57 protein-coding genes and 1 pseudogene (2 of these 58 only partly in view) are annotated in these 54957 nt (G+C 72.8%); 23 read left to right on the top strand and 35 right to left on the bottom strand.

All coding sequences use genetic code 11. The annotated features are described in order from the left end of the window. The 3 genes from thrS to ABFX46_RS34455 all read right to left on the bottom strand — a co-directional run. Window positions 1–1036, bottom strand: the 5' portion of a protein-coding gene (gene thrS, locus ABFX46_RS34445) for a threonine--tRNA ligase (protein ID WP_346048113.1). 950 nt of this gene lie to the left of the window's left edge; the window shows 1036 of its 1986 coding nt (coding positions 1–1036); it begins with the start codon at window positions 1034–1036; its stop codon lies off the left edge, out of view. A 309-nt stretch (window positions 1037–1345) separates the two neighbouring features. Further along, on the bottom strand, window positions 1346–2824 hold the full coding sequence (locus tag ABFX46_RS34450) for a sugar porter family MFS transporter (protein ID WP_346048114.1): 1479 nt from the start codon (window positions 2822–2824) through the stop codon (window positions 1346–1348). 52 nt (window positions 2825–2876) lie between these two features. Next, on the bottom strand, window positions 2877–3506 hold the full coding sequence (locus ABFX46_RS34455) for a class I SAM-dependent methyltransferase (RefSeq protein WP_346048115.1): 630 nt from the start codon (window positions 3504–3506) through the stop codon (window positions 2877–2879). Between the two features lie 144 nt (window positions 3507–3650). Between ABFX46_RS34455 and ABFX46_RS34460 the strand changes: the two genes are divergently transcribed. Next, the gene (locus tag ABFX46_RS34460) at window positions 3651–4904 is read left to right on the top strand and encodes a sensor histidine kinase (RefSeq protein WP_346048116.1); all 1254 of its coding nucleotides are present in this window, start codon (window positions 3651–3653) and stop codon (window positions 4902–4904) included. Window positions 4905–4976: 72 nt separating this feature from the next. Next, window positions 4977–5651 carry a response regulator gene (locus ABFX46_RS34465; RefSeq protein WP_163054262.1) on the top strand — a complete coding sequence of 225 codons (675 nt, stop codon included), beginning with the start codon at window positions 4977–4979 and terminating at the stop codon, window positions 5649–5651. 10 nt (window positions 5652–5661) lie between these two features. Here the strand turns inward: ABFX46_RS34465 and ABFX46_RS34470 are convergent, their stop codons facing one another. Then, window positions 5662–6618 carry a quinone oxidoreductase family protein gene (locus ABFX46_RS34470; protein ID WP_346048118.1) on the bottom strand — a complete coding sequence of 319 codons (957 nt, stop codon included), beginning with the start codon at window positions 6616–6618 and terminating at the stop codon, window positions 5662–5664. Window positions 6619–6646: 28 nt separating this feature from the next. Then, on the bottom strand, window positions 6647–7408 hold the full coding sequence (locus ABFX46_RS34475; RefSeq protein ID WP_346048119.1) for an SDR family oxidoreductase: 762 nt from the start codon (window positions 7406–7408) through the stop codon (window positions 6647–6649). Between the two features lie 45 nt (window positions 7409–7453). On the opposite strand from ABFX46_RS34475, the gene ABFX46_RS34480 reads away from it, so the two are divergent. After that, window positions 7454–8677 (top strand): acyl-CoA dehydrogenase family protein, encoded by a 1224-nt coding sequence (locus ABFX46_RS34480; RefSeq protein ID WP_346048120.1) that lies wholly within the window; start codon window positions 7454–7456, stop codon window positions 8675–8677. Beyond that, window positions 8674–9339 (top strand): TetR/AcrR family transcriptional regulator, encoded by a 666-nt coding sequence (locus ABFX46_RS34485; RefSeq protein ID WP_346048121.1) that lies wholly within the window; start codon window positions 8674–8676, stop codon window positions 9337–9339. The genes ABFX46_RS34480 and ABFX46_RS34485 overlap by 4 nt, the downstream gene beginning before the upstream one ends. 39 nt (window positions 9340–9378) lie before the next feature. On the opposite strand, the gene ABFX46_RS34490 is transcribed toward ABFX46_RS34485, so the two are convergent. Next, the gene (locus tag ABFX46_RS34490; protein ID WP_346048122.1) at window positions 9379–10398 is read right to left on the bottom strand and encodes an ROK family transcriptional regulator; all 1020 of its coding nucleotides are present in this window, start codon (window positions 10396–10398) and stop codon (window positions 9379–9381) included. A gap of 73 nt (window positions 10399–10471) precedes the next feature. On the opposite strand from ABFX46_RS34490, the gene ABFX46_RS34495 reads away from it, so the two are divergent. Next, window positions 10472–11647: an MFS transporter gene (locus tag ABFX46_RS34495; protein ID WP_346048123.1), complete on the top strand. Its 1176-nt coding sequence runs from the start codon at window positions 10472–10474 to the stop codon at window positions 11645–11647. Window positions 11648–11760: 113 nt separating this feature from the next. Here ABFX46_RS34495 and ABFX46_RS34500 read toward each other — a convergent pair whose 3' ends face one another. From ABFX46_RS34500 to ABFX46_RS34535, 8 genes are all read right to left on the bottom strand, one after another. Beyond that, window positions 11761–11964, bottom strand: coding sequence for a cold-shock protein (locus ABFX46_RS34500; protein WP_067639228.1), 204 nt, complete (start codon window positions 11962–11964; stop codon window positions 11761–11763). A 193-nt stretch (window positions 11965–12157) separates the two neighbouring features. Continuing rightward, window positions 12158–13423 carry a kynureninase gene (kynU, locus tag ABFX46_RS34505; protein ID WP_346048124.1) on the bottom strand — a complete coding sequence of 422 codons (1266 nt, stop codon included), beginning with the start codon at window positions 13421–13423 and terminating at the stop codon, window positions 12158–12160. Next, complete coding sequence (locus tag ABFX46_RS34510) at window positions 13420–14448, bottom strand: amidohydrolase family protein (protein WP_346048125.1); 1029 nt, start codon at window positions 14446–14448, stop codon at window positions 13420–13422. The genes kynU and ABFX46_RS34510 overlap by 4 nt, the downstream gene beginning before the upstream one ends. Window position 14449: 1 nt before the next feature. After that, window positions 14450–15022, bottom strand: coding sequence for a 3-hydroxyanthranilate 3,4-dioxygenase (locus ABFX46_RS34515; protein WP_346048126.1), 573 nt, complete (start codon window positions 15020–15022; stop codon window positions 14450–14452). Continuing rightward, on the bottom strand, window positions 15019–15453 hold the full coding sequence (locus ABFX46_RS34520) for a RidA family protein (RefSeq protein ID WP_346048128.1): 435 nt from the start codon (window positions 15451–15453) through the stop codon (window positions 15019–15021). Before ABFX46_RS34520 ends, ABFX46_RS34515 begins: the two co-directional genes overlap by 4 nt. Beyond that, window positions 15453–16196 (bottom strand): 2-keto-4-pentenoate hydratase, encoded by a 744-nt coding sequence (locus ABFX46_RS34525; RefSeq protein WP_346048130.1) that lies wholly within the window; start codon window positions 16194–16196, stop codon window positions 15453–15455. The genes ABFX46_RS34520 and ABFX46_RS34525 overlap by 1 nt, the downstream gene beginning before the upstream one ends. Then, window positions 16196–16996 carry a 2-keto-4-pentenoate hydratase gene (locus tag ABFX46_RS34530; RefSeq protein WP_346048131.1) on the bottom strand — a complete coding sequence of 267 codons (801 nt, stop codon included), beginning with the start codon at window positions 16994–16996 and terminating at the stop codon, window positions 16196–16198. The genes ABFX46_RS34525 and ABFX46_RS34530 overlap by 1 nt, the downstream gene beginning before the upstream one ends. Before the next feature lie 11 nt (window positions 16997–17007). Beyond that, window positions 17008–18444 (bottom strand): 2-hydroxymuconic semialdehyde dehydrogenase, encoded by a 1437-nt coding sequence (locus tag ABFX46_RS34535; protein ID WP_346048132.1) that lies wholly within the window; start codon window positions 18442–18444, stop codon window positions 17008–17010. A 108-nt stretch (window positions 18445–18552) separates the two neighbouring features. On the opposite strand from ABFX46_RS34535, the gene ABFX46_RS34540 reads away from it, so the two are divergent. Next, the gene (locus ABFX46_RS34540; protein WP_346048133.1) at window positions 18553–19479 is read left to right on the top strand and encodes a LysR substrate-binding domain-containing protein; all 927 of its coding nucleotides are present in this window, start codon (window positions 18553–18555) and stop codon (window positions 19477–19479) included. On the opposite strand, the gene ABFX46_RS34545 is transcribed toward ABFX46_RS34540, so the two are convergent. Continuing rightward, window positions 19469–20338 carry an alpha/beta hydrolase gene (locus tag ABFX46_RS34545; protein ID WP_346048134.1) on the bottom strand — a complete coding sequence of 290 codons (870 nt, stop codon included), beginning with the start codon at window positions 20336–20338 and terminating at the stop codon, window positions 19469–19471. The genes ABFX46_RS34540 and ABFX46_RS34545 overlap by 11 nt on opposite strands. A 133-nt stretch (window positions 20339–20471) precedes the next feature. Between ABFX46_RS34545 and ABFX46_RS34550 the strand changes: the two genes are divergently transcribed. Next, on the top strand, window positions 20472–21518 hold the full coding sequence (locus ABFX46_RS34550) for an SMI1/KNR4 family protein (protein ID WP_346048135.1): 1047 nt from the start codon (window positions 20472–20474) through the stop codon (window positions 21516–21518). Between the two features lie 50 nt (window positions 21519–21568). On the opposite strand, the gene ABFX46_RS34555 is transcribed toward ABFX46_RS34550, so the two are convergent. Continuing rightward, window positions 21569–21985: an ATP-binding protein gene (locus ABFX46_RS34555; protein WP_346048136.1), complete on the bottom strand. Its 417-nt coding sequence runs from the start codon at window positions 21983–21985 to the stop codon at window positions 21569–21571. Further along, window positions 21982–22299 carry a hypothetical protein gene (locus ABFX46_RS34560; protein WP_346048137.1) on the bottom strand — a complete coding sequence of 106 codons (318 nt, stop codon included), beginning with the start codon at window positions 22297–22299 and terminating at the stop codon, window positions 21982–21984. Before ABFX46_RS34560 ends, ABFX46_RS34555 begins: the two co-directional genes overlap by 4 nt. Window positions 22300–22467: 168 nt before the next feature. Here ABFX46_RS34560 and ABFX46_RS34565 point away from each other — a divergent pair, with 168 nt between their 5' ends. Then, window positions 22468–22962, top strand: a complete 495-nt coding sequence (locus ABFX46_RS34565) for a DUF5753 domain-containing protein (RefSeq protein WP_346048202.1) — start codon at window positions 22468–22470, stop codon at window positions 22960–22962. 111 nt (window positions 22963–23073) lie between these two features. Then, window positions 23074–23514: a DUF397 domain-containing protein gene (locus tag ABFX46_RS34570; RefSeq protein ID WP_346048139.1), complete on the top strand. Its 441-nt coding sequence runs from the start codon at window positions 23074–23076 to the stop codon at window positions 23512–23514. 57 nt (window positions 23515–23571) lie between these two features. On the opposite strand, the gene ABFX46_RS34575 is transcribed toward ABFX46_RS34570, so the two are convergent. Beyond that, complete coding sequence (locus ABFX46_RS34575; RefSeq protein WP_346048141.1) at window positions 23572–23943, bottom strand: DUF6086 family protein; 372 nt, start codon at window positions 23941–23943, stop codon at window positions 23572–23574. 157 nt (window positions 23944–24100) lie between these two features. Between ABFX46_RS34575 and ABFX46_RS34580 the strand changes: the two genes are divergently transcribed. The 6 genes and pseudogenes from ABFX46_RS34580 to ABFX46_RS34600 all read left to right on the top strand — a co-directional run bounded on the left by ABFX46_RS34580 (window position 24101) and on the right by ABFX46_RS34600 (window position 28436). Next, window positions 24101–24472, top strand: a complete 372-nt coding sequence (locus ABFX46_RS34580) for a hypothetical protein (RefSeq protein WP_346048142.1) — start codon at window positions 24101–24103, stop codon at window positions 24470–24472. Between the two features lie 124 nt (window positions 24473–24596). Then, window positions 24597–25433: an alpha/beta fold hydrolase gene (locus ABFX46_RS34585; RefSeq protein ID WP_346048144.1), complete on the top strand. Its 837-nt coding sequence runs from the start codon at window positions 24597–24599 to the stop codon at window positions 25431–25433. Beyond that, window positions 25426–25989, top strand: coding sequence for a TetR/AcrR family transcriptional regulator (locus ABFX46_RS34590; protein WP_346048145.1), 564 nt, complete (start codon window positions 25426–25428; stop codon window positions 25987–25989). Before ABFX46_RS34585 ends, ABFX46_RS34590 begins: the two co-directional genes overlap by 8 nt. 237 nt (window positions 25990–26226) lie before the next feature. Then, window positions 26227–27474 (top strand): HNH endonuclease signature motif containing protein, encoded by a 1248-nt coding sequence (locus ABFX46_RS34595; protein WP_346048147.1) that lies wholly within the window; start codon window positions 26227–26229, stop codon window positions 27472–27474. Window positions 27475–28048: 574 nt separating this feature from the next. Beyond that, window positions 28049–28225: pseudogene (locus ABFX46_RS43630) on the top strand (TetR/AcrR family transcriptional regulator C-terminal domain-containing protein); the annotation flags it as partial. Window positions 28226–28259: 34 nt separating this feature from the next. After that, the gene (locus tag ABFX46_RS34600; protein WP_346048149.1) at window positions 28260–28436 is read left to right on the top strand and encodes a hypothetical protein; all 177 of its coding nucleotides are present in this window, start codon (window positions 28260–28262) and stop codon (window positions 28434–28436) included. Here ABFX46_RS34600 and ABFX46_RS34605 read toward each other — a convergent pair. The 4 genes from ABFX46_RS34605 to ABFX46_RS34620 are packed head-to-tail and all read right to left on the bottom strand — an operon-like array spanning window position 28423 to window position 33109. After that, window positions 28423–30762, bottom strand: a complete 2340-nt coding sequence (locus ABFX46_RS34605) for a penicillin acylase family protein (protein WP_346048150.1) — start codon at window positions 30760–30762, stop codon at window positions 28423–28425. The two genes, ABFX46_RS34600 and ABFX46_RS34605, sit on opposite strands and share 14 nt — an antisense overlap. Window positions 30763–30822: 60 nt before the next feature. Beyond that, window positions 30823–31266, bottom strand: a complete 444-nt coding sequence (locus ABFX46_RS34610; RefSeq protein WP_346048151.1) for an NUDIX hydrolase — start codon at window positions 31264–31266, stop codon at window positions 30823–30825. Beyond that, on the bottom strand, window positions 31263–31901 hold the full coding sequence (locus ABFX46_RS34615; protein ID WP_346048153.1) for a LuxR C-terminal-related transcriptional regulator: 639 nt from the start codon (window positions 31899–31901) through the stop codon (window positions 31263–31265). Before ABFX46_RS34615 ends, ABFX46_RS34610 begins: the two co-directional genes overlap by 4 nt. Continuing rightward, the gene (locus tag ABFX46_RS34620; protein WP_346048154.1) at window positions 31889–33109 is read right to left on the bottom strand and encodes a sensor histidine kinase; all 1221 of its coding nucleotides are present in this window, start codon (window positions 33107–33109) and stop codon (window positions 31889–31891) included. The genes ABFX46_RS34615 and ABFX46_RS34620 overlap by 13 nt, the downstream gene beginning before the upstream one ends. 181 nt (window positions 33110–33290) lie before the next feature. On the opposite strand from ABFX46_RS34620, the gene ABFX46_RS34625 reads away from it, so the two are divergent. After that, window positions 33291–34130: a DUF4253 domain-containing protein gene (locus tag ABFX46_RS34625; RefSeq protein WP_346048155.1), complete on the top strand. Its 840-nt coding sequence runs from the start codon at window positions 33291–33293 to the stop codon at window positions 34128–34130. A gap of 8 nt (window positions 34131–34138) precedes the next feature. Next, the gene (locus ABFX46_RS34630) at window positions 34139–35281 is read left to right on the top strand and encodes a VldE C-terminal domain-containing protein (RefSeq protein WP_346048156.1); all 1143 of its coding nucleotides are present in this window, start codon (window positions 34139–34141) and stop codon (window positions 35279–35281) included. A 25-nt stretch (window positions 35282–35306) separates the two neighbouring features. Here ABFX46_RS34630 and ABFX46_RS34635 read toward each other — a convergent pair whose 3' ends face one another. The 8 genes from ABFX46_RS34635 to ABFX46_RS34670 form a co-directional block, all read right to left on the bottom strand. Beyond that, window positions 35307–37298, bottom strand: coding sequence for an ATP-binding SpoIIE family protein phosphatase (locus ABFX46_RS34635; RefSeq protein WP_346048157.1), 1992 nt, complete (start codon window positions 37296–37298; stop codon window positions 35307–35309). Window positions 37299–37391: 93 nt separating this feature from the next. After that, on the bottom strand, window positions 37392–38165 hold the full coding sequence (locus ABFX46_RS34640) for an SDR family oxidoreductase (RefSeq protein ID WP_346048158.1): 774 nt from the start codon (window positions 38163–38165) through the stop codon (window positions 37392–37394). A 78-nt stretch (window positions 38166–38243) separates the two neighbouring features. Continuing rightward, a complete protein-coding gene (locus ABFX46_RS34645) occupies window positions 38244–39104 on the bottom strand; it encodes a spermidine synthase (RefSeq protein ID WP_346048159.1) in 861 nt (286 codons plus the stop codon). A 43-nt stretch (window positions 39105–39147) separates the two neighbouring features. Continuing rightward, complete coding sequence (locus ABFX46_RS34650) at window positions 39148–40203, bottom strand: ABC transporter ATP-binding protein (protein WP_346048161.1); 1056 nt, start codon at window positions 40201–40203, stop codon at window positions 39148–39150. Then, complete coding sequence (locus ABFX46_RS34655; RefSeq protein ID WP_346048162.1) at window positions 40187–41206, bottom strand: ABC transporter ATP-binding protein; 1020 nt, start codon at window positions 41204–41206, stop codon at window positions 40187–40189. The genes ABFX46_RS34650 and ABFX46_RS34655 overlap by 17 nt, the downstream gene beginning before the upstream one ends. Window positions 41207–41215: 9 nt before the next feature. Then, on the bottom strand, window positions 41216–42175 hold the full coding sequence (locus ABFX46_RS34660; protein ID WP_346048163.1) for an ABC transporter permease: 960 nt from the start codon (window positions 42173–42175) through the stop codon (window positions 41216–41218). Between the two features lie 7 nt (window positions 42176–42182). Beyond that, window positions 42183–43109 (bottom strand): ABC transporter permease, encoded by a 927-nt coding sequence (locus ABFX46_RS34665; RefSeq protein WP_346048165.1) that lies wholly within the window; start codon window positions 43107–43109, stop codon window positions 42183–42185. A 6-nt stretch (window positions 43110–43115) separates the two neighbouring features. Beyond that, complete coding sequence (locus ABFX46_RS34670; RefSeq protein ID WP_346048166.1) at window positions 43116–44720, bottom strand: peptide ABC transporter substrate-binding protein; 1605 nt, start codon at window positions 44718–44720, stop codon at window positions 43116–43118. A 466-nt stretch (window positions 44721–45186) separates the two neighbouring features. On the opposite strand from ABFX46_RS34670, the gene ABFX46_RS34675 reads away from it, so the two are divergent. After that, window positions 45187–46542, top strand: coding sequence for a M20/M25/M40 family metallo-hydrolase (locus tag ABFX46_RS34675; RefSeq protein WP_346048167.1), 1356 nt, complete (start codon window positions 45187–45189; stop codon window positions 46540–46542). A 203-nt stretch (window positions 46543–46745) separates the two neighbouring features. On the opposite strand, the gene ABFX46_RS34680 is transcribed toward ABFX46_RS34675, so the two are convergent. From ABFX46_RS34680 to ABFX46_RS34690, 3 genes are all read right to left on the bottom strand, one after another. Next, window positions 46746–47537, bottom strand: a complete 792-nt coding sequence (locus ABFX46_RS34680) for an ABC transporter permease (protein ID WP_346048168.1) — start codon at window positions 47535–47537, stop codon at window positions 46746–46748. Beyond that, window positions 47534–48511, bottom strand: a complete 978-nt coding sequence (locus ABFX46_RS34685; protein WP_346048169.1) for an ATP-binding cassette domain-containing protein — start codon at window positions 48509–48511, stop codon at window positions 47534–47536. The genes ABFX46_RS34680 and ABFX46_RS34685 overlap by 4 nt, the downstream gene beginning before the upstream one ends. A 156-nt stretch (window positions 48512–48667) precedes the next feature. Then, on the bottom strand, window positions 48668–49375 hold the full coding sequence (locus ABFX46_RS34690; RefSeq protein WP_346048170.1) for a PadR family transcriptional regulator: 708 nt from the start codon (window positions 49373–49375) through the stop codon (window positions 48668–48670). Window positions 49376–49415: 40 nt separating this feature from the next. On the opposite strand from ABFX46_RS34690, the gene ABFX46_RS34695 reads away from it, so the two are divergent. From ABFX46_RS34695 to ABFX46_RS34705, 3 genes are all read left to right on the top strand, one after another. After that, window positions 49416–50318, top strand: a complete 903-nt coding sequence (locus tag ABFX46_RS34695) for a hypothetical protein (RefSeq protein WP_346048171.1) — start codon at window positions 49416–49418, stop codon at window positions 50316–50318. A gap of 96 nt (window positions 50319–50414) precedes the next feature. Beyond that, window positions 50415–51452, top strand: coding sequence for an MBL fold metallo-hydrolase (locus tag ABFX46_RS34700; RefSeq protein ID WP_346048172.1), 1038 nt, complete (start codon window positions 50415–50417; stop codon window positions 51450–51452). A gap of 71 nt (window positions 51453–51523) precedes the next feature. Beyond that, window positions 51524–52162 carry a pyridoxamine 5'-phosphate oxidase family protein gene (locus ABFX46_RS34705; protein ID WP_346048173.1) on the top strand — a complete coding sequence of 213 codons (639 nt, stop codon included), beginning with the start codon at window positions 51524–51526 and terminating at the stop codon, window positions 52160–52162. Between the two features lie 60 nt (window positions 52163–52222). On the opposite strand, the gene ABFX46_RS34710 is transcribed toward ABFX46_RS34705, so the two are convergent. After that, window positions 52223–52411: a DUF5302 domain-containing protein gene (locus tag ABFX46_RS34710; protein WP_346048174.1), complete on the bottom strand. Its 189-nt coding sequence runs from the start codon at window positions 52409–52411 to the stop codon at window positions 52223–52225. A gap of 145 nt (window positions 52412–52556) precedes the next feature. Between ABFX46_RS34710 and ABFX46_RS34715 the strand changes: the two genes are divergently transcribed. Beyond that, window positions 52557–53975, top strand: a complete 1419-nt coding sequence (locus tag ABFX46_RS34715) for a cytochrome P450 family protein (protein ID WP_346048175.1) — start codon at window positions 52557–52559, stop codon at window positions 53973–53975. Window positions 53976–54057: 82 nt separating this feature from the next. After that, on the top strand, window positions 54058–54456 hold the full coding sequence (locus ABFX46_RS34720; RefSeq protein ID WP_346048176.1) for a DUF2795 domain-containing protein: 399 nt from the start codon (window positions 54058–54060) through the stop codon (window positions 54454–54456). A 28-nt stretch (window positions 54457–54484) separates the two neighbouring features. Here the strand turns inward: ABFX46_RS34720 and ABFX46_RS34725 are convergent, their stop codons facing one another. After that, window positions 54485–54957: the 3' end of an aconitate hydratase gene (locus tag ABFX46_RS34725; protein WP_346048177.1), read on the bottom strand. It continues 1489 nt past the right edge of the window; 473 of the gene's 1962 nt are visible here — the last part of the coding sequence; its start codon lies beyond the right edge, outside the window; the stop codon is at window positions 54485–54487.

Raw genomic sequence — 54957 nt, forward strand, 5'->3', positions numbered from 1 at the left:
CCTCGTCGACCTCGAAGGGCGGGAACATGTCCTCGCCGTAGTACGGCAGGTGCCCGGAGATCTCGAACAGCGACGACTTGGTGATGTGCGGGGTGTTGACGAACTCGTAGCCGGCCTCCTGCTGCCGGCGGCGCATGTAGTCCTCCATCTCCTTGCGGATGATGCCGCCCTTGGGGTGGAAGACCGGCAGGCCGCTGCCGAGCTCGGGCGGGAAGGAGAACAGGTCGAGTTCGGCGCCGAGGCGGCGGTGGTCGCGCTTCTCGGCCTCCTCCAGGAACCTCAGGTACTCGTCCTGCTTGTCGCGGGACTCCCACGCGGTGCCGTAGATCCGCTGGAGCTGCGGGTTCTTCTCGCTGCCCCGCCAGTAGGCGCCGCCGGAGCGCATCAGCTTGAACGCGGGGATCACGCGGGTGGACGGCAGGTGCGGGCCGCGGCACAGGTCCTTCCAGCGCAGCTCGCCCGACTTGGCGTCCAGGTTGTCGTAGATGGTCAGCTCGGCACCGCCCACCTCGACGTTCGCGCCGTCGGCGGCGTCCTCGACGGGGCCGGAGCCCTTCAGCCCGATCAGCTCCAGCTTGTAGGGCTCGGCGGCCAGCTCGGCGCGCGCGTCGTCGTCGGAGACGGGGCGCCGGGAGAACCGCTGGCCCTGCTTGACGATCTCGCGCATCCGCTTCTCGATGCGCTTCAGGTCGTCGGGGGTGAACGGCTCGGCGACGTCGAAGTCGTAGTAGAAGCCGTTCTCGACCGGCGGGCCGATGCCCAGCCTGGCCTCGGGGAACAGCTCCTGGACGGCCTGCGCCATCACGTGCGCGGCGGAGTGCCGCATGATCGCGCGGCCGTCGTCGGACCCGATCTCGACGGGCTCGACGGCGTCGCCGTCGTGCAGCTCGCCGGCGAGGTCGCGCAGCTCGCCGTTGACGCGCGCGGCGATCACGGTGCGGCCGTCGGCGTCCAGCGCCTCGCCCGCGGTGGTGCCCGCCGGTACCGCCCGCTCGCCGCCGTCGAGTCTGATGCGCAGTTCGGGCACGGTGGACACGGGTACTCCTCGCGATGGTGGTCTGGGATCAGCGGTTTCCGATGCTATCGACTCGGGCTCTCCCCCGGACGCATCCGGCTCCATCGTGGTGCTCCTCTCCTCGTGGAGGGCCCCCGGGATCGGTCGGAGCGGTCCCCGGAAAGCGGAAGGGCCCCGGGGATCGCTCCCGGGGCCCTTCCGCGTGCAATGTCAGGACATGCCGCTGTCGCGCCGGGAGTGACCCGGCGTCGTCGTCTCTACGGACGCGTACGGCATGCCTTCACTGTAGCCGACGGTGCGCGGCGGCACGCGCCGTTGAGCGGTCGGCGGTCATGCGTGCGCTCTCGGCCCGGCGAGCTTGTCCATGTCCTCCAGCTCGCGCCCCTTCGTCTCGGGGACGGCCCGCATCACGAACAGGAGCGCCAGGACGGAGAACAGCGTGTACAGGCCGTAGGCGAGGCCGAGCGAGAAGCCGGAGATGCCGGGGAACGTCGTGGTGATCACCCAGTTGGCGATCCACTGCGCGGCGGCGGCGACCGCGAGGGCGGAGGCGCGGATGAAGTTGTTGAACATCTCGCCCAGCATCACCCAGACGACCGGCCCCCAGGTCGCGGCGAACGAGGCGACGAAGACGTTGGCGGCGACGAGCGCGATGGGCCCGGCGACGGTTCCGAGGTGCGGCTCGCCGTCCACGACGGGCGCGGTGGCGAAGCAGACCGTCAGGGTGCCGAGGGAGACCGCCATGCCGGCGGCGCCGGCGAGCAGCAGCGGGCGGCGCCCGATCCGGTCCACGAGGGCGATGGCGACCAGCGTGAACGCCACGTTCACGATCGAGTTGATCACCGAGGTGAGCATCGCGTCGTTCTCGGAGAACCCGACCGCCTGCCACAGCGAGGAGGAGTAGTAGAAGATCACGTTGATGCCGACGAACTGCTGGAAGACCGACAGCAGGATGCCGACCCAGACGATCGGCAGCAGCCCGAGCCGGTTCCCGCGCAGGTCGCCGAGGCGGACCGGCCGGTCCTCGGCGATCGACCGGACGATCTCCCTGATCTTGGCGTCGACGTCCCCGTGGCCCATGACCCGCAGCAGCACCCGCCGGGCCTCGGCCGTCCGGCGCCGCTTGACCAGGTAGCGGGGCGACTCGGGGATCGTCAGGGCGATCACCCCGTACAGGACGGCGGGCACGGTGGCGCTGGCGAACATCCAGCGCCAGGCGTCGCCGCCCCAGGGGAACGTCCCGGACGCGCCGCCGTCCGACACCCGGGCGATGACGTAGTCGATGACGAGCGCGGCGAAGATGCCGAGGACGATCGCCATCTGCTGCAGGGAGCCGAGCCGGCCGCGCAGGTTCGCGGGGGCGATCTCGGCGATGTAGGCGGGCGCGATCACGGACGCGGCGCCGATGGCGAGCCCGCCGACCAGCCGCCAGGCGGTCAGGTCGACGGCGTTGAAGGCCAGCGCCGAGCCGACCGAGCTGATCACGAACAGCGCGGACGCGATGAGCATCACCCGCACGCGGCCGATCCGGTCGCCGATGGGCCCGGCGAACCAGGCGCCGACGGCGCAGCCGAGCAGCGCCGACGACACGACGAACCCGACGGCGAAGTCGCTCAGCCCGAACTTGCCCTGGAGTGCGTCGACGGTCCCGTTGATGACCGAGGAGTCGTAGCCGAACAGGAAGCCGCCGAGGGCGGCGGCTCCGGCGAGCAGCGCGGCGGTCGCCGTCGCGTGCGGGGCGCCGTCGCGCTCCGCGCCCCCCAGATCCTCGCCGTCCGATGGTCGCGGCTGGCTGCCCGAGGTCGTCATGGGCCCTGATCTTCCCCGCGAGACGGACCTTATGCGGAGTCTTGAACGTCGCTCAGTCGCGGACGGCGACGCCGAGGACGTGCGGTGAGGCGGGGTTGCCGCGTCCGGCGGGGAAATCGAACCGCCGCTCGGCCCGCACCGTGAAGCCCGACCCGGCGATCCAGTCGGGCGTGGGCCGGGACACGTGGCAGCCGGCGGCGAGGAACGGCCACACCACGTCGGCGTACCGCTGGAACCGCGCCTTCCCGGGCTCGTCGCCCCGGATGTGCTCGTAGTAGCGCAGCTCACCGCCCGGTCTGAGGACGCGCCTCAACTCGGCCAGGGCGCGGATCGGGTCGCGCACCGAGCACAGCACGAGCGAGGCGACCGCCACGTCGAACGAGGCGTCGTCCACGTCGAGGTCCTCGGCGACGCCGGGGCGCACCGTGACGGGGACGGGCGCGCGGCCGGCGGCGTGGTCGGCCTTGGCGCGCAGCCGCGGCTCGGGTTCGAGCGCGACGACCTCGGTGACCTCCGGCGGGTAGTGCGGGAAGTTGGCCCCGTATCCGGCGCCCACCTCCAGCACGCGGCCGGAGGCGCCGGCGAGCAGTTCGGCGCGGTGCGCGTCCCCGCCCGCCCGGGCGCAGCCGGCGTCCAGCCGCGGGTAGAGCCGGGCGAAGATCGGATGGCTCAGGTCGCTCATGCCCGCAGTCTCCGCCGCCGCCCCGCGCCGCCGCAAGATCGCCTCGCGGCCGCGCCGCCCGGCGGTGATACCGGAGAGGCGGGCCGCATCTCCCTCCCGCGGGTCAGGCCGCCGCGGCCCCGCGGGCTCTAGGCTCCAGATCAAATGAACGATCCAGACCGCTCCGCGCCCGCCGGCCGCACCCGGCTGGTGGCCGGCGTCCGCTCCGCCCTGCTGCCCGGCGGGGACGGCCCGCCCGTGACCCTGCTGCCGGACCGCCCGCTGCTGCGCGTCCCGATCCTGGTCCTGCTCGCCGCGCTGACGATCGGCTTCACCGCGGGCTCCATCGCCATCGCGATCGAGGCGTACCACGTGAACACCGGGCTGGCCTGGCCGCTCGGGGTGCTGCAGGCCGCGCCGCTGATCTTCGCCGCCCGGTGGCCGCTGGCCGCCTGGCGGATCGCGGCGCTCGGCCTGCTGCTCACGGTGTTCGTCCGGCACGGCACCGGGTTCATGCCGTGGCCCGTCACCGCGATCCTGGCCCTCGTCGTCATCCTGTTCTTCACCGGCGTCGGCGCGGACCGGCAGACCACCGTGGGCGTCGGCGCGGTGACCGTGGCCGGGGTGCTGGTGCCCGCCGTGCTGTTCGGCATGCCGGGCTGGTTCGCGACGATCCTCGCGGGGATCGCCGCGGTCGCGCTGACGTTCGGCGACGCGGTCGGCGGGCGGCACTCCGCGGTGGAGGAGCTGCGCCGCCGCGAGGAGCAGCACCGGCAGGACCTGGCCCGGCAGGCGGTCCTGGAGGAGCGCGCCCGCATCGCCCGCGAACTGCACGACGTGGTCGCGCACCACATGTCGGTGATCGCGATGCAGGCGGAGGCCGCCCCCTACAAGATCCCCGACCTGCCGGACGCCGCGCTCCAGACGTTCGGGGTGGTGCGGGACGCGGCGCGCGAGGCGCTCACCGAGACCCGCCGCGTCGTGGGGCTGCTGCGCGCGGACGGCGAGGGCGCCGAGCGCGCCCCGCAGCCCGGCCTGGACCGGCTGGACGACCTGGTCGCCGCCGCCCGCCGCTCCGGGCTGTCGGTGGCGACCGCCGTGGTCGGCATGCCGCGCCCGCTGAACGCGGGGGTGGACCTGTCGGCGTACCGGATCGTGCAGGAGTCGCTGAGCAACGCCTCCCGGTACGCGCCGGGCTCCCGCGTCCACGTCGAGGTGAGGTACGGGCCCGAGGCGCTGGCGGTGACGGTCACCGACGACGGCGCCCGCACCACGCCGGAGGAGTCGCAGGGCGGCGGCCACGGCCTGGTCGGGATGCGCGAGCGGGTGACCATGCTGGGCGGCGCCCTGGACGCCGGCCCGCAGGACGGCGGCGGCTGGGCCGTCACGGCCGAACTGCCCTACGGGGACGCGGACTGAGCGCAGCGCGCCGGCGGTCCGGGGGACGTCCTCCGGAGGACAAGCGATCTTCGCCGCCGTAGGGTTGGCGGCGTGACGATTCGGGTGCTGATCGCCGACGACCAGGTGATGATCCGCGACGGGCTCGCGGCGCTGCTGTCCTCCGACCCGGAGATCGAGGTGGTGGGGCAGGCGGGCAACGGCCGCGAGGCCGTGGAGATGGGCCGCAGGCTCGACCCGGACGTGATCGTGATGGACATCCGGATGCCGGAGATGGACGGCCTCGCCGCCACCGCCGAGCTGGTCGGCGAGCCCGCCCGGGACGCCGACCCGGCGGAGGCGCGGCCGAAGGTGCTCGTCCTCACCACCTTCGACCTGGACGAGTACGTCTACGAGGCGCTCGGCGCGGGCGCCAGCGGGTTCCTGCTGAAGGACGCCTCGGCGGCCGACCTGGTGAACGGGGTGCGGATCGTCGCGGCGGGCGACGCGCTGCTGGCCCCGTCCATCACCCGGCGGCTGATCGGCGACTTCGCGCGGCGGCGCCGGCACCAGCGGCCGAGCCCGCAGGCGACCGCGGGGCTGACGCCGCGCGAGCTGGACGTGCTGCGGCTCATGGCGCGCGGGCTGTCCAACGCCGAGATCGCCGCCGAGCTGGTGCTGGCCGAGCAGACGATCAAGACGCACGTCGGGCACGTCCTGACCAAGCTGGCGCTGCGCGACCGCACCCAGGCCGTCGTGTACGCCTACGAGAACGGCCTCGTCGGTTGACCGGGGCCGGCTAGCGGGACGGGTCGAGCACGAGCTTGCCGGTGGTGCGGCGCGCCCGCATGTCCTCGTGCGCGCGGCGCGCCTCGCTCAGCCCGTACTCGCCGCCGCCGATGACGCGGAGCCGGCCGTCGGCGGCGAGGTCGAACAGCTCGCCGAGCGCGGTGCGCATCACGTCGCCGGGCAGCTGGAAGACGTGCGCCAGCCACATGCCGGAGATCGTGGCGGAGTGCGCCATCAGCGTGGCCGGGCGGACGGGCGACGGCTCCTTGCGCGACGCCATGCCGTAGAAGGCGAGGCGCCCGAACGGGGCGAGGGCGCGCAGGCTCTGGTCGGTGACCGTGCCGCCGGTCATCTCCAGGACGGTGTCGACGCGCCGGCCGCCGTTGGCGTCGATCAGCGCGTCCTTCAGGTCGGGCTCGTTGGCGTCGATCGCGACGTCGGCGCCGAGGTCGAGGGCGAGGTCGCGCTTCTCCTTGGAGGAGGCGGTCGCGATGACCCGCCCGGCGCCCCACGCCTTGGCGAGCTGGACGGCGAGCGTGCCGACCCCGCCGGCGGCGGCGTGCACGACGACGGACTCGCCGGGCGCGAGGTGGACGCTGCGGCGCAGCAGCACCCACGCGGACGCGCCCTGCACGATCATGCCGAGCGCGGTGACGTCGTCGATCGCGTCGGGGACGTCCCAGGCCAGCGCCTCGGGCGCGACGGCCTTCTCGGCGTAGCCGCCGGTGCCGACGAGCGCGACGACGCGGCGGCCGTCGCCGGTGGTGCCGACGACCTCGCCGCCCGGCACCATCGGCAGCGTGGACGCCGACAGGTAGCTGTTCTCGGCCTGGTGGGTGTCGGCGTAGTTGACCCCGGCCCGCGAGACGTCCACGAGCAGGTGCCCGGGGCCGGCGGACGGCTCGGGCAGCTCGGTGACGGTCAGGACCTCGGGCCCGCCGAACTCGGTGATCTGGATCGCGCGCATGTCTCTCCTGTCGGTCTCGGCGGACGGCTCAGCGGGGGCCGGGGACGCCGCGGAACGTGAACGGCCCGGACGGTCGGCCCGGCACCACGTACCACGCTTCGCCCGCGCCGTCTGCCTCCAGGATGCCCATGAACGCCTCGACGACGTCTGACACGTCCAGGATCGGGAAGCCGGTCTCCTGGAGATGCCCCTTCAGCGGGGTGAGGATGTCGGTGTCGGCGAACGAGGGGCACAGGGCGTTCACCCGGATGCCCTCCTCGGCGTAGGTGGGGCCGAGCGCGCGGACGAGCCCGACGACGGCCGCCTTGTTGGCGCCGTAGACGGGGTCGAACGGCGTCGCGGTGAGCGCCGCCATACTGGCGGTGCAGACGATGTCGCCGCCGCCGCGGGCGCGCAGCGCGGGCAGCGCGGCGTGCGCGCCGAACACGACGCCGTCGAGGTTGATGCCCATGGCCCGCCGGTAGGCGGCGAGGTCGAAGTCGTCGCCGACTCCCCCGCCGCCGGCGACGCCCGCGTTGAGGAACGCGACGTCCAGGCCGCCGAAGCGCTCGACGGCGGTCGCGACGGCGGCCTCGCTGTCGGCGGGCTCGCGCACGTCGCAGCGGACGAACGCGCCGTCCAGCTCCTTCGCGAGCGCGTCCCCGGCCTCGGCGTCGACGTCGGCGAGGACGACCCGGGCGCCCTCGCGGGCCAGCCGGCGCGCCACCGCGGCCCCGATGCCGTTGGATCCGCCCGTGATCAGCGCGACCTTGCCCGTGCCGTCGAAGCCGGTGCCGTCGAAGGCTGCCATGGGACTCCCTCCCGAAGTAACTGACTCGTCAGTTACTCTAGCGGAATGGACTTCGGTTTGAGCGAGCGGGGCGGGGAGTACTTCGGCCGCCTCCAGGAATTCATGGACTCCCACGTCTACCCGGCGGAGCCGGTCTACGCGGCCCAGCGGGCCGAACTGGCCGCGGCGGGGCGCGAGCACCACGTCCCGCAGGTCGTCGAGGACCTCAAGGTCGAGGCCCGCAAGCGCGGCCTCTGGAACCTGTTCCTCCCCGGCAGCGAGGACCCGGCGCACGGCCTGTCGGTCACCGACTACGCGTCCCTGGCCGAGCTGACGGGGCGCTCCCCCAACCTCGCGCCCGAGGCGACCAACTGCGCGGCGCCCGACACCGGCAACATGGAGGTCCTGCACCTGTTCGGCACGCCCGAGCAGAAGCGGACGTGGCTGCGGCCCCTGCTGGACGGCGAGATCCGCAGCGCGTTCGCGATGACGGAGCCGGACGTCGCGAGCTCCGACGCCACCAACATCTCCACCCGCATCGAGCGGGACGGCGACCACTACGTCATCAACGGCCGCAAGTGGTGGACGAGCGGCGCCGCCGACCCCCGCTGCAAGATCATGATCCTGATGGGCAAGACCGACCCGGACGGCCACCCGTACCGGCAGCAGTCGATGGTGCTGGTGCCGTTCGACACGCCCGGCGTGGAGGTCGTCCGGGCGCTGCCCGTGTTCGGCTACCAGGACCAGCACGGCCACTGCGAGATCACCTTCACCGACGTCCGCGTCCCGGTGGAGAACCTCGTCGGCGAGGAGGGCGGCGGCTTCGCGATCGCGCAGGCCCGGCTCGGCCCCGGCCGCATCCACCACTGCATGCGCGCGATCGGGATGGCCGAGCGGGCGCTGGAGCTGATGTGCGAGCGCGCGGTGTCGCGCGTCGCGTTCGGCGGCCCGCTCGCCAAGCAGGGCGTGGTGCGCGAGCAGATCGCCGAGTCGCGGATGGCGATCGAGCAGGCCCGGCTGCTCACGCTCAAGACGGCCTGGCTGATCGACAAGCACGGCGTCCAGGCCGCCCGGTCCGAGGTCGCGGCGATCAAGGTGATCGCGCCGCGGGTCGCGCTGGAGGTCGTCGACCGGGCGATCCAGGTGCACGGCGGCGCCGGCGTCAGCGACGACACCCCGCTCGCCGCGATGTGGGCGGGGCTGCGCACGCTGCGCCTCGCCGACGGCCCGGACGAGGTGCACGTGCGGTCCGTGGCCCGCGCCGAGCTGGGCAAGTACCTCGGAAAATGACGAGCGACACGGGGGAGGCGGGCGTACGGCGGCGGATGCCGTACGCCCGGCGGCGCGAGCAGCTGCTGCAGGTCGCGCTCGAGGAGTTCGGCCGCCGCGGCTACCACCTGGCCCAGATGGAGCACGTGGCGGCGGCGGCGCAGGTCTCCAAGGCGCTGCTCTACCAGCACTTCGCGTCCAAGGAGGAGCTGTTCGCCGAGGTGACCGAGGCGATCGTCGCCGAGCTCACCGGCCGGCTGAACGAGGCCGTGCACGCCGCGCACGGGTCGGCGGACGGCATCCGGGCGATGATCCGGGTGCTGTTCGACTACGCCACCGAGGAGCCGGACGCGTGGGCGCTGGTCGTCCGGCACCTGGACAAGCCGGAGGTGGGGCTGGAGCTGCGGGAGCTGCGCGACCGGCTCGGCACCGCGTTCGCCGACCTGCTGCTGCGCCGCCGCCGCGCCGACCCGGCGCTGTCGCCGGCCGCGCTGGAGGTCAACGAGCGCCGCGCGCGGCTGCTCGTGCCGCTGATGTACGGGTCGATGCTGTCGATGGTGTCGTGGTGGCTGGAGCATCCCGACACCTCGCGCGAGCGCGCCGAGCAGATGGCCGTGGAGTTCATCTGGCTCGGCCTCGACCGGCTCCGCGCGGGCGAGCGCCTGCCCAAGGCGCAGCCGTAACCGGGCTCCAGCCGACCACCGCGTCAGCCGAACACCGCGTCAGCCGAACACCGCGTCGCGGGCGAGGTCGAGGGCGGTCAGCACGGCGCCGCGCAGCACGGCGTCGCCCTCGACGCGGCTCGCCCGCACGTCGGTGGGGGCCGGGCCGAGCGCGGCGAGCCGGTCGGCGACCAGTCCGGCGAGCCGGTCGCCGCCCGACCGGCCGAGGCCGCCGCCGAGCACGACGAGGCCGGGGTCGAGGACGGCGACGAGCGCGAACGCGGCCTCGGCGATCCAGCCGGCCACCCGCTCGTCGGCGAGGCCGGCCACGGCGGCCCGGTCCAGCAGGTGGCAGAAGTCGGTGCCGCCGAACTTCAGCAGCCCCACCTCGCCGGCGCCGCCGGACGCGCCGCGCCGCAGCCGTCCGTCCAGCACGACGGCGCCGCCGATGCCGTCGTCCAGCCACAGCAGGGCGAAGTCGGCGCGGCCCGCGGCGGCGCCCTCGCGGTGCTCGGCGATCGCGCCGAGGTTGACCTCGTTCTCCAGCCGGACGGGCGCGCCGAGGCGCTCCTGGAGCGCCGCGCCGAGGTCGGGGCGGCCGCCGGGGACGCCGCTGTCGGTCACGAGGCCGGTGCGCGGGTCGACGGGGCCGGGGGTGCCGAGGACGACGGTGTGCAGCTCACGGCCGTCCGCCGCCTCCGCGACCGCCCCGGCGATGAGCGCGGCCAGGTCGGGGGCGGGCGGCAGCGGGCGGGTCGCGGCCCCGGTCTCGTTCCCGGCGATGTCGGCGACGGCGACGTGGACGGCGTCGCGGCGCAGGTCCACTCCGGCGATGTGGGCGCGGTCGGCGACGAGGCCGTAGAGGCGGGCGTTCGGGCCCCGCCGGTCCGCGCCGGTCTCCCCCGCCGCCTCGACCAGCCCGGCCGCCCGGAGCCGCTCGATCAGGTCGGACACGGTCGGCCGGGACAGCCCGGTCAGCGTCCGCAACTGCGGGGCGGTGAGCGGGCCGCGGTCGAGCAGCAGGTCGAGGGCCAGCCGGTCGTTGATCGCGCGGGCCATGGTCGGGTCGGCGGTCTTCACGGCCCACATAGTAGTCAGGGAGCCTGCCTGATCCGCTTTTCATCAGGAAGCCTTCCTGTTAGTTTATCGATCCATGACCTCTCCCCATCGGGCCATCGGCGCGGTCTTCGCCGTCCACGGGGCCGTGGCGGGCACGCTCGCCACCCGCCTCCCGTGGATCCAGGACCGCCTCGGCCTCTCCCCCACCGTGCTCGGGCTGGCCCTGCTGTGCCCGTCCATCGGCGCGTTCGCCGCCATGCCCACCGCGAGCCGCGTGGCGCACCGGATCGGCGAGCGCCGGACCGTCCGGCTGCTGATCGCGGCCTGGTGCGCGGCGCTCGCCCTTCCCGCGCTCGCGCCCGCGCCCGGCTGGCTGTTCGCGGCGATGCTGCTGTTCGGCGCGACCGCCGGGATGTCGGACGTCGTGATGAACGCGCACGGCGTCGCGGTGGAGCGGGAGGTGCGCCGCCCGGTCATGTCGGGGCTGCACGGCCTGTGGTGCGTCGGCAGCCTCGCCGCGGGCGGCGCCGGCATCGCCGCCGCGCACGCCCGGATCGACGCCCGGCTGCACCTCGGGCTGGTCGCGGCCGTCCTGCTGGCGGCGGGCCTGCTGGCCGGACGCTGGCTGCTCGCGGACCGGCCTGCCGAGGGGGTCCCCGCGCCGCGCCGGTTCGCGCTGCCGACGCGGGCGGTCGCCGCGATCGGCGCGGTCGGGTTCTGCGGGACGTTCGCCGAGGGCGCGAGCGCCGACTGGTCCGCCGTCTACCTCACCGAGGTGACGGACGCGGGACCCGGCCTCGCCGCCGCCGCGTTCACCGTCTTCATGTCGTGCATGGCCGTCACCCGGCTGGCCGGCGACCGGATCGTGCGGCGGTTCGGCCCGGCGGCGGTCACCCGGTGCGGCGGCTCGGTCGCGGTGGCCGGCGGGATCCTGGTGGTGGCCGCCCGCGCCCCGTGGGCCGCGATCGCCGGGTTCGCGCTGGTCGGCATCGGCATCGCCACCGTCGTCCCGCTGGTGTTCGCGGCGGCGGCCGGCGTCGGCGCGACGCCGGGCGAGGGCGTCGCGGGCGTCGCGACGATCACCTACCTGTCCGGGCTGACCGCGCCGGCGGTGACCGGCTGGACGGCGGGCGCGCTGTCCTACCGGGCCGCGTTCGCGATGATCACCTGCGTGGTCGCCGTGATGACGCTGTCGGCCGGCGCGCTGCGCCCGCGCGCCGCCGGCCGGGGCGCGCCCGCGCCGGAACCGGCGGCGAAGGCGCTGCGCTGACGCCCGCCCGGCCGTTCCGGACGGCCCGGGGCAGGCGAAAAGCCGGGGCATGCGAAAGGCCGGGGACGGCGAGCGTCCCCGGCCTCTCAGCGGTCTAGATCAAGGGCAGTGCCTCAGAGCGGGTAGACGCCCTCGGCCTGCGGGCCCTTCTGGCCCTGGGTGATCTCGAACCCGACGCGCTGGTTCTCGTCCAGGCTGCGGTAGCCGTTGGTCGTGATCGCCGAGTAGTGGACGAACACGTCCGGGCCGCCGCCGTCGGGCGCGATGAACCCGAAGCCCTTCTCGGCGTTGAACCACTTCACGGTGCCTTCGGCCATGGTGTTCCCCTTCCGGGTAGAACTCACCGGGCCGCCGGGCGGCGGACCGGGCTGCAGCGGACTCATCTCACGCCCGCCGGTCGCCCGGAGAAAACGCTTCGAGACTGCCTGGCGTCCGGCCGGCCGGGCCGGGCGCCATCGTGCAACGCACCCGAACCTACCCGATGCCGGGCCGCCTCATGCACCGACACACCTAAACAAGATCCGCCAAGGCCTCCGCGGCGCGGTGGCAGTCGTGGAACGTGCAGTACAGCGGCACGGGCGCGAGCCGGACGACATCCGGTTCGCGCGCGTCGGCGACCACGCCATGGGCCTCGGCGAGCCGCCGGACGAGCCCGCCGGCGTCCGCGACCCGCAGCGACAGCTGGGTGCCGCGCGCCGCCGGGTCCGCCGGGGTGATGATCTCCACACCGCCGACCGGGGCGAGCCGGGACGCCAGGTGGCCGGTGAGCCGCTCGCTCTTGGCGCGCAGCGCGTCCATCCCGACCCGGTCGAAGATCTCCAGGGAGGCGAGGACGGGCGCGAGCGCCATGATGGGCGGGTTGGACAGCTGCCAGGCGTCGGCGGACGCGGGCGGCGCGATGTCGGGGTCCATCCGGAACCGGACGGCGGGCTCGGTCCCCCACCAGCCCGACAGCTTCGGCACGGACGCGTCCCGGACGTGCCGCTCGTGCACGAAGCAGCCCGCGACCGCGCCCGGACCGGAGTTCAGGTACTTGTAGGTGCACCAAGCGGCGAAGTCGACGTCCCAGTCGTGCAGGCGGAGCGGGACGTTCCCGGCGGCGTGCGCGAGGTCCCAGCCGACGACGGCGCCGGCGGCGCGGCCCGCCTTGGTGATCGCGGCCATGTCCATGAGCTGGCCGGTCAGGTAGTTGACGCCGCCGAGCAGGACGAGCGCGACCGTGCCGCCCTCGCGTTCGAGGAAGCCGACGACGTCCTCGGTGCGGAGGTTGTCCTCGCCGGGGCGGGGCCTCAGCCGCACGACGGTCGCGGCCGGGTCGAGCCCGTGGTGGACGGCCTGGCTGGCGACCGCGTAGGAGTCCGACGGGAACGCCGCGTCCTCGATCACGATGCGGGTGCGGTCCCCGGCCGGCCGGTAGAAGCTCGCCATCATCAGGTGCAGGTTGACGGTCAGCGAGTTCATCGCGACGACCTCGCGGGGCAGCGCGCCGACGAGCCGGGCGGCGGGCTCGCGGAGCAGCTCGTGGTAGTCGACCCACGGGCGGCGGGCCCGCGTGTGCCCCTCGACGGCGAGGCGCGCCCAGTCGTCCAGCTCCTCGCGGAGCCGGTCCGCGACGGCGCGCGGCTGGAGGCCGAGGGAGTTGCCGGCGAAGTAGGCGGCCTCCGCGTAGGCCCCGCCGGGCGCGGGCGGGACGAGGAACTCGCCGCGCAGCGTGGGCAGCGGGTCGGTCTCGTCGAGCCGCCGCGCCTCCTCTTCCCTTCGGGCCGCACTGGTCACTGGGTCATTCCTTCGGTGGTCACGAGGTCGTGCGCGGGGGCGAAGAACGCCTCCGCGTTGCCGCCGAGCAGCCGGGCGCGGTCGGCGTCGTCCAGCCCGGGGCACGCCCGGATCGTCGCGCCCGGCTCCATCTCGCCGAGCGGGAACGGATAGTCGGTGCCGAGCATGACCCGCTCGGTGCCCATGACGTCCACGAGGAGGCGGAGGGCGCGCGGGTCGAACACGGCCGAGTCGACGTGGAACCGGTCGGTGTACTCCGACGGCGGGCGCGGCGAGTCGGCGCGGACGATATCGCGGCGGTGCCAGGCGTTGTCGGCCCGTCCGAGCAGGAACGCGAAGGAGCCGCCGCCGTGGCAGAAGCACAGCCGCAGCGACGCCGGGATGCGCTCGAACGCACCCGACAGCATCAGCCCGAGGATGCTCAGCTGCGTCTCGGCGGGCATCCCGGACAGCCACGGCAGCATGTGGCCGCGCATCCGGTCGGCGCCGAGCATGTCCCACGGGTGCGCCAGCACGGGCAGGCCCAGCGCGGCGCAGTGCGCGAGGAACGCGGTGATGCCGTCGTCGTGGAGGTTGCGGTCGCCGACGTGGTTGCCGATGTGGACGCCGCGGTGCCCCGCAGCCTGCGCCCGCGTCGCGACCCGGCAGGCGAGGTCGGGGTCCTGGAGCGGGACCTGGCAGAGCGGCAGCAGCCGGTCGGGCGCCTGCCCGCAGAAGTCGAGGATGCGCTCGTTGACGAGGTCGCACCAGTCGGCGGCGCGGGACGGCTCGGCGGCGTACCCGAACATCAGCGGGGTGGACGAGACGGCCTGGACGTCCACGCCCGCCGCGTCCATGTCGGCGACGCGGCGCGCGGGTTCCCAGAGCGCCTCGCCGACCGGCCGGTACTCCTCGTCGCCGCACATCATCATGCCGGTGCCGCCGCCGTCGACGCGCAGCCACGGCTGCGCCTCGTCGGTGAGGATCCGGCCCTCGTCGCGGCTGAGCCGCGGGAAGACGTGGGCGTGGACGTCGAAGACGGTCATGTCAGACCCGGGGCGCCGTGGTCGGGGTCATGGTCCGCGGCCATGTCCTGCCCGGGTGGACGGCCCCGCAGTTCGGGCACTTGCGGTCACTGCCGTAGAAGCCCTCGAACGCGGGCGGCAGGTCGTCCACGATCGAGCGGACCTGGAGTTCGGCGCGGTGGACGAGGTGGTGGCACTCGGTGCAGTACCACTCGAACGCCTCCGTCAGCCCCTCCGGCCGCGGGATCTCCACGACGAGGCCGATCGACCCGGCCTCGGGCCGCTGCGGCGAGTGCCGGACGTGCGGCGGCAGCAGGAAGACGTCGCCCTCGTTGATCTGCACGTCCACCGGCGGGCGGCCCTCCTCCTCCATGACGCGCAGGACCATGTTGCCCTTGAGCTGGTAGAAGAACTCCTCGGTGGGGTCGTCGTGGAAGTCGGTGCGCTGGTTCGGGCCGCCGACGACCATGATGATCAGCCCGGCGTCGTCGAACACCTGGACGTTGCCGACCGGCGGCTTCAGCAGGTCGCGGTGCTCGTCGATCCAGGCCTGGAAGTTGAACGGCCGTCCGTGCGAGAGCTGCGGGAGTGTCATGCTCCGGCCTCCTTGCCGTTGCGGGGGATGTGGGCGACGCACGAGATCTCGATGAGCAGGTGCGGGTGCGGGAGCTGGTGGACGGCGACGGTCGTGCGGGCCGGGCCGGTCTCGTCGAAGTACTCGCCGTAGACCTCGTTGTAGCCGCCGAAGTCGTTCATGCTCACCAGGTAGGCGGTGACGTTGACGACGTCGGAGAGGTCTCCGCCGGCGGCGCCGAGGAGGTCGCGGACGTTCTCGATGACGGCGCGGGTCTGCGCGCGGATGTCGAGGTCGGTGACGCCCATCGGGTCGGCGCTCGCCCCGACGAACGTCCCGTCGGGGCGGCGGGAGCTCGTCCCGGACACGAACACGAAGTCGCCGGCCCGCTTCACGTGCGGGAACCGTCCGCGCGGCTTGGCCTTGCCGTCCACGAGGAACGCGTCGCCCATCACGTCGTCACCTCCACACTGCCGAGGCCGGCGCCCGTGACGCGGACGTGTGCGTCCTTCGGCAGCGGGACGGCGGCGGTCGCGGCCCCGGCGAGGACGATCCAGCCGGGTTCGAGCTTCATCCCGGCGCCGAGCGCGAGCCGCGCCGCGGCCCGCAGCGACCGCGCCGGGTCGCCGAGGATCGCGGCGGACGACCCCGCCTGCACCGGACGCCCGTCGATCTCCAGCAGCAGACCGGTGTTCGACAGGTCGCGCGGCGCGTGCCAGGCCCCGTAGCCGAACCGCGCCGCGGACGCGTTGTCGGCGATCACGTCGGGGAGGGTGAACTTGAAGTCCCGGTAGCGGGAGTCGAGCACCTCGAACCCGACCGCGACGCCCGCGACGGCCGACTCGGCCTCGGCGGGCGACCGGACCTCCCGTCCGATCAGGTAGGCGATCTCCGGCTCGACGCGCGGGTGGATGAGGCGGGAGACGTCCACGGACGACTCGGCGAGCATCCGATCGGTGAGCAGGCCCCAGATGACGTCGTCGACGCCCATCTGCACCATCTTGGCGCGGCTGGTGAACCCCATCTTCACGCCGACGACCCGTTCGCCGCGGCGCCGGCGGCGCTCGATCCCGGCCCGCTGCACCGCGTAGGCGGCGGGCACGTCGAACGGCGCCTTCTCGGTCAGCTTCGGGACCGCACGGACGTCGCGGACGGCCTCGTCCAACGTCGCCGCCAGGGCGTGCACGTCCACCATCACCCTTCCTCCCCGCCCGAGTCGTCACGGCCGAAGGCGACGCGGACGTCGCCGAGCCCGTCGATGCGGGCCTCGAACACCTCGCCGGGCGCGGCCGGGACGACCGGCCCGAGCGCGCCGGTCAGCACGGTGTCGCCGGCCCGCAGCGGGCGGCCGACGCGGACGAGCGTGTCGGCGAGCCACAGCGCCGCGTTCAGCGGGTGGCCGAGGCAGGCGGCGCCGTTGCCGGTGGACACCTGCTCGCCGCGCCGCTCCATGACCATGCCGCAGAGGCGCAGGTCGACGTCCTTGAGCAGGACGGGCCGGTTGCCGAGCGCGTACATGCCGGACGAGGCGTTGTCGGCGACGGTGTCGGCGAGCGTGATGTCCCAGTCGCGGACGCGGCTGCCGACCACCTCGATCGCGGGCAGCGCGAACGCGGTCGCGCGGATGACGTCGGCGACGGTGTGCCGCTCGTGCGTGAGGTCGTGCTCCAGCACGAGCGCGACCTCGGCCTCGGCGCGCGGCTGGAGGACGGCGCCGGCGGGGATCTCCTCGCCGTCCGGGACGGCCATGTCGGCGAACAGCATCCCGAAGTCGGGGCTGTCGACGCCGATCTGCCGCTGGACGGCCCTGGAGGTCAGGCCGATCTTCCGCCCGGCGAGGCGGCGGCCCTCGCCGAGCCACCGCTCGGTGAGCTTGTCCTGGACGGCGTAGGCGTCGTCCGCCGTCGTGATCAGGTCGCGGACGGGCGCGCACGGCGTGCCGCTCGCGTAGGCGCCGAGGAGCCGTTCGGCGGCCTGGTCGATGGTGGTCGTCACTGGGCTCGCTCTCAGATCTGGATGCAGACGTTGACGGGTTCGGAGAAGAAGTCCAAGGAGTACTCTCCCCCCTCGCGGCCGATCCCGGACGCCTTGACACCGCCGAACGGGGTGCGCAGGTCGCGCAGGTTCCAGCAGTTCACCCAGACGATGCCCGTCTCGATGCGGGGCGCCACCCGGTGGGCCCGCGACAGGTTCGCCGTCCAGATCGTGGACGCGAGGCCGTAGGGGCTGTCGTTGGCGAGGTCGACGGCCTCGTCCTCGCTGTCGAACGGGGCGACGTGGCAGACCGGCCCGAAGATCTCCTCCCGGACCGTACGGGCGGTCTCGGGGAGCCCGGTGAGGACGGTGGGCTCGACGTAGAAGCCGCTGTCCCGCGCGTCACCGAAGGTCGGGGCGCCGCCGCCGGCGAGGACCGTGGCGCCTTCCTCTTCGGCGAGCCGGTAGTAGGAGAGCACTTTGTCGCGGTGCTCGGCCGAGATCATCGGCCCGTAGCCGTCGAGTTCCTTCGCCCGTGCGGCGAGCCTCCCGGCGAACTCGTCGAAGACGGGACGCTCCACGTAGACGCGCTCGGTGCAGAGGCAGATCTGCCCGGAGTGGGTGAAGGACGAGCGGACCGTGCCGTCGACAGCGGCGTCGAGATCCGCGTCGGCGAAGACCAGCGCGGGGTTCTTGCCGCCCAGCTCGAACGACACGGGCGTCACGTGCTCGGCGGCGTTGCGCATGATCGCGGTGCCGGTGGCGGACTCGCCGGTGAACGCGATCGCGTCCACGCCCGGATGCCCGGTGAGGAACTCCCCGGCCGCGCCCGCGCCGTGCCCGTGCACCAGGTTGAACACCCCGTCCGGCACCCCGGCCTCGTCGATGACCCGGGCGAGCAGGGTGGCGGTGGACGGCGTCTCCTCCGACGGCTTGACCACGACGGTGTTGCCGCACGCCAGCGCCGGGGCGATCTTCCAGGTCGACAGCAGCAGCGGGAGGTTCCACGGCGAGATGATCGCCACCACGCCGAGCGGCCGTCGCACGGTGTAGTTGAGCGCCTCCCCCACCCCTGCGCTCCACCCGGGGATTCGTGTCGTGTACGCACGTTCGGGACGGCCGTACAGCAGGTCGGCGTAGGCCCGGAAGTTGCCGGCCGCGCGCGGCACGTCGACGGTCTCGGCGAACGCGCGGGGCCGGCCGGTGTCCGCGACCTCCGCCTCGACGAACTCCTCGAACCGGGCCTGGATGCCGTCCGCGATGCGCCGCATCGCCGCGGCCCGCTCCTCGGCACCGGCCGCGCCCCACTCGCCCTTCAGCGCTGCCCTCGCCGCCACCACGGCGTCGTCCACGGTCTCCCGCGTGGCCTCGGGGACGGTGCCCAGCTCGGCGCCGTTCGCGGGGTCGATGAGCGGGAACGAGGCGCCGTCCGAACGGAAGACGCCGCCGACGTAGTGCTCAGCCTTCATCCGTTCCTCCAGCACAGCTCGACACCCCCGATCCTCTGCCCGGCCAGCTATGCCTGGCAAATACCAATCGACCCGTGAGCTATCACGAACCCGTGATAGTAAGGCGGCATGCGCGCGATCGACCTGCTCAACGGACGGCTGAAGCTCCGGCACCTGGTGCTCGTCGTCGCCATCGCCGACCACGGCAGCGTCCTGCGCGCCGCCGAGCACCTGCATCTGGCGCAGCCCGCCGTCACCCGCAGCCTGCGCGAAGTGGAGAACCTCCTCGGCGTCGACCTGTTCACCCGCGGCCCGCGCGGCGTGACACCGACCCTGTTCGGGGACGCGTTCATCGAGCACGCCCGCGCCGTCCTGGCCGAACTCCGCCGCGCCGGCGAACGCATCACCGGCCTGGCGGACGGGGAGGTCGGCACCGTCACCATCGGCACGCTCCTCGCCGGGTCGAACGTCCTGCTCCCCCGCGCGATCGCGGCGCTGAAGAAGGACCGTCCGGGCATCACCGTGATCGTCCAGGAGGCGACGTTCGACGCCCAGGTGCCGCGCCTGCTGGACGGCGAGATCGACCTGATCCTCGGCCGCCTGAACCCGATCGACGACCTGCGCGGCCTGCGCCAGATCACCCTCTACGGGGAACCGGTCCTGCTGGTCGCCCGCCGCAACCACCCGGCCCGCGCCCTGCCGGACCTCGGCCTGGCCGACCTGCTGGACTACCCGTGGGTGCTGCCCTTGGAGCAGACGGCGCTCCGCACCGAGTTGGAGCAGGTATTCCGCGCTACCGGCCTCACGCTGCCCGGCAACCTGGTCGAATGCACGTCGGTGCTGACCGTCCGGACCCTCGTCCGCGACACCGACATGATCGCCGCACTGCCCGAACTTGTGGCCCGCACCGACGCCGACATAGCGCCGCTCCCCATCCCGCTGGAGACCGTCCGCCGCCAGGTCGGCGTGACGCTCCCCGCACACCGAGCCCCGACGCCCTCGGCCCGCCTGATGCTCGACCACCTCCAGCACGAGGCGGCCGCACTCACGGCTTGATGAGCCCTGCCAGCGCCTTGCCTACCGCCGACCCGGCATCGCCCAGATCGAGGACGACGTCGAAGTGGTCACGGTCAGGCACGCTGATCAATTCGGCGCCGTCCCACATCGGCTGGAACATCCGCGACTGCGCCACGAACCCGCCCCCATCGTTCTCCGCGACCACGAGAACCACCGGACACTTGTGCTCGGCCGGTTGCAAGGCGGGGCTCAACGCCGCCGCCCGCTCCAGATCCAGCTTCACGTAGTCGTTCACGTAGATGCGAGTGACCGGCCGGATGTCGAACAGCCCGCTGATCGGCATCGCGGCCTTGACGACGTCCTCCGGAACCCCGAACTCGTCCTGCCAGCCGCCGACCATCGTCATCGCGGCCAGATGCCCGCCCGCCGAACTGCCGCCGACCACGATGCGCTCGGGGTCGAGCCCGTACTCGCGCCCGTGCCGGTGGATCCACGCGATCGAGGCCCGCGCCTGCCGGACGATCTCCTCCAGCGTCGCCTTCGGCGCGAGCGTGTAGTCGGGCACCACAGTGGCGATGCCCTGTTCAAATAGGGCCCGCGCCATGAACGACGACTCTTCCTTCGACAGCGCGAACCAATAACCGCCGTGGAAGAAGACGAACACGGGCCTCAACCCACGCTCGTCCACACCCCACACGTCCAGCCGCTCGCCGCTCACCTCGTCGAAGACGACCCCGCGATGCCCCGGCAGCCCGTCAACGGCCCGCGCGGACTCCTCCCGATACCGCGCAAGGTGCCGCTCCAGCAGCTCCGCCCCCGCCTTCCGCCGCACGTTGTAGGCGACGTCCAGCTCCTCATCGCTCAGTTCACTGCCAGGCCAGTCATCCAGATCGCTCACGCCTCCACCCTCCCCCCGCCCCGCACGGCCGGACAAATACCGATTCACCCGGCAGGTATCACAGCCAAGCTATGCGCCGCCTCGTTAGAGTCTGGCCCGTCCACTGCACGCCCCTGTACCGCAAAGGCGCCGAATGCGCGATCCCGTCCCGACCGTCACCGGACTGCGGCAAGCGGGCCGGGAACTCGCCGCGACCCTCCAGATCGTCCAGGACGGGCGGCCTGCCGCCTCGCCGGCGCGGTTTCCCGCCGGCGCCTTTCCCGAGGACTATGTGGCGCTGATCTCCCGGACCGGCCCGGGCACGCTCGCGGGCGTGCTCCGCCTTCTCGCCCCCGGCTGTGCCGAGGAGGGCTTCGACACCGAGGCCGAGCAGCGCAAGGTCACGCAACCGCATCCGCAGGCGCGGCTCTGGGGCGTGTTCGCCGGCGGGGAGACTTGCTGGTGGCTGCCGTTCGACGACGACCCCGCCCGCTGGCTGGTCGCGCTCGACGGGCACGGAGTACAGCAGCTCAACCTCACCACCACCGAGTTCCTCGGCGAGTGGCTGGACGGCCTCCTCGACCTCCCCGTCCTTTCCGTCCCGCCCGTACCGCGCGAGCGCACGCTGGTCCCCGCCGGCCACCCGGTGGGCCCGCCCCCTCCGGCCGAGAGCGGCACGCGGGATCCGCTGGCCCAACTGCAGACCATCGTGGGGCCGGGAACTCCGGGCACGTATGACTGGGAGGCCATCGAGCGGCAGGTGGGCGTCCCGCGGCTGCCCACCGATTACAAACGCCTGTACGAGACCTACTGCTACGGCCACTGGATCGCTTTCAACGGCTTTTTCATCGAACACCCGAACGACCTGGCCTCCCAGCACGCATCCCATGCCGAGATGCTCCTAGAGATGGCGGGGTTTGAGGGAGGGTCTCGCCTCGCGGTGCATCCCGAGCCGGGCGGCCTGTTGTACTGCGGGAGCACCGAAGGCCGCGACTGGCTGTTGTGGGACACCGGCGATCCCGATCCCGACCGCTGGACCGTGCGGACCGATGATGGCGAAGTGGCAGAGGGCGGCGGAACCATCACCGAGTTCCTGGTCGCCGAACTCACCGGTGTCGGTCCCGGCCTGACCTCTTCCGAACTCGGCGACCCCAAGACCTGGGCATGGCCTTTCTGGGGTCCCCGCCTCCCCCGTTCATAGCCACGCCGCCGGCACGCCTCGTCGTAGACGACCCCGGCCAGTCACCTAGATCACTTACGCTGCCCGGCTAACACCTCGAACCACACGGAGACCCCGTCCTTGCCGTCGACGATCCCCCACCGGTCGGCGAGCCCGTCCACGATCATGAGCCCGCGTCCGGACTCGCTGAGCCCATCCCGCTGAGGCGCCACAATCGGCCGCGCCCGCGCGCCTCCCTCGTCCTGCACCTCCACGCGCAGCCGCGTGGCCGAGACCAGCACGGACACCCGCACCCCGCCACCAGGCAGCCCACTGTCAGTGTGTCGGACGGCATTCGTGGCGATCTCACAGACCATCAGGTCGACGTCGTCCAGGTCGTACGAGTGCTCAACCCCGTCCAGCACCTGCCGCACGTAAGCACGAACGTCCCGGACGCCGAGCCCCTCACTGGACGACAGCCGAGCGTCCCTCCGCTCCCAGACGATCACGACGACACCCCCGCGATCCGCCGGGCGGCCAGCCGCACCGACTCGGCCGGAACCTTGCAGGCCGCGCCCCACAGATAGGCCCACCGCCCGTCCCGCTCCTGGACGCCGAGCACCGCCAGCGACCGCCGCCGCGCGACCAGCGGAACCGAGAGCACGGGCTCCGCCTTGGCGTCCAGGTAGAGAACGGACCCCTGCCCGACCTCCCGAAGGGCCCACATGAGCCGCACGAGAACCCGAAACCGCTCCAACGTCACCCCGTCCCGCTCCGACTCGCCGAGCGCCGCCCCCTCCGGGGACTTCGGTAGATTGCCCACACTCCGACTCCTTCCAGCCGGGCAAGGCCCTGGGACGCGGTGCGCCACCCGCGCGACGTCAAGTACCTGCTCAACGTCTACGGCGTGGAGGGAGAGGCCAGAGACGTCCTCATGGCCTTGGCACGCGAAGCGCGCCAGAAGGGCTAGTGGCACAGCTACGGCGAAGCCATCCCTACATGGTTCGAGGTCTATCTAGGGCTTGAGTCCGACGCGGTGTCCATGGAGCGGTACGACGCCGAACACGTCCCCGGCCTCCTCCAGACCGCCGAGTACGCACGTTGCGTCTTCGAGGCGTTCCCAATCGATGACGAGACCGAGATAGAGAAGCGCGTCGCGCTCCGTATGGCGCGCTCCGAGTACCTCACGTCCGAAGGCGGCCCCAAGTTCTGGGCGGTCCTCAACGAGGCGGTCATCCACCGGCAGGTCGGCGGTGCCCGGACCATGCAGGACCAACTTCACCACTTGGGCGAGATGGCGAAGCTCCCCAACGTCACGCTTCAGGTCCTCCCGTTCGATGCTGGCGCACACCCGGCGATGAGCGGTTCGTTCACGCTGTTGGGGTTCCGGAACCATCCGACCCGAAGGTGGTGTTCATGGAGACTCAAACGGGGGCCTCTACTTGGAGAAGGCGCACGAGATCATCCTATATACGCTGGCATTTGACCACCTGCGCGCGGCGGCGCTGCGTCCAAGCGACTCGCTGGCGCTCATCGCCCGCGCGGCCGACGACATGACGTGAGCCCCATGACTACAGAAACAAGGAGGGGCGGAACCATGGAGACCTCCCGCGCCAAGTGGCGTAAGAGCACACGCAGCAACGGCGCTGGCGGCGACTGTCCCGTGAACCAGGCCGTCTCCACGCCGACCACCCCACTTACCACTGGAGACGCGACATTGACGCCAGCGAACCCGCGCGAACGCGATGGCGGAAGTAGTCAGAGCGGCCAGAATGGCGCCTGCGTAGAGGTCGCCCGCATCGCCCAATCGGTCGCCATCCGCGACAGCAGGGCCCCGGCGCGGGCCGCCTTGCGGTCAGCCACCGGGAGTGGGCCGCTCTCGCCAACCATGCACGCTCCGGTCGCTACGACCCCTAGCGAAACCACTGGAGGCCTTCCAGCCACGACTGGAACCCCCCGCACACCACATGGCGCAAAGCACCCGCAACGGGGGCGCTGGAAACTGTGTTACCGCTCCAACACGGAACGGTCTCGCTGACCATCGGAGAGCCGACCGGCCAACTGGGTTGACGTCCAACGGCGTTCGCTGAGATGTCTAAGTGACCATTGCGCGGTCGTGGTGCTGGCTGAGGTCGGTCAGTGCGGTAATGGCCGGGTCGTTCGGGGTTTCCAGTGCTGGTAGGCGACCGCCGCCGCGGTTGACCAGGACGATGGCGGTCGCGGTGAATCCCTCCATGAGGGACCGGAGGATCACGTGGTTCGAGCGCGCGTATCGGCGGATCAGGGCGTCGACGAACGTGCTGAAGACCTCGATGTCGATCTCACACTCGTCCGCTTGCATCGGGCCGAGACCTGAGGGGAGGCCGGTGAGCGCGGCGAACGACTCCGCCGCGCGCAGGAAGACTTGAGCGACGCCCGTCGCGGGGTTCCAGAGGACGCGTTCGCCGACCTGAAAGTACTGGCTCATCGCTCCTCCTTGCCACCGTCCTCCCGCAGCACGCTTCGCCAGGGTGCAGGTGATCACCGATCGTAGAGCGCCTTGGGTATGGGGCGGGACTCTTGGAGTCCCGGTTTGTGATGCGGGCGTGCTGGCCGGGGGGCGTGCTGGAAGCGATAGTGCTGGCATGGTCGACGGCGGGTCCGGCGAGGTGCCTTCGTTCCTTGGTCGGCGGATCGCGGTGGTGGTGTCCGTAACGGTGGTCACGCCCCTGCTCTTGTTGCTCTACGCCTTCCACCTCCTCTGGTTCAGCCCGGAGATCACCAGTTCCGGCGAGTGCGACCCGAGCGAGTTCGGGGCGATCGGTGGGGGCGTCTGCGGGCCCGAGCACGGGCGGGTGCTGTGGCTGGGCACCTTACTGGTGTTCGTGACGGTGGCGTTCTGCTTGGTCATGACGTGGGCGCGGACGCTGAAGCCCGGACGCTGGTGGCCCTGGCCGGCGGCGACGGTGACGATCTCGGTGGGCTGGTACGTCGTACAGCAGATGTGGCTGTTCTGACAGCGCGGGGAAGCCGCCTGCGGGCTGGGACACGTCCGCCTCTAGCGATCGGGAAGCACGCTTGACGTGGTTGGCTAATCAAGTTAGCTTTTAGCTAATCCTGTTAGCCACGTTGGAGGACGTCGTGACCGAGTACCTGGCCGTCGAGGGCGGCACTATCGCTTACGAGGTGGTGGGGGACGGTCCGCTGATCGTCCTCGCGCACGGTATGGGTGACAGCCGTGCCGCGTACCGGGCCGTGATTCCGCCGCTGGTGGAGGCGGGGTACCGGGTCGCGGCGGTCGACCTGCGGGGGTGCGGCGAGTCGAGTGTCGACTGGTCGGAGTGGAGCCGCACCGCCATCGCCGGGGATCTGCTCGCCGTGATCCGCCACCTGGGCGGGCCGGCCGCGCTCGTCGGGCACTCTGTCTCGGGCGGTGCCGCCACCATCGCCGCCGCGCGGGAGCCCTCGCTGGTCAGCGCGGTGGTCGAGCTGGCGCCGTTCACGCGCAAGCAGTCGATCAAGCTGGGCGATCTACGGGTGAAGCGGTTCCGGCAGGGCATGCTGCGACTGCTCGGCACCGCGATGTTCGGCAGCGTGCGGCTCTGGCGCTCCTACCTCGACGTCGCCTACCCGGGCGCGAAGCCCGCCCACTGGGACGAGCGGCTCGCCCGCATCGACTCCCTGATGCGCGAGCCCGGCCGGATGAAGGCCATGCAGGGCATGGGCCGCAGTGCTCCGACCGACGCGGGCGCGCAACTCGGCAACGTCCGCTGCCCGGTCCTGGTCGTGGAGGGCACGCTCGACCCCGACTGGGCCGACCCGCAAGCCGAGGGTTCGGCGATCGTCGACGCCCTGCCGTCCGGCCACGGCCGCCTGGAGATGATCGAGGGCGCCGGGCACTACCCGCACGACCAGTTCCCCGACCAGGTCGTTTCGCTCATCCTCGACTTCCTCCGCTCGGACGGCGCCCGTGCCTAGGGCCGGACTGGACCCGGCGGCCGTGGTCGCGGCCGGTGCCGCTCTCGCGGACGAGGTGAGCCTCGCCAAACTGACAATGGGGCTGCTGGCCGAGCGGGTGGGGGTACGCACCCCGTCCCTCTACAAGCACGTGAACGGCCTGGATGACCTCAATCGGCGCATCGCGGTTCTGGCCCTGAACGAGGCCGCCGATGCCGTCGGCGGCGCGATCCAGGGGTACGCGGGTCGTGACGCCCTGGCGGCTGCGGCGCGCGCCTTCCGTGCCTTCGTCGTGGCGCATCCCGGGCGGTACGCCGCGACGATAGGCGTGGAACCGTCCAGCCCGGAGGATCCGCTGGCCGCTGCCGGTCAGCGACTGCTGAGCGCGTTCACTGCCGTCCTGCGCGGCTACGAGGTCGCGGAGTCCGACGTGGACCACGCTCTGCGCACGCTGCGCAGCCTGTGCCACGGCTTCGCCACGTTGCAGGCCGCCAACGGGTTCCAGTGGAGCGCCGACATCGACGAGAGCTTCGAGTGGCTGATCACCTTCACCGACCGCGGCCTGCGCGCCAGGTGAGAACCCGCCGCTCTTCGGTGACGTCGGTCTGCCGGCGCTCGGCCAGGTCGGGATCGGCGGGCAGCTCGTGCAGGAGTGCACGCGGCGGCGGCCACCTGCCGAGGAAGCTATGTCAGAATTTCCCGAAATGCCATTCCTGAAAGCATTTGCTGCACTTTCGGTGCGCGGCAAGAAAACGGCAAAGATTCGAACCGGTATTCGATGCAATGGTGGGTCGGGGCGGGTAAAATAGGGGTCATGGAAGTGGCCGGGATCGACGTTGCTGAGGCGTCCACCACCGAATTGGTGGACGCCGCTTCGGTGATCGCGGCTGAACTCGCCCGCCGGACCCCGCCCGAGTCCGCGGCGGCCTGCATGGAACTGGCCGAGGCCCTCGCTGCGGCGGGTGACCTGCAGGAGGCGGCGCTGGCCGGGCTGGTCGAGGTGGTGGACCGGGGCCGGGAAGTGCAGCGCTGGGGGTTCCCCTCCACCCGGGCCTGGCTGCGGTCCCGGCTGGGCATGCGCGAGGCGCGGGCGAAGGAACGCCTCACCCTGGCCCGGCAGCACCGCCGCCTCACCGAAGTGGCCGGTCGGTGGGCCGCCGGGGAGCTGTCCACCGGGTACGCCGCCACCATCGCCGACGCCGCCGCACGCCTGGACGACACCGACTGCGCCGCCGCCCAAGAGATCCTGCTGGGGTTGGTCGAGCAGGGGTGCTCGGCGGGGAAGGTCGCCGCGTTCGGCCGCCGCATCCGCGACATCATCGCCGAACGCGACGGCACCGGCACGCCCCCACACGACGCCCGTCGCGGCTACGAGCAGTCTTGGATCGATTCCAGCCGTTCCCTGGACGGCGGCCGCTACATCCGCGGCTGGCTGAACGCCGAAGACGCCGCCATCTGGGACGGCACCCTCGCCCCCCTCGCCAAACCCGCCGGCACCGACGACCACCGCGACCAGGCCGAACGCACCGCCGCAGCGTTGAGCAGCGTCCTGTCGGGCGGGCACAAGGCCACCAAGGTCACCGTCATCTGCGACCTGGACACCCTCACCGGCGGCACCGCACCCGCCCGCCTGGCCGACGGAACACCCATCCCCGCCGCCCACGCCCGCCGCATCGCCCTGGCCGCCGGAGTCTCACCCCTCCTGCTCGGACGCGGGAACCTGCCCCTCTACCTCGGCCACCGCGTCCGGTTCGCCACCCCCGCCCAACGCCAAGTCCTCGAAACCCTCTACCCCACCTGCGCCGTCCACGGCTGCGAAATCCCCGGCACCCTGTGCGAAGTCGACCACGTCCACGGCTGGGCCCTCGGCCACAGCCCCACCGACATCGACCAACTCACCCTCACCTGCGGCTGGCACAACCGCTACAAACACACCAACACACACCACATCCACATCACCCGAGAACACAACGGCAACCGCTACACCTACCGCCTCCACCCACCCGGAGACACAACGACCTCGGCACCCGGCCGGCCGCCACCCTGGCTCCAAGCCGCTTGAGGGCCGCAGGACCAGCGGACAAGGCGCGCCGATGGCTCAAGCCTGCGGCCAGGGGCACGAACGCCTTATGAAGGTCGTCGCGGATCCCCGATCCGATGCGCAGCCCGGAACCAGTGCGACGTGCCGACGGTGAGCGCGCCGACGGAGCAGCGGATGCCGTGGCGCGCACCCTCTCCACCAGTCGTTCCTTCTCGTCCGCGAGGAAGGCCAGCACCAGGTTGCCGCGCGTGCGGCGCCCCTCGCGCAACCGCCGCCGGACGACCGCCAGGGTTATCGCGAGGCTGCCCTTCATGTCGACCGCCTCTCGGAGGAGGGCCCGCGGGACGAGACGCTTCTGCTCCCCGCCGGAGAGGGCGTCACGTCACGCGCCTTCGCCTCGTCGAACGGCAGGCCGAGGGCGGCCGCGTGCAGACATCCCAGATGACCTCGTTGTCGTAGCCGCCCGCGCCCGTGTAGTCGGTGATCGCCACGGTGCAGGCGGGCTGGGGCCTTCACTCTGACCCTCGACAGCATCTTCGGGCATGTCGCGCTGCCCGAGGCCGGGCGGGACTGGCGTGCAGACGTCATCGCGTTGATGTCGGGCTGGCGGCGCGCGATGCTCGACCATCCGTGGTCGGCCGCGACCCTGGGCGGACGCCCCCTGCTGGGCCCGAACCTGCTCGCCCGCCCGGACTTCCTCTACGCGACCCTGGCCACGACCGGCCTGGCCGGCGCGCGGCTGGCCACCGCCGCGTACGCGGTGGCGAACTACGTCATCGGGTCGGCGCTCATGCAGGTCGGCGCTCATGCAGGTCGGCGCGCAGGACGGCACGTCCGGCGCCGCCGAGCACCTCGCCCAGAGCCGCGACCGGTACCCGGCGCTCACCGAGCGCGGCCATCTGGACGACGGTGACTGGGACGCCGCGTTCGTCCAGGGCCCCGATTACCTCATCGACGGCATCGGCGTGGTCACTTCCCCGTGAGGGTGACGACCTTCAGGCCCGGTGCCTTGTTGATCTCGCCGGAGCAGAACCGCTCGGTGACCCACTGCTTCTTGGAGAAGAGGCGGGTCTGGTCGGCGTAGTGCGGGGACGTCGGGTCCGTCGACTGGGAGTAGGTGAGGAGGGTCCGCGTGTCCGGGCAGGCGTCGCCGTCGAACGCAACCACCTGGATGTAACTGGACCCTGTGGTGATCTCCGTGTAGCCCTTGCCCGGCGTCCACGTGCCTTCGACCTTGTTGAGGATGCCGAGGTTCTCAGTCCCGCCGCCGATCGGAATCCGCTCGCCGTTGCGCGTGACGTACTGGTGGTCGCCGAGAGGCGCGTCCAGCGGAATGTTGGACTTCTTCAGCTCGTCGACCGCGTCCAGTAGAGCCTTGCGGGCGGCCCACGAGCCGGTGTTGAAGTCGCGCGGCGTGTTCACCGCGTCGGACGCGTCGAACGGCGTCGTCCACAGATCCCATGCGGAGAGCGCCTTGCGCCAGTAGCGGTCGAAGAGGAGCGCGCCCCGGCTGTCAACGTTCGCCGTCCTGTCCCACTTGGCCAGGACGTCACAGGGTTCACCGAGACCCATCTCGCGGCACATCTTCACCGTTCCGTCCGCGGCGAGTTCACCGGCGTGGTTGCGGTTCGCGAAGACGAGGTCCTGCATCTCGGTGCGGGTGAACTTGCTCTCCGCGAGCTGGTCCTGGACGGAGACGATGCCGCTCCTCGTACGGAGGCTGCGGGCGGTCTTCTCGTCGCCGATGATGCGGTCGAATCCGGTCAGCGGCTTCTCCGGGTTCGAGAGCCAGTAGCTGTCGTTCGAATTCGTGACGTAGTCGCCGCGGGTCAGCACCGGATACCGGTCGGGGTTGAGGATGCCCGGCTGAAGGGTCCCCGGGGCCTTCCCAGGAGCGCAGGACGACCGGGTCCCGTCCAGGATGGCAAGGCCCGCCTGCCGGAACGTGATGTGGCCGAGGAGGCTGTTGCAGCGGTCCGCGAACGCGTTCGTAACGTTCGGCAGCACCTGGATCTGGGCGAAGAGCGCCTTCCCGCGCGAGTCGGCCGCGATGGTGTTGACCCAGGGCAGCCCCTGAGTCTGCTTCAGTGCGCGCACCGCGTCGTCGGTCGTGCGGGCCTTGCCCAGGGCCAGCGACGTGTTCGCCAAGCGCAGGTTGGCGGCGTTCGGATCGGTGAGCGCGTAGGCGTTCCAGGTCGTCCACGGCAGCCCGATAGACGAGACCGACGTGACGATAGGCCCGTACCGGCTCCGCCACTGCGTCTTAGTGACCGGCTTGAGAGAGCCGTCCGGCTGTCGCACCTGGACGGTGACGCGCCGCTGGGTCATCTTCTCTATCTTGCCGTCCACGAAGTAGGACGTCGGGTTTCCCGGCACCAGGCGCAACTCAGTCAGGCTGAACGGGACGCCGGTCGCGACGGTGTGGCTCCACGCGAACGTGGAGGTGTGCCCGATGTTGACGGACGGCGACCCCAGCAGGGCGGCGCCGCTCACGTTCAGCTTGCCGGGGATCGTCTGCTGCATCTGCCAGAAGCGCCGCCCGTTGTGCCACGGGTAGTGCGGGTTGCCGAGGAGCAGGCCGCGCCCGTTCGCCGTGGCGTCCCCGCCCACGGCGATGGCGTTGCTGCCCATGTCGGCGTTCGCCAGCAGCTTGCGGGCGCCCTCGGCGGCCTTCGCCGTCGACGGGGCCTCGGCGGTCGCGGCGCCCGGCGGCGCCGCTTCGGTGATCTGGTTGGTGACCATGCCGGAGCCGCCGAGCATGGCGAGGGCGTAGCCGCGCCGGTAGACGTCCAGTTCGGTGATGGGCCGCAGCCACGCGGCGCCCTTGCACGCCGGGTCGGTGACCTTGCCCTCGCGCAGGTAGCGGTTGTAGCCGGCGGCCCAGCCGCGGCTGAGATCGCGCACCTCCGCGCTCGGGCCGTAGGGAGCGGGCGCGGCGGCCAGCCGCTCGACGACCCTGCTGTCGTTGATCGCGGTGAAGAACACGTCGCTGGCCATGTTGGTGGACGCCGACGACAGCGCCCCGTCCGGCGAGCCGTCCGCCCCGAAGTACTTGGAGCGCTCCCCGCTCAGCGTGACGACTCCCTGCGCGAGCAGGCAGAGGTCGTCCTTCGCCGCCGCGTAGCCGGTGCCGTAGCCGAGGCCCGCGTAGTCGCGCGCGGTGATGTGCGGGATGCCGTACTCGGTGTAGCGGATCGTCGCCGCCATGGCGCGCTCGCCGGTCGTCGCGGCGGAGGAGGACGTCACGGGCGTCAGGACGGCGGCGGCGACCACCGCGGCTCCCGCCGCGCGCAGGACGGTAGGCGACATGGGACTCCTTGATCACAGAAGTCCCGCAAAGTTCGCACAAGTGATCGTTCCTGGCAAGACCTACGGCAGGAGTCCGGGAAGGTCGGCGGCGTGGTCCTGCAGGTAGGCGGCGAGGGTCGCGGGGATCAGGTCGATGGCGGCCAGGCCGGCGGGGGTGCACGGGACGAGGTCGACGTCGTAGCGGCCCCGCGACGGGTCCTCGAACTCGGGGCCGTGCCGGCGGGACAGGTCCATCGAGGTCAGGCGGCAGACGTAGAAGGTGTTGAGGCGGTACAGCTCCGGCGACTGCTCGCCGCACGCGAACACCTGCCGGACGGGGCCGGCGGCCGCGCCGAGCTCCTCGTCCAGCTCGCGGCGCAGCGCGGCCTCGGGGGACGCGTCGTCCGGCTCGATCTTCCCGCCGGGCGTCGTCCAGTAGACGGGCCGGTCCGGGCGGGTGCGGCGCAGCAGGACCAGCGCGTCGCCGTCCAGCAGGAGGGCGCGGACCGCCCGGCGGATCCTCACGAGTTCAGGTAGGCCAGGACGGCGAGGACGCGGCGGTGCCCGCTGTCGGACGGCGGCAGCCCGAGCTTGGCGAACACGGCGCCGATGTGCTTGCTGACCGACCGCTCGGTGATGACGAGCGTGGCGGCGATCGTGGCGTTGTCGAGGCCCTGCGCCATGAGGCCGAGGACCTCGCGTTCGCGGGGCGTGAGCGTCTGCAGCGGGTCCCGGCGGGCCGTCATCAGCTGGGACACGACCTCGGGGTCGAGGGCGGTGCCGCCGGCGGCGACGCGGTCGAGGGCGTCCAGGAACTCGTCGACCCGGCCGACCCGGTCCTTCAGGAGGTAGCCGATGCCCTCGGCGCCGCCCGCGAGCAGCTCGGCGGCGTAGGTCTCCTCCACGTACTGCGACAGCACGAGCAGCGGCAGGCCGGGGATCCGCTTGCGCGCCTCGATCGCCGCGCGCAGCCCCTCGTCGCGGAACCCGGGCGGCAGCCGGACGTCGAGGACCGCGGCGTCCGGACGGTGCTCCAGGATCGCGGGCAGCACCTCGGGCCCCTCGCCGGCGGCCGCGACGACCTCGTGCCCGCCCGCGTTCAGCAGCATGACGAGCCCCTCGCGGAGCAGGACGTTGTCCTCCGCGATCACGATCCGCACGGCAGCTCCACCTCGAGCGTCGTCCCTTCCCCCTCGGGGCTGTCGATGCGGGTCGCCCCGTCGAGCGCCGCCACCCGGCGGCGGACGCCCGCGAGGCCGCTGCCCCGGTTCGGGTCGGCCCCGCCCTTGCCATCATCCCGCACCCGGATCGTCAGGCGGGCGGGTTCGCGGCGGACGGTGACCCAGCCGTGCCGGGCGCCGCTGTGCTTGGCGACGTTGGTGAGGGCCTCGGCGACGACGAAGTAGGCCGCGGCCTCGACGGCGGCGGGCGCGCGGCCGTCCCCGACGTCCATCTCGATCGGGATCGGCTGCCCGGCGGCGAGCGCGCGCAGCGCCCCGGCGAGGCCCCGGTCGGACAGGATCGGCGGGTAGATGCCGCGGATCACCGTGCGCAGCTGGGTCAGCGCCTCCTCGATGCCGTCGCGGGCCTCCAGGAACAGCGTCCGGGCCGCGTCGGGGTCGTCGCCGAACCGGCGGTCGGCGAGGCCGAGCCGCAGTGCGGCGGCGACGAGCTGCGCCTGCGTCCCGTCGTGCAGGTCGCGTTCGATGCGGCGCAGTTCGGCGCCGTGCGCCTCCAGGGCCTCGGCGCGGGTCTCGGTCAGCTCCTCGACCCGCTCGGCGAGACTCGTGCGGCGGGTGGGGCCGAGCAGCGCCGCGGCGAGCCGGGCCTGCCGGCGGACGAGCCGCGGCAGCAGCCACAGCAGGATGGCGAGGTAGAGGGCCGCCTGGACGAACGGCATCGTCAGCGCCGTCGGCCAGTCGTCCAGCGTGACGATCGCCGACTGGGAGCCCTCGGGCGCCGCCCACCACCACAGGGGCAGCGACAGCGAGAACGGGATCGCCGGCCAGATCCCCACCGCCAGCACCGCGATGGGCAGGCCGGTGAGGCCGTGCGCGGCGAGCCACGCGGCGTCCCGCCAGGTCGTCCGGGACCGGGCGAGGCGGAGCCCCTCCGCGATCCCGTCGCCCGCCGCGCGGCGGTACGGCTCGGGGATCTCGCAGCCGAGCAGCCGTCCCGCCCGGCGCCGCTCGGCGTTCGCGAGGGCCCGCAGCGGCTTCACCGCCGACGGCAGCCACGGCAGCGCCGCGGGCAGCAGGACGGCCAGCATCAGCAGCGGGACCAGCCCGAACAGCGCGGGCACGGCGGTGCGGAGGGCGGCGGCCAGCTCGCGGGTCGCCACCGCGCTGCGTTCCAGTGCGCTTCTCATCTCACCTCACCTGAAACGGTAAGTGACCGAGAGGGCCCGCGCAGCCGGGCACGCACCCGGACCGGTGGTGGAGCCAGGTACACCATGTGTCCGGGACGGCCGAACCGCGCAGCAGGTCCCCCAGGCGGCCTCTCCGCCGTTACGATCGCCACTGGCATGCTCTGTACCGGAACGGCGTGAAATGGATGATGTGGAGGTCCGGCACCTGCCGGGCGACCTGCCGCAGCTGTTCGACGACGGCGTCGGGGACGACGCCGCCGCGCGGACGCTGTCGGTGCCGCTGCCCGACGGGGATCTGGTCTGGCCGGATCCCGGCTACCCGCAGCGGCGTCCGCTGCTGCGGCCGGCACTGTGGCTGAGCGACGACCCCGTCCGCGGCGACCTGTGGGCCGCGCTGCGCGCCGAGCACGACCGGTCGGGCCTCTGGCCGCTGCTGATGGACGAGTCCGACCAGCCCTGGGCGGCCGGCCAGATCGCGCCCGAGCCGGTCGGCGAGATCGCCGACTACCACCCCCAGGCGTTCATGTACGAGGTGTGGACCGACTTCGCCGAGCAGGCGGCCGACGAGGACCTGGACGACCTCGCCCCCTACGGCCGGCACTGCCCCGGCCCCGCCCCGGCGGGCGTGCCGCTCGACGACCCGGACACGATGGCCGACCGCTACGCCCGCGTCCTCGGCGCCCGCGGCCCCTCGCTCGGCCTGGTCGCGGTCGACCGGGGCGCGGACGCGCTCACCGCCGTCGGCTGGCAGGGCGCCCTGAACCACAACGAGTGGACGGCGCCGCTGTCGGCCGTCCTGCGCAGCTGGGAGGAGCGGTTCGGCGCCCGCGTCGTCGGGCTCGGGTTCAACACCCTGGAGCTCAGCGTCGCCGCTCCCCCGGTCACCACCCGGCACGCCGTCCACGTCGCCGCGGAGCACTGGGCGTTCTGCCCGGACATCCTGTTCCAGGGCCCCGGCACGCTCCCCGGGTACGCGGAGGAGATCCGCGGCAAGACCTACTGGTCGTTCTGGTGGGACTGAGAGGCGGAATGCGGATCGGAAAGGCGCTGTCCGGGGGCATCGCGGCGGCGATCGTCCTCACGCTGGCGGCCGACGTCACCGTGCTCGTCTCCCGGGCGGGCGACGAGCCGTCCAAGGCCGGGAACCTCGTGTCGGTGGACCGGGACGCCGCCCCGCAGGCACCGGCCGTCGCACCGCTGACGCGCCGCTACACGCCGCACCTGCTGGTCGCCGGGACGTCCCCCCTGCCGCCGCAGGCCGTCGAGCGGGCGCGGCGGCTCAAGGGCGTCACCGGCCTCACGGTCGTGGACGCCGCGCGGGCCCGCGTCGGCGGCCGCCGGATGGGGCTGCTCGGCGTCGACCCGTCGAAGTTCCGGGCGTTCGCGCCGGAGGCGACCGCCGAGTCCGACCAGCTGTGGCAGACGGTCGCGTCCGGCGGGCTCGCCGTGTCCTTCGAGCAGAGCCGCGACGGGGGCCTGCCGCTCGGCGCGGTGGTCCCGGCGGGGCGCAGCTCGGGCGGCGGTCAGGTGCGCGTCGGCGCGTACGCCTCGATGGGCATCGGCGACATCGACGCCGTCGTGTCCCGCGCGCAGGCCCGCACGCTGGGCCTGCCGGACGGGAACGCCCTGGTCATCAGCGCGCCGAAGGCCGACGCGGCGAAGCTGGCGAAGCGGCTGCGGAAGATCCTCCCGCGCGGCACCAAGGTGGCGACGCTGGCGCCGTCCCGCACGTCGCGGACGAGGGCCGAGCCGAAGGGGCGCCCGCAGGTGACCGGGCGGCCGGACGGGGCGGCGGGCGAACGGACCCCCATCACCGGCAACAGGATGACGCCGACGATGCGGACCGTCCTGCTGGAGATCGCGGGCATGTTCGGCCCGTTCCCGGTCATCGGCTGCTACCGGTCGACCGGCGACCCGCAGGACCACGGCGACGGCCGCGCCTGCGACTTCATGGAGAGCACCGGCGGGCGGATGCCGAGCGCGGGCGCGCGGCGGCACGGCGACCAGGTCGCCCGGTACGCGGTCGCGAACGCGCGGCGGCTCGGCATCTCCTACGTCATCTGGCGGCAGCACATCTGGAACGTGCGCGGCGGCGGCTGGCGGCCGATGGCCGACCGCGGCAGCATCACCCAGAACCACTACGACCACGTGCACATCTCGGTGCTGCGCTGAGCGTCGCGCCGGCGCACGCGGGGCGTCAGGGCAGTTCCTGCTCGCACCAGACGACCTTGCCGCCGGCGGTGCGGCGCACGCCCCAGCGGCGCGCCAGCCGCCGGACGACGTGCAGGCCGCGGCCCGACTCCAGCATGTCGTCGTCCTCGTCGTGGAGGCGGACGCGGGGAGCGCCGTCGGAGGAGTCGAACACCTCGCAGACGAGGCCGCCCTCGCGCACCACGCGCAGCGTGACCCGTCCGCCCGCGTGCTGGATCGCGTTGGTGACCAGCTCCGACACCAGCAGCATCGTGGAGTGGGTCAGCTCGTCGAGGTCCCAGCGGGCGAGCCGGTCCCGGACGAGGCCGCGGGCCCGGCGGACGGCGGCGGGCTCGGCCGGGAGCTCCCAGGTCGCGTGGTGGTCGGCGGGGATGCGCGCCAGCCGGGCGACGAGCATCGCGATGTCGTCGCGGTGCTGGTCGTCGTAGACGCCGTCGAGCGCCGCCTGGCACAGGTCCTCCAGGGGGCGGGCGGCGGCGCCCGGCCCGAAGGTGCCGAGGAGGCGGGCGAGCCCGTCGTCGATGTCGCGGGTCCGGTTCTCCACCAGGCCGTCGGTGTAGAGGAACAGGAGCGTCCCGTCCTCGACGGTGAACTCGCGGGTCGCGATCGGGGTGTCGCCGCCGACGCCGAGCGGCGGCGCGGGCGGCACCGGCAGGTACTCCGAGGCGGCGCCGGGCGGGGCCAGCAGCGGCGGCAGGTGCCCGGCGCTCGCCACCTCGCACCGGCCGCTGACCGCGTCGTAGACGACGTAGGCGCAGGTCGCGAAGTGCGGTTCGCGCTCGCCGAGCGTCGCCATCAGCGAGTCGAGCCGCTCCAGCGCCTCGGCGGGCGGCAGCTCCAGCCCGGCGAGGGTGTGGATGGCGGTGCGGAGCCGGCCCATCGTGACGGCGGCCTTCACGCCGTGCCCGGCGACGTCCCCGACCACGAGCGCGACGCGGGCGCCGGGCAGCGCGATCGACTCGTACCAGTCGCCGCCGACCTCGATGCGGCGGCTGCCCGGCAGGTAGCGGTGGTGCACCTCGACCGGCGACGGCGCCGACAGGCCCGTCGGCAGCAGGCTGCGCTGCAGGGTGAGCGCGGTGGCGCGCTCCCGCGAGTACTGGCGGGCGCTCTCCACGAAGATGGACGCCCGGTTGGCGAACTCCATCCCGATCTCGACGTCGTAGGCGTCGAACGGGCGGTGCGCGAGGTTGCGGCTGCAGACGAAGAAGCCGAGCACGCCCGCCGACGACACGATCGGGAGCAGCAGCATCGACGCGCCCTTGAGCAGGTCGGCGACCGGCGGGCGGCGCCACGCGCCCGCGAGCCGCGCCGCGCCCTCGCCGCCGAGGGCGCGCAGCACCGGCTCGCCCGACTCCAGGCACAGCGCGTGCGGGGTGCCCGGCGGGTAGACGAGGGACTCGCCGGTCGGGAACGTCGCGTCCCAGGCCGGGTCCTCGTCGTCGAAGCCGATCGCCATCCGGCGCAGCTGCGGCCCGTCCGGGCCCTCCGGCGGCTCGTCGGCGTCGATGTGGCTCTCGGCGAGCAGCAGCGCGCCGGAGTTGCAGAAATGCGGGACGAGGACGTCCATCAGCCCGCGCGCCAGCAGTTCCAGGTCGAGGGTGGAGCCTATGCGCGGCAGGGCGTCGTCCAGCAGCGCCCGGCGGATGACGGCCGGGTCGACGAACCGGTCGGCGAGCGGCACCGGCACCCGGATGACGGCGAGCGCGGCCGGCTCCGGCGCCCCGCCCGGGAGGCCCGCCGGGGCGCCGCCGCTCATGGGGTGGACGGTCACGACCGCGTCCAGCGTCCCGCCCGCCGGGGTCTCCACGGCGAGCATGGCGGTGCGCTCCCGGCCGGCCTTCAGCGCCTCCAGCAGCGGCTCCCGCGCGCCCGGGATCAGTTCGTCCAGGTAGGCGCCCGGAAGGTCGTCCGCATTCCGGGCGAGAACGGCGGCGGCGTTGCGGTCGAACTGCAGAATTCTCCCCGACGATTCCATACCGAGAATGAGAATTCGGGTGGACGACTCCATCGCTCGATTATGGGACATCGGACGGCCGGATGAGGCCGATACCGGAGGGGAGGCATGTCCCTAACGGGGCTCGTGGGCCTCGGCCAGGAACTGACGCCAGGTCCGCTTCCCGACGGCGTGCCCGGGGGTGAGGTGGTGGCCTGCGCGGAAGCCGCGCCCGGCCTTCCCCGGCAGCGGCAGCGGCACCCGGACGGGACGCCGCAGGCCGCGCGCCTCCAGGTAGCCGGCCAGCATCTCCTCCACGGTGAGCACCTCGGGGCCGCCCATGTCGTCGACCCGCCGCGCGGGCCCGGCGGCGAGCGCCAGCTCCGCGAGCCGCGCCGCGACCTCGGCGACGTCGACCGGCTGGTCCCGCAGCCCCTTCGGCACGCCGACCACACCGGGGACCTTGGTGAGGACGTTGAAGACCGCGGCGGGCAGCGTGTGGAACTGGGTGGCCCGCAGGATCGTGTACGGGAGCCCGGAGTCCTCGATGTGCCTCTCCACCGCGTACTTCGTCCGGTAGTAGCCGTAGTCGATCTTGTCGACGCCCACGATCGAGATGTAGACCAGGTGCGGGGCGCCCTGCCGGCGCGCTGCCTCGACCAGGCGGCGGGAGGCGGGCAGGTCCCGCTTGGGATGGAACGGGTCGCTGGCGCAGTGCACGATCGTCTCCGCGCCCTCGACCGCCGCGTCCACGCCCTCACCGGTGTACAGGTCGCCCTTGTGCCAGGTGAGGCCCGGCTCCGCGGCCCTGTCCCGGCGGCTGAGCCCGTGCACGTCCGCGCCCGCCTCGCGCAGCAGCCGGACGACGGGCCGGCCCAGCGTCCCGGTGGCCCCGGTCACGAGAATCATCGGTTCCTCCTCGGTGTGTCGGACACGTTCGGCAAGACCGGGTGGACGCCCGGAATGTGACACCCGGCCGCGCCGCCGTCAGGACGATCCGAAGACCTGCGGCGGCGGGACGGGCGTGGCGATCTCCTCGCCGTCGTGCAGCGGCGCCGCGCCGGCGCAGAACGCGGCGAGGTCGCCGCCGTCCATGACGCGCGCCCGGACGATGCCGCCGGCGGCGCGCCGGGTCAGCTCGGCGACCGGCAGCGGCTCCTGCGACGCGGCCACGATCAGGTTGCCGAACCGGCGGCCCCGCAGCACCCCCGGATCGCCCATCAGCACCGTGTGCCGGAACACCGACCGGATCGTGGCGGTGACCCGGCGCGCGAACGGCAGCCGGAACCCGTCGGCGACGTTGGCCACGTAGACGCCGCGCGGCCGCAGCACCCGGGCGGCGTCCAGGACGAACTCGCGGGTCGCGAGCTCCGGCGGCATCGACGCCTCGGCGAAGGCGTCCATCACCACCAGGTCGTCGGCGTCGTCGGCGAGCGCCGCGATGCCGGCGCGGCCGTCGGTGATGCGGATCCGCAGGCCGGGGACGCCCTTCACCGGCAGCCGCTCGCGGACGAGCTGCACCAGCTCCGCGTCCGGCTCCAGCACGATCTGCCGCGACCCCGGCCGGGTCGCGGCGATGTAGCGGGGCAGCGTGCAGCCGGCGCCGCCGATGTGCACCGCGTCGAACGCCTCGCCGTCCGCGCCGACGCAGTCGACCACGTCGCCGATCAGCCGCATGTACTCGAAGTCGAGGTAGGTGGGGTCGGACAGGTCGACATAGGACTGCGGCACACCGCCGACGAGCAGCATCCAGCCGCCGTCGCGGTCGGCGTCGCGCAGCAGTTCGGCCTCCCCGCCCGCGATCCGGAAGGTCCGCGGCGGCGAGCCGTGCCTGCGCTTGCGTGCCATACCCCCACCCTACGGACCCGTTCGCCGGGGCACCGGCCGACCGTCACGTTCGTTCGGTGACGGCGGGCTCGGCGGCGAAATGGCAGGCGCTCGGGTGCGATGAGCCGTCCCGCTCGACCAGGGACGGCACCTCCTCGGCGCAGACGTCCCGCGCCATCCAGCAGCGGGTGCGGAACCGGCAGCCGGACGGCGGGTCCAGCGGCGAGGGCGGCTCGCCCTCCAACTGGATCTGGTCCGACCAGCCCGGCGCGTCCGGGTCGGGCACGGGCACCGCCGACAGCAGCGCCTGCGTGTACGGGTGCGTCGGATGCTCGTAGATCTGCGCCTCGTCCCCGGTCTCGACGACCTTGCCCAGGTACATGACGGCGACGCGGTCGGAGATGTGCCGGACGGCCGCCAGGTCGTGCGCGATGAACACGTACGCCAGGCCCAGCTCGCGCTGCAGCTCGGCGAGCAGGTTCATCACCTGCGCCTGGACGGAGACGTCCAGCGCCGACACCGGCTCGTCGCACACGACCACGTCGGGGCGCAGCGCGAGGGCGCGGGCGATCCCGACGCGCTGGCGCTGCCCGCCGGAGAACTGGTGCGGGTACCGGTTGACGTGGTCGGGTTCGAGCCCGACCAGCTCCAGCAGCTCCTGGACCCGCCGGCGCCGCTCCCCCTTCGGCGCGGCGCCGGGGTGGATCGCGAACGGCTCGCCGACGATGTCGCCGACGGTCATCCGGGGGTCGAGGGAGGAGTAGGGGTCCTGCATCACCAGCTGGATGCGGCGGCGCAGCGCCCGCAGCTCCTGCTTCGGCAGCGCGAACACGTCCCGGCCGTCGAAGCGGACCGTCCCGGCGGTGGGCCGCTCGGCGGCGAGCAGCAGCTTCGCCAGCGTCGACTTCCCGCAGCCGGACTCGCCGACGACGCCGAGCGTCTCGCCGCGCCGCAGCTCCAGGTCGACGCCGTCCACGGCCTTCACCTGGCCGACCGCCCGCTTCACCAGCACGCCCCGGGTCACCGGGTAGTGCTTGACGAGCCCCTCCACCTGGAGGATCGGCGCGCCGCCCTGCTCGGGCGCCGCACGCGGGTCGGGCGCTTCATTCGGGTCCGGCACCGTGGACCTCCTCGGCGAAGTGGCAGGCGGCCTCGTGGCCGGGCGCGACGGTGACCAGCGGCGGCCGCTCCGCCGCGCAGAGCGCCTCGGCGCGGGGGCAGCGCGGCTGGAACGGGCAGCCGGGCGGGAGCGCGGCCGGGTTCGGCGGCGCCCCCTTGATCGGGACGAGCGGCGCGCCGCGCCGGTCGAGGCGCGGCACCGACGCGAGCAGGCCGCGGGTGTAGGGGTGCGCGGGCCGCGCGTACAGCTCGCGGGCGGGCGCCTGCTCGGCGACCGACCCCGCGTACATGACGACGATCCGGTCGGCGACGCCGGCGACGACGCCGAGATCGTGGGTGATCAGCACCATGCCCATCCGCAGCTCGTCCTGGAGACCGGCGAGCAGCCGCATGATCTGCGCCTGGACGGTCACGTCCAGCGCGGTGGTCGGCTCGTCGGCGATGAGGACGTCCGGCTCCAGCGCCAGCGCCATCGCGATCATGATGCGCTGGCGCATGCCGCCGGAGAACTGGTGCGGGTAGTCGCCGAGCCGCTTGGCGGCGGACGGGATCCGCACCCGCTCCATCAGCTCGACGGCCTTGCCGCGGGCCGCCCGCCGGCCGAGCCCGCGGTGCACCCGGTACATCTCGCCGAGCTGGTCGCCGACGGTGAACACCGGGTTCAGCGCGGTCAGCGCGTCCTGGAAGATCATCGAGATGCGGTCGCCCCGGTAGGCGCGGCGGCGCCGCTCGGGCAGGCCGAGCAGCTCCTCGCCGCGCAGCCGCACCGAGCCGCGCTCGACGCGGGCGGGCGGCACGTCCAGGATGCCCATGACGGCCTGGGCGGCGACGCTCTTGCCCGATCCGGACTCGCCGAGGATCGCGAGCGTCTCCCCCTCGTCGAGGGTGTACGACAGGCCGTTCACCGCGTGGACGTCCTGGCCGCGCACGCGGAACCGGACGTGCAGGTCGTCGACGCGCAGCAGCGGCGGCGGCGCCGGGGCGTCCTTCAGGTCAGTGAGCATGGTCGGAGGTCACCGCAGCTTCGGGTCGAGGGCGTCGCGGGCGGCGTCGCCGAGCATCAGGAAGCTCAGCACCGTCGCCGACAGGAACACGGCGGGGAAGACCAGCAGGTGCGGGTGGTCGATGAACGCGTCCTTCGCCTGGTTCAACTGGAGGCCCCAGGACACCTCCGGGTACTGGAGGCCGACGCCGAGGAAGTCCAGCGTCGCCTCCCCCACGATCACGTTGCCGACGTTGAGGGTGGCGACCACGATCACCGGGGCGATCGCGTTCGGCAGGATGTGCCGCGCCATGATCCGCGCGTCGGACGCGCCGAGCAGCCGGGACGCCTGCACGTAGTCGGCGTCGCGGACGGCGATGACCTGCCCGCGCATGATGCGGATCATCGTCGTCCAGCCGAGCAGCACCAGGACCAGCGTCATCGCCCACACGCCGTGCGAGGGGAACGCCACGAGGATCACCGTGGCGCCGAGCACGAACGGCAGCCCGAAGAACACGTCGGTGATCCGCGCGATCAGGGCGTCCAGCAGGCCGCCGTAGTAGCCGGCGAGCAGCCCGAACACGAGCGCGATCGCCAGCGCGAACAGGGTGACGGCGACGCCGATCAGCAGCGTCGGGCGGGCGCCGTGGACGACGTGCGCGTAGTAGTCGCAGCCGGCGAGGTCGGTGCCGAACCAGTGGTCGCCGGACGGGCCGAGCTTGGCGGCGTTCGGGTCGCAGCCCTGGTTGACGTCCCTGCCGGTGAACAGCCGCGGCAGCGCCGCCATCACCGCCACGACCGCGAGGATCGCCACCGACCCCCAGAACACCCAGCGGCGCCGCAGGTCGCGCCACGCGTCGTCCCACAGCGAGGCTCGGCCGACCTCGCCGCCCGCGGCGGCGACCGCCGCGGCGCTCGTCCCGGCGGCGCCGGTCTCGGGCCCCGGCTCGGCGCCGGGCGGCGGCCCGGCGTCCGGCTCCTTGATCGTCATGCGCGCCTCACTCGTACCTGATCCGCGGGTCGAGCACCCCGTACAGCAGGTCCACGACCAGGTTGACCAGCAGGAAGATCAGCACCAGCACGGTGACCGCGCCGACCACGACCGGGCCCTCCTTCAGCTGGATCGACTGGAACACCTGCTGCCCGATGCCCGGCAGGTTGAAGATGCCCTCGGTCACGACCGCGCCGCCCATCAGGTTGCCGAAGTCGACGCCGAGGTAGGTGACCACCGGGATCAGCGAGTTGCGGAGCGCGTGCCGGCCGACCACCCGCGCCCGCGACAGGCCCTTGGCGTTCGCGGTGCGCACGTAGTCGGCCCGCAGGTTCTCCGACAGGCTCGTCCGCGTCAGCCGCGCCACGTACGACAGGCCGAGCGAGCCGAGCACGATGCCGGGCAGCAGGTAGCTCATCGGCCAGCCCTCGTCCGTCCCGGCCGTGGGGAAGATCTGCCAGTGCAGCCCGAACAGCAGCTGCGCCGTGTACCCGAGGACGAACACCGGCACCGCGATCACCAGCGTCGTCCCGCCGAGGACGAGGCTGTCGGCGAACCTCCCGCGGCGCAGGCCCGCCCACGTGCCGAGCGCGATCCCGATCGCCAGCTCGAAGATCCACGCGGTGAGGGCGAGCTGCGCGGTCACCGTCCACCGCCCGCTGAGCATCTCCGACACGCTCTGGCCCGTGTAGTTCTCGCCCAGGTCGCCCTGGAACAGGCCCCACATGTACTTCGCGTACTGCACCAGCAGCGGGTCGTTCAGGTTGTACCGGTCCCGGAGCGTCTGCAGGACGTTCTCCGGGACCGGTTTGTCCCCGGCGAGCGCCTGGATCGGGTCGCCCGGAAGCGCGAACACCATCACGTAGATGAGCAGCGTCGTGCCGATGAAGACGGGGACCGCCTGCAGGAGCCGCCGTAGGACGTAGCGCCACATCGCGGGCTACTTCACCGTCACATCCGTCGCGACCAGACCCGTGGAGAACGGGGTGATCGTGACATGGTCGACGTTCTTGGACCGGCCGCCCTGCCCCGCCCACGTCCAGAGCGGGATCATCGGCATCTCCCGGATCGCGATGTCCTCGGCCTGGTTGTAGAGCGCGAGGGCCTGCTGCTGGTCGGCGGTCCGGTTGGCCTGGTCGATGAGGCCGTTGAACTCCTTGTTGTCCCAGCCCATGCGGTTGTCCGGGCCCCACATGTTCTCCAGGTAGTTCTGGGGGCTCGGGTAGTCGGCCTCCCAGTTCTGCCGGTACGGGCCCTTCTCCGAGTGCTCGCGCAGCATGGAGAAGTAGTCGGACGCGGGCACCTGGCGGAACTGGATGTCGGTGATGCCGAGGTTGTCGCGCAGCGAGTTCGCGACGATCTGCATCCACTGCGCGTAGGTCGGCTGCGCGTTGGAGAAGTACAGCTCCATCGTCCCCTTGAACCCGCCGGCCTTGTCGAACAGCTGCTTGGCCTTCGCCGGGTCAAAGGTGCACAGCTCGCCGCACGCGTTGTCGCGGTGCCCCGGGATGATGGACGGGATGAGCGAGTCGGCGGGGAAGTAGTCGCCGTTGTAGACCGCCTTGTTGATGCCCTGGCGGTCGATGACCATCGAGATGGCCTTGCGCAGGTCGGGGTTGTCGAACCGCTTGTCGAACAGCGGGAAGCCGAGGTAGTCGGTGGTGCTCATCTTCCGGGCGAGGAACCGGTCGCCGAGCAGCCGCTTCGCCTCGGGCACCTTCGCCGCCGGGATCGTCTGCAGCACGTCGATCCGGCCGGCGCGCAGATCGGTGTAGGCGGTGTCGGCGCTGGAGTAGCTCTTCCAGGTCACGCCCTTGTTCTTCGGCTTGCGCGGCCCGGTGTAGCCCGGGAACGCGACGAGCTTGATCTGCTTGTTGCGCTCCCAGTTGCCGTCCATCATGTACGGCCCGTTGCCGATCGGATGCTCGTCGAACGCCTTGAGGTCCTTCAGCCCCGCCTTCGGCATCGGCGCGTACGCCGGATATGTCAGCAGCAGCGGGAACTGGCTGAACGGCGCGTTGAGCGTGACCTTCATCGCGTCGGGCCCGGTCACCTCCACGCCGGACAGCGTGTCGGCCTTCGGCTTGGCGTTCTCGTCCTCCGGGTTCATCTCCTCGTACCCCTTGATGTAGGAGAAGTACGAGTTGGCGCCCATGGCGTTCGGGCCGTACGCGGCGCTGTTCCACGCGTCCGCGAAGCTCTGCGCGGTGACCGGCTCCCCGTTGTGGAACTTCTGCCCCGGCCGGACCTTGATCGTCCAGACCTTCTGGTCGTCGGACGTGACGGACTCGGCGGCCAGCGGCACGGCCTTCCCGTCCGCGCTGAGCGTCATCAGGTTGTCGAACAGCTCGGTGATCACGTCGAAGGAGTAGCTGCTGGTGGTGTTGGCGGGCACCAGGTGGTCGGGCTCGGAGTGGCCGACGGTGAACGTCCCGTCCCCGGCCCCCGCCTCGTCCCCGCCGCACCCCGACAGCCCCAGCGACGCGGCGAGCACCACCGCGGCGACCCCCGCCACCGTCCTCCGGACACCCCTCTGGCTGGTCATGCTCCTCCTCGGCCCAGTCACGCCGTGGCGCCGCGGGCGCTTGGCCGCCCGCCGCACCTAGATTGCTCGCAGCGTCGTACCGCCGGTGACCGTTTGGACACACCGCTGACGGAGTCGAAACCGGATCGAGACGTTCTTGATCATGCACCACCCCATCCCCCGCAAACCCACCCCGACCAGACACCGCACCCCGAATCCACCCGCCATTGACACACCCCGCCCCCCGCGGAAAATGAACCCTCATCGCGAACCAACCCAAGCTGAGATGGTGGACGGAGCAAGCCAACGATTCGGGAACGTGGCGTATGGCAAGGCCGAACAGACCGGCGACGCAGAGCACGACAAGGCCTGACGAACCGGGGACGCGGAACACGGCAAGACCGGACGGACCGCGGACGCGGAACCCAGCAAGATCAGACAGACCGCGGACGCGGCGGACGGCAAGGTCGAACAGACCGGGGGCACGGTGCACAACAAGATCGGACAGGCCGGGGACGCGGAACACGACGAGGCCGGACGGACCGGAGGCGCGGCGGACGACGAGGCCGGGCGGATCTGCGCCGACCTGATCCGGTTCGACACCACGAACCGGGGTGAGGGGGTGGCGCGTCCGGAGCGGCCGGTGGCGGAGTACGTCGCCGGGCTGCTGGACGAGGCCGGCGTCGAGGCGAAGATCGTCGAGGCGGCGCCGGGGCGGGCGAGCGTGCTCGCGCGCATCGCGGGCACCGATCCGTCCCATCCCGCCTTCCTGATCCACGGGCACCTGGACGTGGTGCCCGCCGACGCGGCCGAATGGGCGGTGCCGCCGTTCTCCGGCGAGGTGCGCGACGGGTGCGTGTGGGGGCGCGGCGCGGTCGACATGAAGGGCAGCCTCGCGATGACCCTGGCGGTCGTGCGGCGGCGGCTGCGCGAGGGGCGCCGCACGCGCGGCGACCTGGTGCTGGCGTTCCTCGCGGACGAGGAGTGCACCGGCGAGTACGGGTCCCGGTACGTCGCCCGCGAGCACCGTGAGGTCTTCGAGGGCTGCGCGGAGGCGATCAGCGAGTCCGGCGGGTTCAGCGTGGACGCGGGCGGGACGCGGATCTATCCGATCGCGACGGGCGAGCGCGGCACCATGTGGATGAAGCTGACGGCGCGCGGCACGGCCGGGCACGGCTCCAAGCCGGCGCCCGACAACGCGGTCGCCGAGATCGCGCACGCCGTGTCCCGCATCGCCGCGCACCCGTGGCCCGCCCGCCTCACACCGGGCGTGCGGGCCCTGCTGGACGGCCTGGCGGACGCGCTCGGCACCACCATCGACCACGACCGCCTCGACGCGGAGGCCGAACGCCTCGGCCGCGCCGGCCACCTGTTCGCCGGGACGATCCGCAACTCGGCCAACCCGACCCGCCTCGACGCCGGATACAAGGTCAACGTCGTGCCGGGCACCGCGACCGCCCAGGTCGACGGCCGCTACCTGCCCGGCACCGGCGAGGAGTTCCTCGCCGTGATCGACCGGCTGCTCGGCCCGAAGGTGACCCGCGAGTTCATCAACCACGAGGAGGCCCCGGCCGCCGACCCGGCCGGGCCGACGTTCGCCGCCCTCGCGGACGCGCTCCGCGCCGAGGACCCGCTCGCCCGCCCCGTCCCGTACGTGATGGCGGGCGGCACCGACGCGAAGTCGTTCCACCGCATCGGCATCACGAGCTTCGGCTTCGCCCCCCTCCTCCTCGGCCCCGACCTCGACTACTTCGGCATGTTCCACGGCATCGACGAACGCGTCCCCCTGGACGCCCTGGCCTTCGGCACCCGCGTCCTAGACCACTTCCTGACCACCCGCTGACCCACCCCCACAACCGACACCCCCGCCCGCCCCACTCCCAGCCCAAAGCCACCCGCCACCCGCCACCCGCTCAACGCCCACAGCGACCGCCCAGCCTGCAGCGGCGGGGCGTGCTTCAGATAGCGAACGGGTGCGCGGGTGGGGTGGCCCCCGGCCGCGGGTGGGCGGACAGGGCGGTGGGCGGGCGGACAGGGCCGGGTGGGTTATTGGGACTTTTGGTATGACCTGGTGGAGTAGGTGGCCAGAATTACGGTGGCGGCGGTCAGGGCCAGCAGCCAGGAGGCGTGCATGGCGGTCGACGTCCAGTCGGGGGTGGCGGACAGGGCGGCGCGGGAGGTGTCGAGAGCCCAGCTCACCGGGTTCGCGGCGGCGACATGGCGGATCCAGGACGGCATCAGGTCCTTGGGCATGAACGCCGAGGACAGGAAGGTCAGGGGCAGCAGCAGCATCACGTTCAGGCCGATGATGGTGTTGCGGTCGCGGACGAGCAGGGCGAGCGTGTTCGACAGCGAGGCGAGGACGACGCCGATCAGCACCGCGGCGGCGACCAGGACGGCGAGGCCCGTGAGGCCGCCGGGGTAGTCGGCGCCCGCGGCCCAGCCGAGCAGGATGATCACGAGGGACTGGAAGGCCGTGCTGAGGGACTGCTCGATGACGCCGGCGTTCACCAGGGCGCCGCGGCGCACCGGGGTGACCAGGAAGCGGTTCAGGGTGCCGCGCTCGATCTCGTCCATGGTCGCCATCCCGGCGAACGAGTTCAGCGACACCGCGTTCATGATCACGACGCCGGGGACGATGTAGTCGAGGTAGGACTGGGCGCCGAAGCCGGGGAGTTCGGCGACCCTCTTGAACAGCTCGCCGAACAGGAACAGCCAGATCATCGGCTGCACCAGCGTCATGACGAGCACGGCGGGGTTGCGCAGCAGCGCCGACAGCCGCCGGTGGGTCATCCACCAGGTTCCGGCCGCCGGGTTTCCCGAAGGCAGGGCGGTCATCGGGCACCTCCGGCGGTGACGGGCTCGGCGTCGGCGAGGCGGCGTCCGGCGTAGCGGAGGTACACGTCGTCGAGGGACGGCCGCGCGACGGTCGCCGCGGCGGCGGGGACACCGGCCTGGTCGAGGGCGGCGAGGACGGCCGGCACCGCGGACGCGCCGTCGGCCGTGCGGGCGCTGAGGAGGCGCCCGTCCAGGGTGATCTCGCCGATGCCGGGCAGCCGGCCGAGGGCGTCCCGTACCAGGGGCCCGGGCGGCGCCTCCCGCCATTCGACGTGGACGGCGTCGCCGTTCAGCTCGCCCTTGAGGCCGTCGGGGGTGCCGGTGACGACGACGCGGCCCTTGTCCACGATCGCCAGCCGCCGGGCGAGCCGGTCGGCCTCGTCCAGGTAGTGGGTGGTCAGTAGGATGGCGAGGTCGTCGTCGCCGGCGAGCCGGGCGATCTCGGCCCACATGGACGCGCGGGCCTCCGGGTCGAGCCCGGTGGTGGGCTCGTCCAGGAAGAGGACCTGCGGGCGGTGGACGAGCCCGATGGCGACGTCGAGGCGCCGCTGCATCCCGCCCGAGTAGGTCTTCACGGGACGGGTCGCCGCGTCGTCGAGCCCGAACCGGGCGAGCAGTTCGGCAGCGCGGTGGCGTGCCCGCGCCCCGGGCAGCCCGTACAGGCGGCCCTGCAGGACCAGGTTGTCGCGGCCGCTCGCGTCGGGGTCGGCGCCCGACTTCTGCGACACGACGCCGATCACGCGGCGGACCCGGTCGGGCCGGCGCAGGACGTCGTGCCCGGCGACCGCGGCGGTGCCCGCGTCCGGGCGGATCAGCGTGGTGAGGATCTTGACGGTGGTGGACTTGCCCGCCCCGTTGGGGCCGAGCAGCCCGAGGATCTCGCCCCGCCCGACCGTGATGGACAGCCCGTCCAGGGCCCGGACGTCGCCGGGGTAGTTCTTCACGAGGCCCTCGGCCTCGATGGCATGCGCCATGGTCTCCTCCGTTGCAGCGCAACGTGCTCGACGGAGGGGTCCCGGATAGGCTGGAGATGCGTGCTCGCCGCCAGGGCCCGCTCCGCGTGGGTTCTCGGTGGTGGGTTCTCCGGCCCGGTGGTGGTGTTGCCGCACCGCCGCCGGGCCTCTTCGCGGCTACCTCTCGGGGGCTCCCCTCTCCGCCAGTTCGGCGATCTCGGGCGGTATCTCCCCGGTCTCGTGGAACGCCCGCCACATGCCGAGGCCGGGCAGCGTGCCGTCCTCGATCTCGGCGAGGAAGCCGCGCACCCACGCCGCCTCGGCGCGCCTGATGGCCAGGTCGTACTCCTCCTCGATCAGGAAGATGCGCGGGACCTCCGTCTCGGCCGCCAGCGCGGCCTCGTCGTCGGCGATCTGCCGCTCCATCGCGTCGAGGCGCCGGCGCAGCAGCCCGGCCACCTCGTCGGGCGCCAGGGCGCCGAGGACCGACAGCCCGGCCTCGAAGCGCGGCATATCCCGCTCGGGCACCGTGATCAGCTCGCGGACCCAGTCGGCCATCTCCCGCATCCCGGCGTCCGTGATGCGGTAGACGGTCCGCTCGGGGCGCGCCCCTTCGCGGACGCTGCCCTCGACGGCCAGGAACCCGTGCTTCTCCAGGTTGCCGACGACGGTGTAGAGCGAGCCCCACTTGATGTCCATGTCGCGGTCCTTTCCGCGCGCGCGCATCAGGGCCGCCATCTCGTACGGGTGCATCGGCCTGGCGGAGACCGTCGACAGCACGGCGAGCCCGAGAAGGTTGCTCACCTTGCGCCGCTTGGCCATCTCGCTCTCCTCGTGCACGAGTACTCGTAGACGAGTATCGCAGAAGCCCTCCGCCGCGTCCACCCGTCGGTCCGCGAGATCCGGAAGGGGTAGAGAACACTGCGTGGACTTCTCCAGTGCGGCCGACGAGCTCTACGGCGCCCGGCCGGCGGACTTCGTGGCGACCCGCAAGCGCCTGGCGCAGGACGCCAAGCAGGACGGCGACGCGGCCCTCGCCAAGCGGATCGGCGCGCTGCGGCGGCCGACGCTGTCGGCATGGGCGGTCAACCTCCTCGCCCGCTCCGCCGCCGGCGAGCTGGACCGGCTGCTGGACGTGGGCGCCGAGATGCGCTCGGCGTGGGGCTCCGGCACCGGCCTCGGCGACCTGGAGCGGCGCCGCGCCGAGCTGATCGCCTCGCTGGTGCGGTCCGCCGGCGATCTCGCGGCCGAGGCGGGCAACGCCCTGCGCGAGCAGGCCGTCCGCGAGGTGGAGGACACGCTCCAGGCCGCGACCGTCGACGCCGACATCGCCGAGGAGGTCCGCGGGGGACGCCTCTCCCAGCCGCGCAGCCACACCGGTTTCGTCCCCGCCGGGTTCCCCATGGCCCCGCCGGACGAGGAGCGCCCCTTCAAACCGAAGCCGGAGAAGACGCCTCCCAAGCGGGCCCCGGCCGAAGAGGCCGAGAAGCCCGCCCGGCCGAAGCCGAAGACGAACGTCACGCGGACGAGCGCCGCCCGCGCCCGCCGCGCGGAGACGCTCCGCAAGCGCGCCGAGGAGGCCGAGCGCAAGCTGGCCGATCGCGAAGAGCAGGCGGACGCGGCGAAGCGCGAGGCCGAGGACGCGTCCGCCGAGGTGGGACGCCTCCGCCACGAACTGGACCGCGCGGTCGCCGCCCGGGACGCCGCGTCCCGCCGGGCCGAGCGCGCCGAGCAGAACCGGGCGCGGGCGGAGGAGGCGGCCCGCGAGGCGCGTGAGGCCGCCGCCGAGGCCCGCCGCGCCGCCGACCGCGACGCCCGGCAGGGCTGACCGCCGCAACCGCCTCACCACCCCGGCGGCAAAACGGATGTTCAGCATGAAGTAGGTTCGATCAGAACGTGATTCGATAATCAGAGGGGGCGCGCGGTGACGGCACCGGTCGTGGAGCAGCCGACTGACTGGACCGAGCCGGGCGCTCATCCGGTGGTGCCGGGGGTGCACCGGATCCCCCTGGCGCTGCCCATCCCGTCGCTGCACGCGGTGAACGTCTACGTCATCGAGGACGCCGAGGGCCTGGTCGTCATCGACTCCGGCTGGGCGATGCCCGACACGCGCGCCGCCATGGAGCGGGCCCTCCGCACGCTCGGCCACGGGCTGGACGACGTGGCGCAGTTCCTCGTCACGCACGCGCACTGGGACCACTACTCGCAGGCGCTCGCGCTCCGCGAGTCGTTCGGGACGCGGGTGCGGATCGGCCGCGGCGAGCGGCCGTCCATCGAGGCGTTCGACATGAACCGCGGCCTGCACCCCCGCCAGGTCGAGATGCTGCGCCGCTGCGGCGCGGACGCCCTCGCGAACGAGATCGCGAGCCTGCCGGTGGACCGTTCCGAGCGCGACGTCCCGCACACCCTGCCGGACGCCTGGCTGGACGACGGCGAGCGCGTCGGCCTCACCGCGCGCGGCCTGGACGTCGTCGCCACGCCCGGCCACACCCGCGGCCACATCGTGCTCCGCGACGCCGCCGACGGGCTGCTGTTCGCCGGCGACCACATCCTTCCGCACATCACGCCGTCCATCGGGCTGGAGACCGAGCCGGAGCCGAAGCCGCTGCGCAGCTACCTGGAGTCGCTGCGGCTGGTCCGCGACATGCCGGACACACTGCTGCTGCCCGCGCACGGACCGGTGAAGCCGAGCGTCCACACCCGGATCGACGAGCTGCTGGAGCATCACGCCGAGCGCCTCGACGCCGCCGCCGCGCAGGTCCGCGCGGGCCGCGACACGGCGTTCGCGGCCGCCGCGGCCATGCCGTGGACGCGCCGCCGGCGCGCGCTCGGCGACCTCGACGCGTTCAGCCGGATGCTGGCCGTCCTGGAGATCGAGGCCCACTTGGACGTGCTCGCGGACCGGGGCGTGCTGGACGTCCACGACGAGAACGGCGTCCGCCGCTACGCCGCGAAGCGCTGACCCCGCCCCCGGGCGCCGGGAATCGGCCGGGTTAGGCTGTTCCTCCGCTTTCCCCGGCCGAAGGAGCGGCGATGACGCTCGCCCCCGAGTTCACTGCGATCACGTCACCGGAGGAGCTGCGCGAACTCCTCGGCGCGCCGATGCGCAGGGCGATCGACAAGGAGCGCGCGACGCTGCACGCCTGGGACCGGGAGTGGCTCGCCCGCACCCCGTTCTGCCTGATCTCCACCAGCGACGCGGACGGCAACTGCGACGTCTCCCCCAAGGGCGACCCGCCCGGCTTCGTGCACGTCATCGACGACACGACGATCGCCATCCCGGACCGTCCCGGCAACCGCCGGGCCGACGGGTTCATGAACGTGCTGAGCAACCCGCACGTCGGCCTGATCTTCCTGATCCCGGGCCGCGGCGAGACACTGCGGATCAACGGCCGCGCCACACTCGTCCGCGAGGCGCCGTTCTTCGACGAGATGATCGTCAAGGGCAACCGGCCCGCCCTCGCCCTCATCGTGGACATCGAGCAGATCTTCTTCCACTGTGCCAAGGCACTGATGCGCTCGAAGGTCTGGAAGCCCGAGACGTGGGCTCCGGAAGCACTGCCGTCCCACGCCCGGATAGTCAAGGACGTCCAGTACACCGAGGAGAACCTGGAGCAGTTGGAGGAGTACTACTCCGAACGCAACTACTCCAAGAAGCTCTACGGCGGCTGACCCACCGCTCGGCCGAACCCCCGCGCGGGTGCGCGGGGGTCGATCGGTGGGCGGGGCGCGTCAGCCGCTCTTGCGGCGGAACTGGCGCTGGTGGTCGGCGCGGTCGTGCTTGCCGCGCACCTTCGAGCCGCTCCTGCCGGACCCGCCGGCGTTCTTGCCCGCCGCTCCGCGCTTGCGCTCCAGTGCCTCCCGGAACCTGCGCTTCACGTCGTCCTCGCCGTCGGCGGGTTCTCCTGACGTCTCGGCCATGCGGACCTCCAGCTCTGTTAGGGGCACCCCCAGCCTCACACATCGGCGGGCGGATCGGCCATCCGGCCCCGCCCGGAAGATCAACTTGGGAGATTCCGCCGCAAACCGCGCCAGTCGTGATCGTTCTCTCCTATGGTTTGTGCACGTGGAGCCCCAGACGCCGCAGGCAGAGTCCGTCCCCGCGCATCCGCCGCTGGAGGCGCTCGCCGTCCAGCCACTGCTGAACCGTGACTACGAGTCCCGCCCCGCCGTCTTCTACGAGCGGCTCCGCGAGGAGTACGGGCCCGTGGCGCCGGTGGACGTCCTCGGCGTCCCGGCGTGGCTCGTGATCGGCTACGCCCAGACCCTCGACATCCTGCGCGACACCCGCGGCATCTGGAGCAGGCGGGTGGAGAGCTGGCGCCACTACCGGGACGGCGCCGTCCCGGCGGACTGGCCGATGCTGCCGGTGGTCGAGTCCGACAACTCGGCCTTCCGGGACGGCGCCGACTCCACCCGGCTGCGCAGCGCCTGGGCCGAGGGCCTGCGGCCGTACCAGGACCGCACCCGGCCCGAGGCCAAGGCGCTGGAGCAGGCCGTCCGGCGGCACGCCGACGAGCTGATCACCGTGCTGTCGGAGAACGGCGGCCCGTCCGGCTGGGCCGACCTGTCCGCCCAGTACGCGCGGCCGCTGCCGCTGATGGTGATCGGGCGGCTGCTCGGCACGGACGGCGACGGGGACGGGGACGGGGACGGGGACGACGAGCTGATCATCGACCTGTGGCGGGTGATGGACGCCGGCCCGGACGCGCAGGAGGCCTCCGCCCGGCTGCTCGCCCGGGTCGCCGACGTGTGCGCGGCGCGCACCGCCTCCCCCGGCGCCGACCTGCCGTCCTTCATGCTCGCCGCGGTCCCGGACCTGACCGCCGAAGAGCTGACCCGCGAGATGGCGATGATGACCGGCCTCGTCGGCGACGTGACGGGGACGCTGATCTGCAACACCATCACCGAGGTGCTGATCGGCGAGACGGGGGCGCGCGACAGCATGTCGGCCGGCATGCTCCAGGAGGCGATCAACCGGGCGTCGGCGGCGAACCCGCCGATGGCGAACCTGTCGTTCCGGTGGCCGAAGACCGACGTCCGCCTCGGCCGGTTCCAGATCGCGGCCGGCGACCCGGTCATGGTGTCGCCCGCCGCCGCGCACCTGGACCCGGCGTTCACCGCCTCCACCACGCCGGACTCCATCTACAGCTCCCGCGCCCACCTGGCCTGGAGCGCGGGCCCGCACGCCTGCCTCGGCCGCGACCTCGCCACCACCATCACGACGATCGCGGTGGAGCGGCTGTTCGACCGGTTCACCTCGCTGCGGCTGGCGCTGCCCGCCGACCAGCTCCCGTGGCGCTCGTCGCCGCTGATGCGGGGGCTGCGGTCGCTGCCGGTCATCTACGAGATGGCGGGGAGCCCGCCGGAGCCGGCGCCCGCCGCCCCCGCCGACCCGGAGGAGGCCCCGGAGGAGAAGGCGGCGGACGGGCGCGGGGCGAACTCGCTGGTGCGGCGCGTCCTGGGGCTGATGCGCCGGTCCTGACCGGCGGGGCGCCATGTTTGGACACGGGCGCCCGGGAACGTTCTCCCCGGTAGGCGCGCAGGGAGGACGAACGATGCCTGACATGAGCGACAAGCACAGCCCGAAGCTCGACGACGAGATCGCCCACGAGACGCAGGGCATGGTCCGCGGCGGGCACCCCACGCACGCCGAGGAGTTCAAGGAGACCGAGCCGTTCTCCGACGACGCCCCCGCCGACCCGACCCGGGCCGCCGCCGACGACCGGGAGGGCTCCCCGCCCGGGATGAGCGCGCAGGACGTCGAGGGCCGCAGCTCCCTCGCCCGGATGCTCACCGGCGTCCGGTACCCGGCCCGCCCGAACGAGCTGATCCGGCACGCCGCCGAGGGCGGCGCGCCCGACGACGCGGTCGAGCAGCTCCGGACGCTGCCCAAGCGCGAGTACGAGAACGTCGCGGACGTCGCCGAGGAGCTCGGCTACGGCCGCGAGGAGCGCCGCTACTGAGTCCCCTACCGAATCCGTTACCGGGCCCCTACCGGGCGCGCGCCCGGCGTTCGCGAAGCAGCGGGATCTGGCCGCCAGCGGCGACCAGGTCCCGCTGCCGTGCCGACAGGCGGTGCCGCGCCCGGTACGTCTCGTCCTTGGTGACATTGCGGACGTCGATCTCGTTCCCGGCCTTCAACGCCTCCCGGACGTTCTCGACGCGCAGCACGTCGCCCCGCTCGACGCGGTCGTAGTCGGCCCCGTCGGCGAATTCGAGGGGCAGGATCCCGAAGTTGACGAGGTTCTGCCAGTGGATCCGCGCGTACCCGCGGGCCAGGACGAGCCGCAGCCCGAGGTGGCGGGGCGCGATGGCCGCGTGCTCGCGGGACGAGCCCTGCCCGTAGTTGCGCCCGCCGACGACGGCGTGCGGCCCGGCCTCCCGGGCCCGCTCCGGGTAGCCCTCGTCGAGCTGGACGAAGGTGAAGTCGGCGAGCCGGGCGATGTCGCTGCGGAACGGCAGGG

The sequence above is a fragment of the Actinomadura chokoriensis genome (genome assembly GCF_039529475.1).
Lineage (GTDB): Bacteria > Actinomycetota > Actinomycetes > Streptosporangiales > Streptosporangiaceae > Spirillospora > Spirillospora bangladeshensis.

What these genes read in the sequence shown, in the direction of transcription:
- ABFX46_RS34495 (WP_346048123.1), top strand. Translation starts at nt 10,472, where the DNA reads ATGACCTCTCCCCATCGGGCCATCGGCGCGGTCTTCGCCGTCCACGGG.
- ABFX46_RS34635 (WP_346048157.1), bottom strand. Translation starts at nt 37,298, where the DNA reads ATGGAATCGTCGGGGAGAATTCTGCAGTTCGACCGCAACGCCGCCGCC.
- ABFX46_RS34450 (WP_346048114.1), bottom strand. Translation starts at nt 2,824, where the DNA reads ATGACGACCTCGGGCAGCCAGCCGCGACCATCGGACGGCGAGGATCTG.
- ABFX46_RS34685 (WP_346048169.1), bottom strand. Translation starts at nt 48,511, where the DNA reads ATGGCGCATGCCATCGAGGCCGAGGGCCTCGTGAAGAACTACCCCGGC.
- ABFX46_RS34620 (WP_346048154.1), bottom strand. Translation starts at nt 33,109, where the DNA reads ATGAGAAGCGCACTGGAACGCAGCGCGGTGGCGACCCGCGAGCTGGCC.
- ABFX46_RS34630 (WP_346048156.1), top strand. Translation starts at nt 34,139, where the DNA reads ATGCGGATCGGAAAGGCGCTGTCCGGGGGCATCGCGGCGGCGATCGTC.
- ABFX46_RS34485 (WP_346048121.1), top strand. Translation starts at nt 8,674, where the DNA reads ATGACGAGCGACACGGGGGAGGCGGGCGTACGGCGGCGGATGCCGTAC.
- ABFX46_RS34475 (WP_346048119.1), bottom strand. Translation starts at nt 7,408, where the DNA reads ATGGCAGCCTTCGACGGCACCGGCTTCGACGGCACGGGCAAGGTCGCG.
- ABFX46_RS34670 (WP_346048166.1), bottom strand. Translation starts at nt 44,720, where the DNA reads ATGACCAGCCAGAGGGGTGTCCGGAGGACGGTGGCGGGGGTCGCCGCG.
- ABFX46_RS34605 (WP_346048150.1), bottom strand. Translation starts at nt 30,762, where the DNA reads ATGTCGCCTACCGTCCTGCGCGCGGCGGGAGCCGCGGTGGTCGCCGCC.
- ABFX46_RS34595 (WP_346048147.1), top strand. Translation starts at nt 26,227, where the DNA reads ATGGAAGTGGCCGGGATCGACGTTGCTGAGGCGTCCACCACCGAATTG.
- ABFX46_RS34470 (WP_346048118.1), bottom strand. Translation starts at nt 6,618, where the DNA reads ATGCGCGCGATCCAGATCACCGAGTTCGGCGGGCCCGAGGTCCTGACC.
- ABFX46_RS34580 (WP_346048142.1), top strand. Translation starts at nt 24,101, where the DNA reads ATGGTCGACGGCGGGTCCGGCGAGGTGCCTTCGTTCCTTGGTCGGCGG.
- ABFX46_RS34570 (WP_346048139.1), top strand. Translation starts at nt 23,074, where the DNA reads ATGGAGACCTCCCGCGCCAAGTGGCGTAAGAGCACACGCAGCAACGGC.
- ABFX46_RS34645 (WP_346048159.1), bottom strand. Translation starts at nt 39,104, where the DNA reads ATGGCACGCAAGCGCAGGCACGGCTCGCCGCCGCGGACCTTCCGGATC.
- ABFX46_RS34540 (WP_346048133.1), top strand. Translation starts at nt 18,553, where the DNA reads ATGCGCGCGATCGACCTGCTCAACGGACGGCTGAAGCTCCGGCACCTG.
- ABFX46_RS34550 (WP_346048135.1), top strand. Translation starts at nt 20,472, where the DNA reads ATGCGCGATCCCGTCCCGACCGTCACCGGACTGCGGCAAGCGGGCCGG.
- ABFX46_RS34520 (WP_346048128.1), bottom strand. Translation starts at nt 15,453, where the DNA reads ATGGGCGACGCGTTCCTCGTGGACGGCAAGGCCAAGCCGCGCGGACGG.
- ABFX46_RS34575 (WP_346048141.1), bottom strand. Translation starts at nt 23,943, where the DNA reads ATGAGCCAGTACTTTCAGGTCGGCGAACGCGTCCTCTGGAACCCCGCG.
- ABFX46_RS34455 (WP_346048115.1), bottom strand. Translation starts at nt 3,506, where the DNA reads ATGAGCGACCTGAGCCATCCGATCTTCGCCCGGCTCTACCCGCGGCTG.
- ABFX46_RS34710 (WP_346048174.1), bottom strand. Translation starts at nt 52,411, where the DNA reads ATGGCCGAGACGTCAGGAGAACCCGCCGACGGCGAGGACGACGTGAAG.
- ABFX46_RS34625 (WP_346048155.1), top strand. Translation starts at nt 33,291, where the DNA reads ATGGATGATGTGGAGGTCCGGCACCTGCCGGGCGACCTGCCGCAGCTG.
- ABFX46_RS34510 (WP_346048125.1), bottom strand. Translation starts at nt 14,448, where the DNA reads ATGACCGTCTTCGACGTCCACGCCCACGTCTTCCCGCGGCTCAGCCGC.
- ABFX46_RS34500 (WP_067639228.1), bottom strand. Translation starts at nt 11,964, where the DNA reads ATGGCCGAAGGCACCGTGAAGTGGTTCAACGCCGAGAAGGGCTTCGGG.
- ABFX46_RS34660 (WP_346048163.1), bottom strand. Translation starts at nt 42,175, where the DNA reads ATGACGATCAAGGAGCCGGACGCCGGGCCGCCGCCCGGCGCCGAGCCG.
- ABFX46_RS34535 (WP_346048132.1), bottom strand. Translation starts at nt 18,444, where the DNA reads ATGAAGGCTGAGCACTACGTCGGCGGCGTCTTCCGTTCGGACGGCGCC.
- ABFX46_RS34460 (WP_346048116.1), top strand. Translation starts at nt 3,651, where the DNA reads ATGAACGATCCAGACCGCTCCGCGCCCGCCGGCCGCACCCGGCTGGTG.
- ABFX46_RS34525 (WP_346048130.1), bottom strand. Translation starts at nt 16,196, where the DNA reads ATGGTGGACGTGCACGCCCTGGCGGCGACGTTGGACGAGGCCGTCCGC.
- ABFX46_RS34680 (WP_346048168.1), bottom strand. Translation starts at nt 47,537, where the DNA reads ATGACCGCCCTGCCTTCGGGAAACCCGGCGGCCGGAACCTGGTGGATG.
- ABFX46_RS34480 (WP_346048120.1), top strand. Translation starts at nt 7,454, where the DNA reads ATGGACTTCGGTTTGAGCGAGCGGGGCGGGGAGTACTTCGGCCGCCTC.
- ABFX46_RS34665 (WP_346048165.1), bottom strand. Translation starts at nt 43,109, where the DNA reads ATGTGGCGCTACGTCCTACGGCGGCTCCTGCAGGCGGTCCCCGTCTTC.
- ABFX46_RS34515 (WP_346048126.1), bottom strand. Translation starts at nt 15,022, where the DNA reads ATGACACTCCCGCAGCTCTCGCACGGACGGCCGTTCAACTTCCAGGCC.
- ABFX46_RS34705 (WP_346048173.1), top strand. Translation starts at nt 51,524, where the DNA reads ATGACGCTCGCCCCCGAGTTCACTGCGATCACGTCACCGGAGGAGCTG.
- ABFX46_RS34640 (WP_346048158.1), bottom strand. Translation starts at nt 38,165, where the DNA reads ATGATTCTCGTGACCGGGGCCACCGGGACGCTGGGCCGGCCCGTCGTC.
- ABFX46_RS34720 (WP_346048176.1), top strand. Translation starts at nt 54,058, where the DNA reads ATGAGCGACAAGCACAGCCCGAAGCTCGACGACGAGATCGCCCACGAG.
- ABFX46_RS34655 (WP_346048162.1), bottom strand. Translation starts at nt 41,206, where the DNA reads ATGCTCACTGACCTGAAGGACGCCCCGGCGCCGCCGCCGCTGCTGCGC.
- ABFX46_RS34600 (WP_346048149.1), top strand. Translation starts at nt 28,260, where the DNA reads ATGCAGGTCGGCGCGCAGGACGGCACGTCCGGCGCCGCCGAGCACCTC.